The 57,671-nt window shown below is 70.2% G+C and carries 47 protein-coding genes (2 of these 47 running past the window's edge); 34 read left to right on the top strand and 13 right to left on the bottom strand.

What is annotated here, in order from left to right:
- From CVO96_RS14595 to CVO96_RS14620, 6 genes are all read left to right on the top strand, one after another.
- Positions 1-920, top strand: the 3' portion of a protein-coding gene (locus CVO96_RS14595) for an N-acetylmuramoyl-L-alanine amidase (RefSeq protein ID WP_103312853.1). It extends 463 nt beyond the left edge of the window; only the last 920 of its 1,383 coding nucleotides appear in the window; the start codon falls outside the window, past its left edge; it ends in the stop codon at positions 918-920.
- Positions 917-1,459 (top strand): GerMN domain-containing protein, encoded by a 543-nt coding sequence (locus tag CVO96_RS14600; RefSeq protein WP_103312854.1) that lies wholly within the window; start codon positions 917-919, stop codon positions 1,457-1,459. The genes CVO96_RS14595 and CVO96_RS14600 overlap by 4 nt, the downstream gene beginning before the upstream one ends.
- Positions 1,460-1,581: 122 nt before the next feature.
- A complete protein-coding gene (locus CVO96_RS14605) occupies positions 1,582-4,908 on the top strand; it encodes an AAA family ATPase (protein WP_103312855.1) in 3,327 nt (1,108 codons plus the stop codon).
- Between the two features lie 150 nt (positions 4,909-5,058).
- The gene (locus CVO96_RS14610; RefSeq protein ID WP_103312856.1) at positions 5,059-5,547 is read left to right on the top strand and encodes a hypothetical protein; all 489 of its coding nucleotides are present in this window, start codon (positions 5,059-5,061) and stop codon (positions 5,545-5,547) included.
- A gap of 95 nt (positions 5,548-5,642) precedes the next feature.
- A complete protein-coding gene (locus CVO96_RS14615) occupies positions 5,643-6,131 on the top strand; it encodes a winged helix-turn-helix domain-containing protein (RefSeq protein ID WP_103310445.1) in 489 nt (162 codons plus the stop codon).
- Positions 6,029-6,706 carry a transposase gene (locus CVO96_RS14620; protein WP_279326991.1) on the top strand — a complete coding sequence of 226 codons (678 nt, stop codon included), beginning with the start codon at positions 6,029-6,031 and terminating at the stop codon, positions 6,704-6,706. The genes CVO96_RS14615 and CVO96_RS14620 overlap by 103 nt, the downstream gene beginning before the upstream one ends.
- A 15-nt stretch (positions 6,707-6,721) precedes the next feature.
- Here the strand turns inward: CVO96_RS14620 and CVO96_RS14625 are convergent, their stop codons facing one another.
- Entirely contained in the window at positions 6,722-8,170 is a 1,449-nt protein-coding gene (locus CVO96_RS14625) for an alpha-amylase family glycosyl hydrolase (protein WP_103312857.1), read from the bottom strand.
- A gap of 81 nt (positions 8,171-8,251) precedes the next feature.
- Between CVO96_RS14625 and CVO96_RS14630 the strand changes: the two genes are divergently transcribed.
- A complete protein-coding gene (locus CVO96_RS14630; protein WP_103312858.1) occupies positions 8,252-8,533 on the top strand; it encodes a cupin domain-containing protein in 282 nt (93 codons plus the stop codon).
- A gap of 292 nt (positions 8,534-8,825) precedes the next feature.
- On the opposite strand, the gene CVO96_RS14635 is transcribed toward CVO96_RS14630, so the two are convergent.
- Together CVO96_RS14635 and CVO96_RS14640 are read right to left on the bottom strand one after the other, a co-directional pair.
- The gene (locus tag CVO96_RS14635; protein WP_103313526.1) at positions 8,826-11,300 is read right to left on the bottom strand and encodes a phosphoenolpyruvate carboxylase; all 2,475 of its coding nucleotides are present in this window, start codon (positions 11,298-11,300) and stop codon (positions 8,826-8,828) included.
- A gap of 182 nt (positions 11,301-11,482) precedes the next feature.
- Complete coding sequence (locus tag CVO96_RS14640; RefSeq protein WP_165795312.1) at positions 11,483-12,268, bottom strand: TIGR00282 family metallophosphoesterase; 786 nt, start codon at positions 12,266-12,268, stop codon at positions 11,483-11,485.
- 108 nt (positions 12,269-12,376) lie between these two features.
- Here CVO96_RS14640 and CVO96_RS14645 point away from each other — a divergent pair, with 108 nt between their 5' ends.
- From CVO96_RS14645 to CVO96_RS14680, 8 genes are all read left to right on the top strand, one after another.
- Complete coding sequence (locus CVO96_RS14645; RefSeq protein ID WP_243398382.1) at positions 12,377-12,937, top strand: antibiotic biosynthesis monooxygenase; 561 nt, start codon at positions 12,377-12,379, stop codon at positions 12,935-12,937.
- A gap of 223 nt (positions 12,938-13,160) precedes the next feature.
- Complete coding sequence (locus CVO96_RS14650; protein ID WP_103312859.1) at positions 13,161-13,658, top strand: universal stress protein; 498 nt, start codon at positions 13,161-13,163, stop codon at positions 13,656-13,658.
- Between the two features lie 326 nt (positions 13,659-13,984).
- The gene (locus tag CVO96_RS14655) at positions 13,985-16,564 is read left to right on the top strand and encodes a U32 family peptidase (protein ID WP_243398383.1); all 2,580 of its coding nucleotides are present in this window, start codon (positions 13,985-13,987) and stop codon (positions 16,562-16,564) included.
- A 178-nt stretch (positions 16,565-16,742) separates the two neighbouring features.
- Positions 16,743-17,267: a DUF402 domain-containing protein gene (locus CVO96_RS14660; RefSeq protein ID WP_243398384.1), complete on the top strand. Its 525-nt coding sequence runs from the start codon at positions 16,743-16,745 to the stop codon at positions 17,265-17,267.
- Positions 17,240-18,010, top strand: a complete 771-nt coding sequence (locus CVO96_RS21460) for a nucleotidyltransferase domain-containing protein (protein WP_243398385.1) — start codon at positions 17,240-17,242, stop codon at positions 18,008-18,010. Before CVO96_RS14660 ends, CVO96_RS21460 begins: the two co-directional genes overlap by 28 nt.
- Before the next feature lie 65 nt (positions 18,011-18,075).
- Complete coding sequence (locus tag CVO96_RS14670; protein ID WP_103312860.1) at positions 18,076-19,359, top strand: glucose-1-phosphate adenylyltransferase family protein; 1,284 nt, start codon at positions 18,076-18,078, stop codon at positions 19,357-19,359.
- 75 nt (positions 19,360-19,434) lie between these two features.
- Positions 19,435-20,211, top strand: a complete 777-nt coding sequence (locus CVO96_RS14675; protein WP_103312861.1) for an ABC transporter ATP-binding protein — start codon at positions 19,435-19,437, stop codon at positions 20,209-20,211.
- A gap of 11 nt (positions 20,212-20,222) precedes the next feature.
- On the top strand, positions 20,223-21,902 hold the full coding sequence (locus CVO96_RS14680) for a putative ABC transporter permease subunit (RefSeq protein WP_103313532.1): 1,680 nt from the start codon (positions 20,223-20,225) through the stop codon (positions 21,900-21,902).
- Between the two features lie 3 nt (positions 21,903-21,905).
- Here CVO96_RS14680 and CVO96_RS14685 read toward each other — a convergent pair whose 3' ends face one another.
- Both CVO96_RS14685 and CVO96_RS14690 read right to left on the bottom strand, forming a co-directional pair.
- Positions 21,906-22,352: a hypothetical protein gene (locus CVO96_RS14685; RefSeq protein ID WP_103312862.1), complete on the bottom strand. Its 447-nt coding sequence runs from the start codon at positions 22,350-22,352 to the stop codon at positions 21,906-21,908.
- A 77-nt stretch (positions 22,353-22,429) separates the two neighbouring features.
- Positions 22,430-23,647 carry a saccharopine dehydrogenase family protein gene (locus tag CVO96_RS14690; RefSeq protein ID WP_103312863.1) on the bottom strand — a complete coding sequence of 406 codons (1,218 nt, stop codon included), beginning with the start codon at positions 23,645-23,647 and terminating at the stop codon, positions 22,430-22,432.
- Positions 23,648-23,717: 70 nt separating this feature from the next.
- Between CVO96_RS14690 and CVO96_RS14695 the strand changes: the two genes are divergently transcribed.
- From CVO96_RS14695 to CVO96_RS14725, 7 genes are all read left to right on the top strand, one after another.
- Entirely contained in the window at positions 23,718-24,107 is a 390-nt protein-coding gene (locus CVO96_RS14695) for a hypothetical protein (protein ID WP_103312864.1), read from the top strand.
- Between the two features lie 253 nt (positions 24,108-24,360).
- On the top strand, positions 24,361-25,281 hold the full coding sequence (locus CVO96_RS14700; RefSeq protein ID WP_103313533.1) for an FAD binding domain-containing protein: 921 nt from the start codon (positions 24,361-24,363) through the stop codon (positions 25,279-25,281).
- The gene (locus CVO96_RS14705) at positions 25,278-25,835 is read left to right on the top strand and encodes a (2Fe-2S)-binding protein (protein WP_103312865.1); all 558 of its coding nucleotides are present in this window, start codon (positions 25,278-25,280) and stop codon (positions 25,833-25,835) included. Before CVO96_RS14700 ends, CVO96_RS14705 begins: the two co-directional genes overlap by 4 nt.
- Complete coding sequence (locus tag CVO96_RS14710; RefSeq protein ID WP_207795319.1) at positions 25,832-28,183, top strand: aerobic carbon-monoxide dehydrogenase large subunit; 2,352 nt, start codon at positions 25,832-25,834, stop codon at positions 28,181-28,183. The genes CVO96_RS14705 and CVO96_RS14710 overlap by 4 nt, the downstream gene beginning before the upstream one ends.
- 238 nt (positions 28,184-28,421) lie before the next feature.
- The gene (locus CVO96_RS14715) at positions 28,422-29,114 is read left to right on the top strand and encodes a putative 2OG-Fe(II) oxygenase (protein ID WP_103312866.1); all 693 of its coding nucleotides are present in this window, start codon (positions 28,422-28,424) and stop codon (positions 29,112-29,114) included.
- A gap of 190 nt (positions 29,115-29,304) precedes the next feature.
- Positions 29,305-30,522 (top strand): XdhC family protein, encoded by a 1,218-nt coding sequence (locus CVO96_RS14720; RefSeq protein ID WP_103312867.1) that lies wholly within the window; start codon positions 29,305-29,307, stop codon positions 30,520-30,522.
- Positions 30,523-30,559: 37 nt separating this feature from the next.
- Positions 30,560-31,519 carry a quinone oxidoreductase family protein gene (locus tag CVO96_RS14725; RefSeq protein ID WP_103313535.1) on the top strand — a complete coding sequence of 320 codons (960 nt, stop codon included), beginning with the start codon at positions 30,560-30,562 and terminating at the stop codon, positions 31,517-31,519.
- Here CVO96_RS14725 and CVO96_RS14730 read toward each other — a convergent pair.
- Positions 31,516-31,947, bottom strand: a complete 432-nt coding sequence (locus CVO96_RS14730) for a hypothetical protein (protein ID WP_103312868.1) — start codon at positions 31,945-31,947, stop codon at positions 31,516-31,518. The two genes, CVO96_RS14725 and CVO96_RS14730, sit on opposite strands and share 4 nt — an antisense overlap.
- A 142-nt stretch (positions 31,948-32,089) precedes the next feature.
- Here CVO96_RS14730 and aroA point away from each other — a divergent pair, with 142 nt between their 5' ends.
- The 8 genes from aroA to trpD all read left to right on the top strand — a co-directional run bounded on the left by aroA (position 32,090) and on the right by trpD (position 42,363).
- A complete protein-coding gene (gene aroA, locus CVO96_RS14735) occupies positions 32,090-33,427 on the top strand; it encodes a 3-phosphoshikimate 1-carboxyvinyltransferase (RefSeq protein WP_103312869.1) in 1,338 nt (445 codons plus the stop codon).
- Between the two features lie 73 nt (positions 33,428-33,500).
- Entirely contained in the window at positions 33,501-34,643 is a 1,143-nt protein-coding gene (locus CVO96_RS14740; protein WP_103312870.1) for a PQQ-dependent sugar dehydrogenase, read from the top strand.
- Positions 34,644-34,919: 276 nt separating this feature from the next.
- Positions 34,920-38,309, top strand: coding sequence for a DEAD/DEAH box helicase (locus tag CVO96_RS14745; protein ID WP_103312871.1), 3,390 nt, complete (start codon positions 34,920-34,922; stop codon positions 38,307-38,309).
- Positions 38,310-38,507: 198 nt separating this feature from the next.
- Entirely contained in the window at positions 38,508-39,950 is a 1,443-nt protein-coding gene (gene trpE / locus CVO96_RS14750) for an anthranilate synthase component I (protein ID WP_103312872.1), read from the top strand.
- A complete protein-coding gene (locus tag CVO96_RS14755) occupies positions 39,950-40,339 on the top strand; it encodes a tautomerase family protein (RefSeq protein ID WP_103312873.1) in 390 nt (129 codons plus the stop codon). The genes trpE and CVO96_RS14755 overlap by 1 nt, the downstream gene beginning before the upstream one ends.
- On the top strand, positions 40,336-40,728 hold the full coding sequence (locus tag CVO96_RS14760) for an immunity 53 family protein (RefSeq protein ID WP_103312874.1): 393 nt from the start codon (positions 40,336-40,338) through the stop codon (positions 40,726-40,728). The genes CVO96_RS14755 and CVO96_RS14760 overlap by 4 nt, the downstream gene beginning before the upstream one ends.
- A 1-nt stretch (position 40,729) precedes the next feature.
- Positions 40,730-41,359, top strand: coding sequence for an anthranilate synthase component II (locus tag CVO96_RS14765; protein WP_103312875.1), 630 nt, complete (start codon positions 40,730-40,732; stop codon positions 41,357-41,359).
- A complete protein-coding gene (trpD, locus tag CVO96_RS14770; protein ID WP_103312876.1) occupies positions 41,356-42,363 on the top strand; it encodes an anthranilate phosphoribosyltransferase in 1,008 nt (335 codons plus the stop codon). Before CVO96_RS14765 ends, trpD begins: the two co-directional genes overlap by 4 nt.
- A gap of 44 nt (positions 42,364-42,407) precedes the next feature.
- Here the strand turns inward: trpD and CVO96_RS14775 are convergent, their stop codons facing one another.
- The 3 genes from CVO96_RS14775 to CVO96_RS14785 form a co-directional block, all read right to left on the bottom strand.
- Positions 42,408-42,866: a DinB family protein gene (locus tag CVO96_RS14775; RefSeq protein ID WP_103312877.1), complete on the bottom strand. Its 459-nt coding sequence runs from the start codon at positions 42,864-42,866 to the stop codon at positions 42,408-42,410.
- A 27-nt stretch (positions 42,867-42,893) separates the two neighbouring features.
- A complete protein-coding gene (locus CVO96_RS14780; RefSeq protein ID WP_133161804.1) occupies positions 42,894-43,781 on the bottom strand; it encodes an SMI1/KNR4 family protein in 888 nt (295 codons plus the stop codon).
- 61 nt (positions 43,782-43,842) lie between these two features.
- The gene (locus CVO96_RS14785; protein ID WP_103313536.1) at positions 43,843-44,304 is read right to left on the bottom strand and encodes an Lrp/AsnC family transcriptional regulator; all 462 of its coding nucleotides are present in this window, start codon (positions 44,302-44,304) and stop codon (positions 43,843-43,845) included.
- A gap of 162 nt (positions 44,305-44,466) precedes the next feature.
- Between CVO96_RS14785 and kamA the strand changes: the two genes are divergently transcribed.
- From kamA to CVO96_RS14795, 3 genes are read left to right on the top strand one after another with little or no spacing between them, the layout of a single operon-like run.
- Positions 44,467-45,894 carry a lysine 2,3-aminomutase gene (gene kamA, locus CVO96_RS14790; protein ID WP_103312879.1) on the top strand — a complete coding sequence of 476 codons (1,428 nt, stop codon included), beginning with the start codon at positions 44,467-44,469 and terminating at the stop codon, positions 45,892-45,894.
- Between the two features lie 14 nt (positions 45,895-45,908).
- Entirely contained in the window at positions 45,909-46,421 is a 513-nt protein-coding gene (locus CVO96_RS20790; protein WP_133161805.1) for a hypothetical protein, read from the top strand.
- 10 nt (positions 46,422-46,431) lie between these two features.
- The gene (locus CVO96_RS14795; RefSeq protein WP_103312880.1) at positions 46,432-47,814 is read left to right on the top strand and encodes an acetyl ornithine aminotransferase family protein; all 1,383 of its coding nucleotides are present in this window, start codon (positions 46,432-46,434) and stop codon (positions 47,812-47,814) included.
- Positions 47,815-47,883: 69 nt separating this feature from the next.
- Here CVO96_RS14795 and CVO96_RS14800 read toward each other — a convergent pair whose 3' ends face one another.
- A complete protein-coding gene (locus CVO96_RS14800; protein ID WP_103312881.1) occupies positions 47,884-49,779 on the bottom strand; it encodes a glycoside hydrolase family 2 protein in 1,896 nt (631 codons plus the stop codon).
- Positions 49,780-50,706: 927 nt separating this feature from the next.
- On the opposite strand from CVO96_RS14800, the gene CVO96_RS14805 reads away from it, so the two are divergent.
- On the top strand, positions 50,707-54,507 hold the full coding sequence (locus tag CVO96_RS14805; protein ID WP_243398386.1) for an ExeM/NucH family extracellular endonuclease: 3,801 nt from the start codon (positions 50,707-50,709) through the stop codon (positions 54,505-54,507).
- Between the two features lie 93 nt (positions 54,508-54,600).
- On the opposite strand, the gene CVO96_RS14810 is transcribed toward CVO96_RS14805, so the two are convergent.
- The 3 genes from CVO96_RS14810 to CVO96_RS14820 all read right to left on the bottom strand — a co-directional run.
- Positions 54,601-55,443, bottom strand: coding sequence for a prephenate dehydratase (locus tag CVO96_RS14810; RefSeq protein WP_103312882.1), 843 nt, complete (start codon positions 55,441-55,443; stop codon positions 54,601-54,603).
- A gap of 82 nt (positions 55,444-55,525) precedes the next feature.
- Entirely contained in the window at positions 55,526-56,878 is a 1,353-nt protein-coding gene (locus CVO96_RS14815; protein WP_103312883.1) for an FAD-dependent oxidoreductase, read from the bottom strand.
- Positions 56,879-56,977: 99 nt separating this feature from the next.
- Positions 56,978-57,671 carry the 3' portion of an ABC transporter permease subunit gene (locus CVO96_RS14820; protein WP_103312884.1) on the bottom strand. It continues 125 nt past the right edge of the window, so the window shows 694 of its 819 coding nt (coding positions 126-819); the start codon falls outside the window, past its right edge; it ends in the stop codon at positions 56,978-56,980.

Consider the following 57,671-nt stretch of genomic DNA (forward strand, 5'->3'; position numbering starts at 1 on the left):
CCGACCGGCTGGTGCTCGACCTGACCCGCGATGTGGAGATCGTGGACGAGCAGCGCGGCACGAACGTCGTGGTCACCCTGCGCGGGCTGAGCGGCGAGGCGAGGCGCTACACCACGCGCGGCGCCTTCGTTCCGGAGGCCGAGGTTCGGAAGGTGGGGAGCGACCTGACGCTCACGCTGCCGCTGCCGGCCTCGAACGGCTACCGGGTCTATAAGGTGGTGCGCAGCGGCGGCGTGCGGGTGGTCGTGGACGCCGGGCCGGGCATCCCGGCCAGCAGTCCCGAGGTGCTGACCCGCGTGACCCGGCCCCTGATCGTGCTCGATCCGGCCCGCGTGGCCGGGGTGGGCCGCGACCCCACGCTGGAGGTGGCCCGGCGCGCCGCCGAACTGCTGACCCGTTTCGGCTGGCAGGTCAAGGTGACCCGCGACCCCACCACCGCCATGACCCGTGACGACGCCCTGAAGCTGGCCCGTCAGAGCGACGTCTATATGGCGCTCGACCTGGGCCGCTTCCCCGGCTCCAAACGCAGCGGCGTGACCGTGTACGAGCAGACCGGCCGCGCCAACGCGCAGGTGATCAATGCCCTGCGAACCGGCACCGTGCCGGCCTACGGCAGTCTGGTCGTGGCGAACACCGGCAGCACCCGCCGGCTGGCCCAGCTGCTGCGCGGTGAACTCAAGGGCGGCGGCGTCACCGCCCGCCAGGAGGCCATCTCGCGGGTGCTGACCCTGGGTGAGGCGGCCCAGGCGGCGGTGCTGCTGGAGCTGGGCTGGGCCAACAACGCCGAGGATCTCGCGAAGCTCAGCGTGGATCAGCGGCTGCAGGTCATGGCCGAGGCGGTGGCCCGCTCGGTCGCCACCTACCTGACCGCGCGGGCGACCAACAACGCCAACGTCTCGGCGCAGGGGGCCGCGCCGTGAGGCGCATCCTCTCGCTGTTCAACGTGGTCAGCGCCGGCCTGCTGGTGGTCGCGGTGCTGGCCTGGCAGGCGGTGCAGCGCGTGCCGCCCACGCCGGACGCCCCCCGCCTGCAGCTCGCCGAGCGCACGGCGGTGCCGGTCAAGGTGTATTTCACCGACGCCCAGGTGCAGCGTCTGGCCCCGGAGTCGCGCACGGTGCAGATCACCCAGCGGAACCCGGCGGCGGTGGCGCAGGCCGCGCTGGGCGTCTGGGCGGCCGGCCCCACCCAGGCGGGGCACCTGGGCGCCGTGCCCAGGAACACCCCGGCGCCCAAGGTGTACGTGCGCGGCCAGCATTACTTCGTGGATCTCCCCAAGGCCTACGCCCAGCTCCGCTACGGCACCAGCGGTGAGCACATGCTGCTGTGCACGATCACCCGCACGCTGCTGGAAACGCGCGGCCAGGACGTGACCTTCGTGCTCGATGGTCAGGCCGTGGACGAATTGGGTCACATCGACCTGCGCGAGCCCTTCACCCGTCAGGACTGTGCGGATCAGTGACGGGCCGACCAGTGAGGGGAGGCGTGAGGGTCTAGAGGTCTGACCGTCGAACGGTCTGACAGAGGGCGCGCTGCGCTCTGCTCAGACTCTCAGACGTTCAGACTGCTCGACCCCTCTTTCCCATGCTGCACAGCGTCACCCTGCAGGGCTTCAAATCCTTCGCCGACCGCACCCGCCTGGAGTTCGGCCCCGGCGTGAGCGCCGTGATCGGCCCCAACGGCAGTGGCAAGAGCAACGTGGTCGAGGCGATCCGCTGGGCCACCCACCAGGCGCGGGCCAGAGAGCTGCGTGCCGGACGCGGCACCGAGCTGATCTTCCACGGTTCGTCCCTCAAGGCGCCGCTGGGGCTGGCCGAGGTGCAGCTCGAACTGCAGACCCCGGAGGGCCGCGTGAACCTCGCGCGGCGGGTCTACCGCGACGGCACGGCCGAGCAGGATCTGAACGGCCGCGCGGCCCGGGCGCGCGACGTGCAGGGCGCGCTGCGCGGCACCGGGCTGGGGCCGGGCGGGCTGGCGGTGATCGGCCAGGGCGAGGTGAGCGGCGTGGTGCAGGCCGAGGGCCGCACGCTGCTGGGCTACCTGCAGGAGGCGGCCGGACTGTCGCGCGCGGTCAGTGCCCGCCAGGAGGCCGAGGCCCGGCTGCGCGAGGCCGACTCGCACCTGGCCCAGCTGGAACTGATCCGCCAGGAGCGCGGGGCCGCCGCCGCCCGCCTGGAGCGCGCTGCGCAGGAGGCCCGCCGCCACCGGGAACTCAGCGCGCGGGGGCTCGCCCTGGAGGAAGCGCTGCGCCGCGAGCGGCAGGCGACCCTGCGCGCCGAGGTGCAGGCCGCCCAGACCGAGGCCCTGGCCCTGGAGGCCCGCAGCGCCGGACTGGCGGCCGAGGTGCAGGGGGCGGCGACGGCCGTGGAGGTCGCCCGCGAGGCCGCCCAGGATGCCCGCGCCCGCCGCGAGGCCCATGCCGGGGCGCTCGAGACCCTGCGCGCCGCCCGCGACGCCCACGCCCAGGCCGCCCGCTACCGCGACCACCTGAGCGGCGAGGCCCAGGCGATCGCCCAGGAACTCGCGGCCCTGCCCACGGCGCCGCCCGCCCAGCCAGTCCCCGACCTCCCGGCGCTGGAGGCGGCGGGCGCGCAGGCCCGCCAGTCGGCCGAGGCGGCCGAGCGCCGGGCCCGCGGCCTGGACGCCGAATTGAGCCGCGCCCGCGCCCTGGCCGCCCGCGCCGCTGAGGCCCACGCCCGCGCCGACGCCAGCCGCGAGACCCTGCGCGCCGAGCTGGAGCGTGCCGAGACCCAGCTGGGGCAGCTCCGGGACACCCTGGAGGCCGCCCGCGAGCGGCTGGCCCTGGCGACCCACGCCCGCGAATTCGCGGAGACCCAGTACGCCGGGCTGCGGGGGGGCCGCGAGGACGCGGCGGCCCGCGAGCGCCACCTGAGCGGCGAGCTGTCGCGCCTGCAGGCCAGTCTGGCGCCGCTGCGCCGCGAATCGGAGCGGCTGGAGAGCGCCCTGAACTCCTACGCCCGCTACGGCGAGGGCGCCCGCAACGCCCTGCGCCTGGAACACCCGGGCATCGTGGGATCGGTGGCCGACCTGCTGACGGTACCCGCCGAATACGAGGTCGCGCTGGGCGCGGCGCTGGGCCGCCGGCTGGAACAGGTCGTGGTGGCCCGCGCCGACGACGCCCGCGAGATCATCGAGGAACTCAAGCGCGCCGGGGGGCGCGCCACCTTCCTGCCCCTCGACCTGATCCGCGCCCGCCCGCGCCGCGACGGGGCGCTGCTGCGAGAGGCCGGCGTGGTCGGGAACCTGGCCGACCTGTGCCCCAGCGACCCGCCGCTGGTGGCCGAAGCCATCCTGGCCGATACCCTGCTCGTGCAGGACTTACGCACGGCCAACCGGATCGCCCGCGCCCACGTCTCTCGCCCGCGCCTGGTCACCCTGGAGGGCGAACTGGTCGAGCCGGGCGGCGCCATCACCGGGGGCCGGCTGAGAGATACGGCGGGCGGGGTGCTCGCCGACCAGCGCCGCTTTCAGGAGCTGGCCGCCGAGCTGGAGGCTGCCGAGGCGCAGGCCCAGGCCCTGGCCCGGCAGCGCGATCAGGTGCAGGCCGATCTGGCGGGCAGCGGCGCCTCGCACGACGCGCTGCTGGCCGCCCGTGAGCGCGCCGCCCGCGAGGAAGCCGAGGCCGAGCGGCAGGTCACGCAGCTCGACGCCCAGTGGCGCAGCCTGGGGGCCAACCGCGACCGGCTGCTGGCGCGCCTGGGGCCGGAACTGGGGCCAGAGCTGGAGTCGGATGCGACCCCCGGCGAGCCCGCGCCCCTCGATCCGGCGGGTCTGGAAGCGCTGGAAGCCGACCTGAACGCGGCCCGGCAGGCCGCCGAGGCTGGCCGGGCCGCCGAGCGGGGCGCCGCCGAGGCCCTGGCCCTGGGCCGCGAACTGGGCGCCCTGTGGCGCGCCTACCGGGCCGCGACCACCCGCGCGGCCGACCTGCAGGCCCGCCTGGAGGCCAACGCCGGGGCCGCCGCCGCCCAGGAGGCGCACCTGCAGGCCGCCCAGGCCGAGGTCGCGCGCCGCGAGGCCACGCTGGGCAGCCTGGACGAGCAGGAGTTCCCGCGCGCCGAGCAGGCCCGCGAGGACGCGGCGCGGGCCTACGCCAACCTGATCGGGGCGCAGAACAAGGTGCGCGCCCGCCTGGAGGAGCTGCGGCTGTTGATCGCCCGGCGCCAGGGCAGCCTGGAGGCCCTGCCGGACGGCTGCCAGCTGCCGGGCACGCCCCGCGAGTGGACGGCCGACCTGGGCCGCGCCCGCACCGAGCTGGAGGCCCTGGGCCCGGTGAACGCCCGCGCCGAGGCCGAACACGCCGAGGCCCAGGCCAGCCTGGACGCCCAGCGAGCCGAGATGGACGACGCCGCTCAGGCGGCCGGTGAACTGCGCGCCCACCTGCACACCCTGGAGAGCGCCGAGGCCGCCGCCACGCGCGCCGCCTTCGACCGCGTGAACGCCGCCTTCCAGGAGTACAGCGCCGAGCTGCTGGGCGGGCAGGGCGAGCTGGAAACGGAACTCGACCCGGAAGGCCGGCTGACCGGACTGCGGCTGGCGGTGCAGCCCAAAGGGAAACGCACCCGCTCCATGACCCTGCTCTCGGCCGGCGAGCGCACCATGGCGGGCCTGGGCTTCCTGTTCTCCCTGAACCACGCGGGCGGCGAGGGCAGCGCGGGCGGCCTGCCCCTGGCCGTGCTGGACGAGGTGGACGCCCCGCTGGACGAGGCCAACATCCGCCGCTTCACCGCCTTTTTAGAGCGCTTCAGCGCGCGTGGCGCCCAGTTCCTGCTGGTCACGCACCAGAAGGCGACCATGGAGGTCGCGCACGCCCTGTGGGGGGTGACCACCGACCAGACCGGGGCCAGCCGCGTGCTGAGCATCAAACGCCCGGAGGATGCCCGCGCCGGCTGAGGAACCGGCAGGGTGCACTGGCAGGGGCACTGCCACTGCTGGTGCAGTTGCCGGCCATGCCCCCTGACCGGCCCCCTGATCCATGCTCTACAGTGGTCTCGTCCTGCCCGCCGTCCCCCGACCCTCCCTGCCGAAAGCGACGTTCCCACCATGACTGAATCCGAACCCACCGCCGTCCACCTTCTGACCACCATCCAGGCCTGGCAACGCGGCGAGCGGCCCCGCGAGGACGTGGTGCTGCTGCTCTCCCAGGTGCCCTCCGAGGACGGCGAGCTGATCCGCGAGGTCATCCGGGGCGTGTGCCAGCTGCCGGGCGCAGCGACCCCGCACGGCGACTCCACCGACACCTGGCGCTCGGAACTGATGGCCAGCCGGGCACGTACCTGGCGGGTGCCGGACACGGCCGGTCTGCTGGTCGGGCCTTCGGTGCTGATCCTCACCGATGGCCGCGAGGGCGCCGTGCTGCGCCGGGACGGCGTGCAGTGCCTCCCGGCCAGCGTCTGCGCCTCGATGATGCTGCTGTGCGAGACCATCGTGATGGCGCACACCGCGCTGGACGCCCACGAGATGCAGAAGCTGCAGCGCCAGCGGGTCGAGGCGACCTCCACCTCGCTCTCCGAGATCGACCGGATTCCCTGAGCCTGCCACCGGGGCCAAAACCGTTCGGGCCGGTGGGGAAGACGATCCTCACCGGCCCGGACTCTGCTCATACGGGATTAAGATGAGTTGCAAGCATGGACACGCTGCCACTGCACCCGTACCGAACCGTCACGGAACTTGAAGCGTCGTATCGATCGGCCCACCGTCCGGTCGAACGCTCCCGCTGGCACATCCTGTGGCTTAAAGCCAAAGGGTATCCCCCGCGCCAGATCGCTGATGCCACGGGGTACAACCGCAACACCATCAGCACCCTGGTGCGCCGATACAACCAGCACGGCCCTGAGGCGGTGCGCGACAAACGTCAGGACAACCACTCCGACCCCGCCCTGACCCCCGATCAGCAGCGGCAGCTCTCGGAGGCGCTGATGGAGACCCCGCCCAGGGGCGGGGTGTGGACGAGCGGCACCGCCCAGGCGTACATCTACGAGCACTTTGCGGTGGCGATCACCGAGGTGTGTGCGTGGGGGTATCTCAAACGCCTGGGGTTCAGTGTGCAGCTGCCACGTCCCCGTCACCATCTGGCGGCCGATCCAGACGTGCAGGCGGCGTTCAAAAAAAAGTAGCCCAAACATTGCGCACGGCGCAGGCAGCGTACCCGCACCAGCGGGTACGCCTGTTTGTTCAGGACGAAGGCCGCGCTGGGCTCAAACCTGTGCTCATGCGGGTGTGGGCCAAGGTCGGCCAGCGACCCATCGCGGTGCAGCATCGGGGGTTCCAGTGGCTCTACGTCTATGTCTTCGTGGAACCGGTCACCGGCACGAGTGACTTCTTGATCCTGCCGACAGTGAGCACGGCGGTCATGCAGGTGGCCCTGGCGGCCTTCAACGATGCGGTGAATCCGACTGGGCGGGACATCATCGTGCTGTTGCTGGATGGTGCGGGCTGGCACACCAGCCCGCAGCTGACCGTGCCCCCCACGATGCTGCTGGTCACGTTTCCCCCCTACACCCCGGAGCTGTCCCCAGCAGAACCGCTGGTCGGTCGAGTCAAGCGTCCCCTGGCGAACCGAACCTTCACGACCCTGGATGACGTGCAAGACGTCTTGAGCCACGAGTGCCAGCGCTTGATGGCGTCACCGTCCGAAGTGCAGTCGCTGACCGCTTTCCCCTGGATACGCCATGCCCTGAATTCATGTTAGTCCGGTATCAGTCCCTCAGGGCAGGGTAAACGCCGCCGCGTCCTGGGCGGGCAGGCTCAGGTGCAGGTAGCCCCCGCGCACGCTCGCCCTGGCGTTCTGGCCCGCGAACAGCGAGGTCACGGTCGCGAGGTCGGCCGCCTTCAGGCCCAGGCCGCTCAGCTTCAGGCTGTAGGTGCGCCGCTCCTTGCCCCCGTGCCACGCCGCCAGCACCCGCTGGCCGTCCACCGTGCGGGTGAACAGCAGCAGCTGTGACTCCAGGGCCAGCGGCACTGGCACCAGCGTCAGCGTGCCCCGGCTCAGGGCCGGGCTGGCCTTGCGCGCGGCGATGGCGCCCCGAGCGACCTCGTACACGGCGCGTTCCTCGGGCGTCCACTGATCCTCGAAGCGCATCTGGCGGCGGTTGTCGGGATCGGCCCCGCCGCGCTGGGCGATCTCGGTGCCCTGCCAGATCACGGGCACGCCCCTGAGCGTCATCAGGGCGCGCAGGCCGTACTTCGTGCGCTCGCGGCCCACGTCCTCGAACAGGCTGCCCTGCGCGAAGCGGGGGACGTCGTGGTTGTCGAGGAACAGCGCGACGTCGCCGGGGCGCACGAGTTCACCCTGCCGTGACAGCACGGTTCTCACCCGGTCGAGGCCCTGGCCGCCCATCACCGAGTCCTTCATGGCCGCCTGCAGGCTGAACAGGAACAGCGAATCGAACCCCGCCTTCTGCCACTCGGCCACCGTGCCCGTGTCGGCGTCGAACCACTCGCCCAGCGTCCAGCTGCCGGCTGCCCGGTCGCGCGCCAGCAGCTCCTTCAGGAAGGGCCGCTCGACGTGCTTGATGGCGTCGTAGCGCAGCGCGTCCACCCCGCGCGCCCGCCAGAAATCGGCGTTGCCGATCAATTGCTCGCGCACCTGCGGCACGCTCTGCTTCAGGTTGGGCAGGCCGGCCAGCGGGCAGTCCACGTCCTTGTCGGTGCTGGCCTGACACTCGGCGTCGGTGGTGAACCACCCTGGGCGCAGCTTCACGGCCGCCGCCTCGTAGCCGTAATGGTTGATGACCTGATCGAGCACGACCTTCATGCCCGCGCCGTGCGCCGCCTTCACGAAGGCGTCGAAGTCCGCCAGGGTGCCGAAGTGCCCATCGACCGCGCGGAAATCGGCCGGCCAGTAGCCGTGGTAGGCCGCCGTGGCGAACGAGTTCACGCTCTGCTGCTGATACACCGGGGTCATCCAGACCGCCGTGGCCCCCAACTTCTGGATGTAATTCAGCTTTCCGGTTAGGCCCCTGAGGTCGCCGCCGTGCCACGCGCGGGGATCGGCCAGGTTGACTCCCTGGTTGTTGCCCGGGTCGCCGTCGGCGAAGCGGTCCGGCATGACCTGATAGATGATCTGGCCCTCGAAGGAGGGGAGGGCGGGGGTGGTCTGCGCGCTCGCCGCCGCTGAGGCGAGGAACGCGGCCAGGACGAGGCTTGGACGCATGGCGTCTATGGTAAGCCCAGCGGGCGCCCGACCCGTCGTCTCCCTTGATCTTTGGGTGTGTGCGGCGCACCCTGAAGCTCCATGGAACTCCTGACCCTGATCACCGGCGAGGCCGCCCCGCTGCAGTCCCTCCCGGCTCAGGTGGGCCGCCTGCACTTCCCGGCCGGCACCGTGCTGCCCCCCACCCGCCACGCGCAGGACGAACTGTCGTTCATCCACAGCGGCGTGCTGCGGGCAGTCTGCGGCGGGAAGGCCGTGACCCTGCGCGGCGGCGACGTGTCCTTCATTCCCGCCGGCGAGGAACACCAGGCCGAGGTGCTGGAGGACGTGACCCTGAGCTACGTGCTGCTGGACAGGCGCTGAGGGACGTGCTGCGGCTGACCCGGAGGGCGTCCCGGACGTTGACGGCCCATGTGGGATACCCGTGGTGGGGAGGGCTCCAGAGTCGTCCGTTCCGCCCGGCTTCGCTCCGGAACCCCGGCCCTGCCCCCTTTGCTCAGGTCGGGTGCTCAGGTCGGGAGCCCGCCCCGCCTCCCCTGGAGCAGACGCTGAAGCTGTCCTGATCGCGCGCCCCAGGACTCTCTGACGCCAGGCTGCTGAACAGGGCGGGGCGGCCGGACGTCCAGCATCCAGGCCGCCCCGCCTCCCGCCCCGCTCAGCCCGTGTTGCGTACGCCCGCCGCGATGCCCTGGATGCTCAGCATCAGCGGGCGTTCGAATTCGTCCAGACCGCCCTCGGTGGCGCGGGCGCGGCGCAGCAGTTCCACCTGGATGCGGTGGATGGGGTCGATGTAGGGGTTGCGCAGCCCGATGCTCTCCTTCAGGCGGGGCTCGTTGCCCAGCAGCTCGGCGCCCACGACCTCCTGCACCAGGGTCACGGTCTGGGCATAGGCGTCCTTCAGGCGGTCGGCCAGGGGGTGCGGCCTCACCAGGCGCAGGTATTCGTCGAAGATCAGCGGGTCGCTCTTGGCCAGGCTCATCTGGGCGTTGTCCAGCACCGTGCGGAAAAAGGGCCAGCCGGCGTACATCTCGCGGGCCAGCGCCGGCCCGATCTCGCGCACGCCCTCCAGCAGACCGTACCAGCCGGGCAGATTGGCGCGGTTCTGCGTCCAGCTCATGACCCAGGGAATGGCGCGCAGGTTGCTCAGGCTGGGCGCGCCGGGCCGCCGCACCGGGCGCGAGGCGATGTTCAGGCGGGCGATCTCGTGGATGGGCGTGACCCCCTCGAAAAACCCGATGAAGTCCGGATCGTCCACCAGGGCGCGGTAGGCGCCGGCGCTGGCCTTCGCGGCGCGCCCCATCGCGGCCGTCCAGTCCTCCTTCAGTTCGTCGTTGCGCCGGGCGGCGGCCAGCAGCAGCCCGTACAGGGCCTGTTCCAGGTTGCGCCGCGCCAGCAGCGGGTGGGAGTACTTGTCGGCCAGCGCCTCGCCCTGCTCGGTGATCCGCAGCCCGGCGTCGATGGTGCCCGCCGGCTGCCCCAGGATGGCCCGCGAGGCCGGCCCGCCCCCGCGCCCGATGCTCGTGCCGCGCCCGTGGAAAAACCGCCAGCGCACGCCCGCCCCGCGGCACACGTCGCTGACCCGGCGCTGGGCCTCGTGCAGGGCCCAGTTGGCGGCCAGGAAGCCGGTGTCCTTGTTGGAATCCGAATAGCCCAGCATGATCTCCTGCACCCCGTCCCCCAGCACGGCGCGGTATTCGGGCAGGCTCAGCAGCGCCTGAACCACCTGCGGCGCGTTCTCCAGATCCTCCAGCGTCTCGAACAGCGGCACCGGCAGGATCGCAAACCCCACCTCGCGGGCCAGCAGCAGCGGCTCCAGCACGTCGCTCACGCTCTCCGACATCGACACGATGTAGCGCCCGAAGGCCCGTGGGCCGGCGACCCTGGTGGCCTGCTTCACCTCCCGGATCGGGCCGATGGCGTTCTCTAGCGCGTCAGGCAGCGCCTCCCCGGCGGGCCACAGCGGGCGGCGCGAGCGGAGTTCGCGGGCCAGCAGTTCCTGTTTGGCGGGCTCGGCGAGCGCCAGGTAGTCGGCCTCGACGTCGGCCGCGCGCAGCAGTTCGGCCACCGCCGCGCCGGTCTGGGCCGAGTGCTCGCGCAGATCCAGGCTGACCAGATGCTGCCCGAACACCCGCGTCAGCGAGAGCAGCGGGGTGAGCAGGGTATCGGCGCTGCGATGCTGGCCGTCTTGGTGAAGCTGCAGGTGCAGGGCGTCCAGCCGGGGCAGCAGCTCGACCGGGTGCCCGTCACGGATGGCGCCATGCAGGTCGCGCAGTTCCTCGCGGTAGGCCTCGTGGCCCCCCAGCTCCTGGCTCAGGTCGGCGTAGGCCCGCTGGACGGCGCTCAGCAGCAGCTCGCGCGCCCGCTCACGGTGAACCTCCAGCGCCTCGCGGGTGGCCTGGGGCGTCACGAAGGGGTTGCCGTCGCGGTCGCCGCCCATCCACGAGGAGAAATGCAGCGGCAGCGCGGCCTCGGAGTCGTGCTCGAAGACGTTCTTAAAGGCGCGGCGCAGGTCGCGCTGCAGCTCCGGCAGCGCCTGGGCGATGGAGGTGATGTAGTTCAGGCCGCCCTTGACCTCGTCCAGCACGGTCGGCTTCAGGCGCCTGAGCTCGGGCGTCGTCCACATGGCCTCCACGTGGGCGGTCACGCGGTCGAGCGCGCCCTCGTCGGCCAGATCGGGAATGGCGCGCGCCACCTCGACGAGGTGGTTGCGGATGGTGCGCCGGCGCATCTCGGTGGGGTGGGCGGTGAAGGTCAGCCCCAGGTCGACCCGCTCGATCAGCGCCTCCACGTCGGCCGCCGACAGCCCCTGCGCCTTCAGCTCGGTCAGCGCCTGCTCCAGACTCTGCGGGCGCACCCCGGTCACGGCGCGCAGCACCCGCACCCGCTCGTATTCCTCGGCCAGGTTGACGAGCTGGAAATACCAGGTGAAGGCCCGCGCCAGGTTGCCGGCGTCGGCGCCGCTCAGCCCCGCGAGCATGGCGCGCAGCTCGGCGTCGTCGCCGCCCGCGCGCACCTCGCGCACCAGGGCGCGGGTGCGCTCGACGAGTTCGAAGAAGGCCTCGCCCTCCTGTTCCTTCAAGACCAGACCCAGCGTGCGGCCCAGCAGATTCACGTCACTCCGGATGCTCATGGCCTTCAGTCCCTCCCCACCCACCGTCTGCGTGGGCTGCGTTCCACACCGCTGCTCCGGCGTCATGCCGGTTCTGTCAGCTGTCCAGCCGGATGCCCCGTCGGATACCCGGTCGGGTGCCCTTGAAGGGGCCCGGCCCGCTCCCCGCCCGGCCCTGGCCTGTGCCCACTCCTCGACGGGGCTCACTCCTCGACGTAACGGTAGCGCTCTATCCCCTGGGCCTTGCCCCCCTCTATCTGGACAAAGACCGCGTTCAGCTCCGCGCGCCCCCCCGCCACGCCGAAGCGGTGCGGCCGCTCGGTCAGGAATTTCTGCAGCGGGCCGTCCATCTCGGAGCCGATCACCGAGTCGTGGGGGCCGGTGAAGCCGGCGTCGGCCTGGAAGGCGGTGCCGCCGGGCAGCAGGCGCGTGTCGGCGGTCGGCACATGCGTGTGGGTGCCGATCACCGCCGCGACCCGGCCGTCCAGGTGCCAGGCCATCGCCTGCTTCTCGCTGGTCGCCTCGGCGTGGAAGTCCACGAACACGCTGCCCATCCCGGGGCGTTCCAGAAACTCGTCCATTACCCGGAAGGGGTTGGCGACCGCGTCCATGAAGACCCGGCCCAGCAGGTTCACCACGGTCAGGCGCTCGGTGCCGCCCGGCGTCTTCACGTCGAAGCTGCGCCAGCCCACCCCCGGCGCCCCCGGATCGCTGAGGTTCAGCGGCCGCACGATGGGGTAGCTGGCCTCGTCCTGCATCATCGGGTAGATGTCCTTGTGGTTCCAGGCGTGGTTGCCCAGGGTCAGGCAGTGCGCGCCGGCCTTCAGGGCGCCCTCGGCGGCGTCGCGGTGCATCCCGAAGCCGCCGGCCGAATTCTCCATGTTGACGATCACGAAGTCCGCCCGCTGCCGCAGCAGCGGCAGCTGGGCCGCCAGCACCCGCCGGCCGGGCTGACCGAACACATCCCCCACGAACAGCACACGCATCATGGGGCGCAGGCTAGCGCGGCAGCCCGGCCCACATGGCGCGGCGCCCAGGTGTTCCCGGCAAGGGCGCGGTGGACAGGCCACCCTGATCCGGCTCGCTATCCTGCCGGGGTGACGTTGCCAGACACGCCCCCCACCGATCCCGTGACCCTGGTCGTGCGCCGGCGCATCCGGGCGGGCCACGAGGCCGGCTACGAACAGCGGCTCACGGAACTGGGCGAGCTGCTGGGCCGTGTGCCCGGCTACCGCGGCACCGGCATCCTGCGCCCGGCAGGCGGCGGGCGCGAGTACACCGTGGTCGCCCGCTTCGATTCGCTGTCCAGCGCCGCGGCCTGGGAACTCTCGCCCGAGCGCACCGCCTGGCTGGACGCCATCGCGCCGATGGTGGACGACCAGCTGAGTTTCGAGCGCCAGCCGGGACTGGACTTCTGGTTCACCCCGCCCGCCGCCCCGACCCTGAGTCAGCCGAGGCGCTGGAAGATGACCCTGCTGACCCTGCTCGTGCTGTACCCGGTGTCCGTGGGGGTCACGCTGCTGGTCGCCCCGCTCGTGGGCTCCTGGCCGCTGGGGCTGCGGGCGCTGGCCCAGATGGTGCTGGTCGTGCCCTCGATGACCTACCTGTTCATGCCGCTCGCCACCCGCTCCGCAGCCCGCTGGCTCAGCCCGGACTGAGGACGCGCCGCAGAGGTCTGGAGCGCGGGACAAGGTGTCTGCTCCTCTTGAACGACAGGGGTCGCTGGCTCACTCTGGACTGAACCCTGTCTCGACCGTCTGATTCAGTCGTCCGGCCCGTCTCATTTGACCCGTCTCATCCGGCCCGCTCCCCAGGCACCTCCGCTCATCGCGGTAATGGCTCCGTAATCCGCCCGGCTCACCCTCAGTACAGGAGGCTGATATGACGCGCATTCTCGTGACCACCGATGGCAGCGACCTCGGACACCTCGCCCTGACCCACGCCCGGGCCCTGGCGGCCGCCCTGCACGCTGAACTGACGGTGCTGTGCGTGCAGCTCGATCCGGGGGTGGCGCTGGCCGGTGAGTTCGGCTACCTGCCGCCCGCCGAGCCGGCGGAGGTGGCCGAGCAGAAGCGCGCCATGGAAACCGCCCTGCAGGCCAGGGTGCCCGGAGCGCGCGTGCGCGTGGAACTGGCGGGTGGGCGGGCCATCGCCCAGGCCATCAGCGACATCGCCCGCGACGAGGGGGCGGCCCTGATCGTGATGTCCACCCACGGGCGCAGCGGCCTGGGCCGGATGCTGCTCGGCTCGGTGGCTCAGGCGGTCGCCTGCTGCGCCCCGGTGCCGGTCATGCTGGTTCGCGCCGGCCACACCCCGCCCCAGTGGCTCACGCCGCCGTTCATGGCCGAGCTCCAGACCGGGGGGAACCTGCAGGGCTGAAGGACACTGCATCGCCGCCCCGACTCTGTGACCAGGGCAACCGCACCGTCTGGGAAGCGGTGGGTACGCTCACGCTGCGGACGACCTCGCTGCTCCTCAGCTATGCGAGTCTTCTGAGAAGGGAGGCAAGGAAAAGCCCGACTGACCCGGTTTTCTTGCCTCCCCTTGAGGGGAGGTGGCCCGCAGGGTCGGACTCGCAGAGCTGCGGAGCAGCGGGGTCGCCTTGCGCGTGATCGAATGCCCCCGTCTGGTGACGGTGCGGTTGCCCTGATCCAATGTGACCCGAACCTGGCCTCCTGGCCCACGAGCGGCTACACTGATCCGTTATGCCGCGCGCCCCTGTGAAACCTGAAGTGATGAGTCCCGTCGGCGGCGAGCGCCAGCTGCGCGCCGCCGTGGAGGCCGGCGCGGACGCCGTGTTCTTCGGCGTGAACTTCGCGGCCGGGCAGGGGCGCGCCGACGGCGCCGGCTTCCATGCCCGTGCCAAGGTGGGCTTCGACGCCGAGGCGTTGCCGGAGATCATGCGTGGGTTGCACGAACGGGGCGTGCAGGCCTTCGTGACCTTCAACGTGCTCGTCTTCGACCGCGAACTGAGGCAGGCCGAGCGGCAGCTCATCACCCTGGCCGAGTCCGGGGTGGACGCCATCATCGTGCAGGATCACGGCGTGGCGCGGCTGGCCCGCGAGATCTGCCCCGATCTGCCGGTGCACGGCTCGACCCAGATGAGCATCACGTCGGCCGAGGGCGCCGAACACGCCCGCCGCTTCGGGGCCAGCCGCGTGGTGCTGGGGCGCGAACTCAGCCTGCGCGACATCGAGCGGATCGCGGGCGCCACCGACCTCGAACTGGAGACCTTCGTGCACGGGGCGCTGTGCGTGTCGTACTCCGGCCAGTGTTTCTCCTCCGAGGCCTGGGGCGGCCGCTCCGCCAACCGGGGCCAGTGTGCCCAGGCCTGCCGCCTGCCCTACGACCTGCTGGTCGACGGCCTGGAGCGCGACCTGGGCGACGCCCGCTACCTGCTCTCGCCCGGCGACCTCTACGCGCTTCATCAGGTGCCGGAACTCGTGAGGATCGGCGTGAACTGCCTGAAGATCGAGGGCCGCTATAAGGACGCCGAGTTCGTGGCCCTGACCACCGCCGCCTATCGCCGGGCCGTGGACGAGGCCTGGGCCGGCCGGCCCCTGAGCGTCACGCCTGCCGAGGAGCAGGATCTGGAGCAGGTCTACTCGCGCGGACTGGGGCCGCACTTCATGGCGGGCACCAACCACCAGACGGTCGTGCGCGGCCGGGCGCCCCGCCACCGTGGGGTGCGGGTGGGCACCGTGCGCGGCGTGACCGAGCGTGGCGTGCTGGTGGATCTCTCCCAGAGCGTGAAGCCCGGCGACGGTCTGGTGTTCGACCCCGCCAACTGGCGCACCCCCGAGGGCCGCGAGGAGGGCGGGTTCCTGTACGGCCTGTGGGACGCCGGGCGTCCGCTGGACGACGACTCGCTGGCCCGCGTGCGCCCCGGTCAGACCCTGGAGCTGCGCTTCGGGCGCGGCGCGGTGGACGGCCGCCGGGTGCGCGTGGGCGACCCCGTGTGGCGCACCCACGACCCCACGCTGGCCGCCCGCGTGAGGCCGCTGGTGGAGGCCGACGACCCGGTGCAGACCCGGCCCGTGGACGCCCACTTCAGCGGCCACGTGGGCGAGGCCCCCGCCCTGACCCTGACCGACGAGCACGGCCTGAGCGCGACCGCGACCCTGCAAGAGCCCCTGGCCCCCGCCCGCAACCGCGCGCTGGACGAGGCGCAGCTCCGGGAGCAGCTGGGCCGGCTGGGCGGCACGCCCTTTCACCTGCGGGCCCTCACGACCGATCTGCAGGGCGCGGGGTTCCTGCCGGTCAGCGCCCTGAACGCCCTGCGCCGGGAGGCGGTGGCGGCCCTCACCGCGCGGCGCGGCCACGCCCCCGAGCGCCCGACCACCCCGGCGCTGGACGCGGCCCTGAGGGAAATGCCGGCCACCACGCCTGACGAGGATCAGGCCCCGCGCCTGCACGTCCTCGTCCGCACGCCGGAGCAGCTGGACGCCGCGCTGGAGGAACGCCCGGACTCCATCACGCTGGACTATCTCGAACTCTACGGACTCAAGCCCAGTGTGGAGCGGGTGAAGGCCGCTGGTATCGCCGTCCGGGTCGCCAGCCCGCGCATCCTCAAACCCACCGAGCAGAACCTGCAGAAGTTCCTGCTGTCGCTGGGCGCCGGGATTCTGGTGCGCTCCGGCGGGTTGCTGGAGGGGCTGCAGGCTGAAGCCGGCGCTGCGGAGCTGACCGGCGACTTCAGCCTGAACGCGGCCAATGTCCTCACCGCCCGCGCCCTGCTGGAGCTGGGTCTGAGCCGCCTCACCCCGACCTACGACCTGAACGCCCAGCAGATCACCGAACTGGCGGGGCTGGTCGGGCCGCTGCGCCTGGAGCCGGTGGCCTACGGGCATCTGCCGGTCTTCCACACCGAGCACTGCGTCTTCTGCCGCTTCCTGAGCGAGGGCACGGACTACACCAACTGCGGCCACCCCTGCGAGTCCCACCGGATCGCCCTGCGGGACGAGCGTGGCCGCAGCCATCCGGTCATGGCCGACGTGGGCTGCCGCAACACCGTCTTCGAGGGCCGCCCGCAGGTCGCCGCCCCCCATCTGGACAGCTGGCTCGGGGCGGGCCTGCGCGACTTCCGGCTGGAGTTCGTGCATGAAACGCCCCAGCAGCTCCGCGACGTCATGGCGGCCCACCGCGCCTACCTGAGCGGGGAGGTCTCCGCCGTGGGGCTGCAGGCACGGCTGGATGCGGTGTCCGACCAGGGCCTCACCGAGGGCAGCCTGTTCGTGCCCCACGATTTCGGAACGCTGGACGCCCTGCCCCTGATCGGCACCTGATCACGTGAGCTTCATTAGGCAAGCATGAACTGCCTGAGACGGAGCGAAAGGCGTGCAGGACGTCACTCATTTAGAGGACTCGGTGCAAAAGCAGGAAATGTCCGCTGCTGGGTCGCGGAAATGCTGAACGGACACCGTGATTCATCCAAGCGTGACGCCTTCCCCTGTAGGCTGGGCCATGCAGCCTGCGGTGCACCCGGTCAAAGTGGAACTTCACGACGTCCCGGCCATGCGCCACCACACCAACACCGGCATCCGCAGCGTCCAGACCTATCTCGAGACCGACCACGGTCTGTTCGTGGCACGTGAGTTCATCGCCCATCCCCGGGTGCGCTACTGGCAGGCCCATCTGCTGCCGGCCCAGAACGTGGTCGTCTGCCGCTACGATTTCCACGGCCGGCGCGAGCACGATTACCACCTGGACATCGCCCAGATCACCCGTAAGGGCGAGGTCTGGACGGTGCGTGACCTGTACCTCGACATCCTGCTCCACGACGGGCTGATGGCCGAGATCGTGGACACCGACGAACTGCTCTGCGCCCACGAGCACGGCCTGATCGACGGGCGCGAGATGCACTGTGCGGTCACCGTGGCCCACGCCACCCTGGCCGCCCTGGCCCGCGCCCGCTACAGCCTGCGCGACTGGCAGGCCGCCCAGGGGATCAGGCTCGACTGGTGTGTGGCGCCCCTGACCCCGGCCTGAACGTGACCCGGGGAGTCCAGGCACCGGAACCTCAGACCAGCTCCGCTCAGGCCCGGCTGGAGGCGGCCCTGCCCGCCGCGCTGGAACGTCTGCGGAGCACCCCTGGCGTGTACGCCGCCCTCTGGTGCGGCTCCGCGTCACGTGGCGAGGCGAACGAATACAGCGATCTGGATGTCCACGTGCTGGTCGAGGGCGATCGGCGCTGGCGCTCGAACTTCACCGTGGCGGGCGTGCCGGTCGAGGTGTTCCACAACCCGGCGCGCAAGGTGAGGGCGATGTTCGCGGCCGGGGACGCCGCCACCATCACCATGTATGCCCAGGGCAGGGTCGTGTGGGAACATCCGGAGCTGGACGCGCTGGTCGCCGAGGCCCGCGCCCTGTACGTCGCCGGCCCCGCCCCCCGCCCGCTGACCCCCCAGGCCCGCCACGCCCTGATCGACGAGCTGCTGGACGCCCGCGCGCTGGCGACGGGGAGCGATCCCCGGCACGTGCTGGTGGCGGTCGGGGCCGCTCACGGAGTGGTCGAGGGCCTGTACGCCACGCGCGGCTGGTGGGGGGTCAAACGCGAGCGCTGGCTGGCCGACCTGCAGGAGCGGGAGCCCGGCGCCGCCCAGGAGGTGCTCGACGTCCTGACTGCAGCGGAGGCCAGGGTTCGGCAGGCGGCCCTGGAGGCCCTGACCCGGCGCCTGACGGGTGATCTGCAGTACCGGGACGGTCAGAGCGAGCCGCAGCGCGTGGAGTGAAGCTCAAGACCGGTCAAGCCTGGGCTCAGCACCTGCGGATGCCGGTCGGTCAGGCTGGAGCGGACATGCCCGGCTTCCCATCCCGCACCCGCAGCCTCAGCTCTGGCCCCAGCGCCCGCGGCACCCGCGTGGCCGGCCGCAAGGTGCTGACCCTGATCCTGGCCGGCGGCAAGGGCCAGCGCCTGGGCGTGCTCACGCAGGAACGCGCCAAGCCGGCCCTGACCTTCGGCGGCACCTACCGGCTGATCGACTTCGCCCTGAGCAACTGTATGCACAGCGGCCTGTCGGACGTCTGGGTGGTCGAGGAATACCAGCTGCACAGCCTCAACGACCACCTGACCAACGGCCGCCCCTGGGATCTCGACCGGACGCACGGCGGCCTGGAGGTGCTGCCCCCCAGCCCGGAGTCGCTCTCGGGCGAACTGGAGGATGCCGGCAACGCCGACGCGCTGTACCTCAACCGGCACCTGATCCGGGCCTACGAGCCGGACGTGGTGGTGGTGCTGTCGGCCGATCACGTCTACACGCTGGACTACGCGGAGGTGATCCGTCATCACCTGGAAGTGGGCGCCGACGTCACGATGGTCACGGTGCCTCTCCCAGCCGGCGAGGACGCCCGCCGCTTCGGCAACGTGACCCTCACCCGGAGTGGGCGCGTGAAGTCCTTCCAGTACAAGCCGGAGCGGCCACGCGGCGGGCAGATCACCACCGAGGTCTTCGTGTACAGCGCCCAGGCCCTGCTGGACACGCTCGACACGCTGCGGGACGAGGCCGGGCCGGGCCTGGGCCTGGGCGACTTCGGGCACGGGCTGATCCCGGCCTTCGTGAAGGCCAGGACAGCCCACGCCTACACGCACCAGGGCTACTGGCTGGACGTGGGGCTGCCCGGTGCCTACTTCCGCGCGCATCAGGATCTGCTGGGCGGCCGCTCGGTCCAGCTGGACTCGCGCGAGTGGCCGGTGCTGAGTTCCAGCATTCCGCGCCGACCGGCCCAGATCGTGCGGGGCGCCCAGGTGGCCGACAGCCTGATCTCCTACGGGTGTCGGGTGGCCGGGAAGGTCACGCGCTCGGTGCTCTCGCCGGGCGTGGTGATCGAGCCCGGCGCGGTGGTCGAGGACGCCGTGATCCTGCGCGACGTGACCGTACGGGCGGGGGCGCAGGTGCGCCGGGCCATCGTGGACGAGGAGGCGGTGATCGCCTCGCGTGTGGACGGCGGCGAGGACGTGGCCGTGATCGGCGCCCGGGCCCACGTCGGCGCCCCGGTGCTGGGCGAACTTCAGGTGGAGCCGGGCCGCCGCTGGCGCGCGGGGTCGCGGCCGCGCGGCACCCGGGAGGAAGGGTCGGGCTAACCGGCCCCAAGTTTTGACCGGCCCCGTGCCGCCGTGATCCCTCCGTCAGAGGGTGGAGCCTAAGCTGGGCCTCACATGATCGAGGTCAGTCACTACACCAAGCGCTACGGCAGGCACGAAGCCGTCAGCGATCTGAGCTTCACGGTTCAGCCCGGCGCCGTATTCGGCCTGCTGGGCAGCAACGGGGCCGGGAAGACCACCACCATCCGGGCGCTGGTGGGCCTGACCCGCCCCACGGCGGGCACCGTGCGCGTGCAGGGCTACGACGTCTGGGCGCAGCCGGTGAAGGCCAAGGCGGCCTTCGGCTACATCCCGGATCGGCCCTACCTGTACGGCAAACTGACCGGCCGTGAACTGCTGCGCTTCGTCGGTCAGCTGTACAGGGTCGAGCGCGCCGACGCCGAGATCGACCGCTGGCTGGACTTCTTCCGCCTGACCGAGTCCGGCAACGAGCTGCTGGAGACCTACTCCCACGGCATGCGGCAGAAGGTCGCCATCATCTCTGCCCTGCTGCCCGATCCCCCGGTGCTGATCGTGGACGAACCCATGGTGGGCCTCGACCCGCACGCCGCGCGGCAGGTACGGGAACTGTTCCGCGGGCACGCCGACCGGGGCCGCACGGTGCTGCTCACCACCCACTCGCTGCCGCTGGCCGAGGCCGTGTGCGACCGCATCGTGGTGCTCGACCACGGCAAGGTGCTGGGCGAAGGCTCCATGGACGACCTGCGCGCCCAGACCGGCACGGCGGCGGGCGGCGTCCACGGCGATTCCCTGGAACGCATCTTCTTCCGCCTGATTGAGGAGGAACAGCAGGAGGAGCAGCGCCGACGCGAGGCTGCGGTGCCGGTGTGACGGTGACCCCGATGTCAGGGCGGGCCGAACGACTTCCCTCTGCCAGCCTGCTGAAGCTGAAACTCACGGCGCTGCGGCACACGCTGGAGGGGGCCTCCAGGCCGGGGCTGCTGTTCCTGGCCGCCCTCGGCGTGCTGCTGGTCTGGGCGGAGGTCTACGGCGTGTGGCGGGCGCTGACCTTCCTGAGCACCTTCGGGGATATCGGCACCAATGTGTTCTCGCGGGTGCTGGAGATCGGCCTGATCACGCTGTCCAGCGGCGTGACCTTCAGCGCCACGACCACCGCCATCAGTACGCTGTACCTCAGCGACGACCTGAACTTCCTGCTGACCCAGCCGCTGCCGACCCGCCGGGTGTTTGGCCTGAAAGTCGCCGAGACGTTCCTGAACACCGCCCTGGTGCCGGTCGCCCTGACCCTGCCCCTGATGATCACCGTCGGCGTGTTCTTCCACGCCCCGGCCTGGGCCTATGCGGTCATGCTCCTCGCCGCGCTGCTCACCTTCGCCGCGCCGGTCGGACTGGGCGCCCTGCTCGCGGTCGGCCTGATGCGCGTGGCCCCGGTCGGCCGCGTGCGCGAGGTGAGTACCGCGCTGGGCGTGCTGATCAGCGCCGGACTGGTGTACGCCATCCGGGCCCTGCGCCCCGAGGTGCTGGTGCAGAAGATGCAGGATCCGGCGAAATTCGAGGAGCTGCTCAAGAACTTCGCCGGCCCCGGCAGTCCGCTGCTGCCGCCGTCGTGGGCGGCGCAGGGCATCTGGCAGGCGGCGCACGGGCACCTCGCCGCGCCGCTGCTGCCCCTGCTGGTGCTGACCGTGGTGCTGCTGCTCGCTGCCACCGCCCTCGCCACCCGCGCGTATCAGGAGGGCTGGGCGCGGGCGCTGGATTCCAGCACGCCCAGGCTCGACCCCACGCCGCGCCGCGCCGCCCCTCTGGAGCGGCTGCTGTCCCGCCTGGGCTCCGGCGGCAGCCTCGCCAGCAAGGATCTGCGCGTCACCCTGCGCGACCCGACCCAGTGGAGCCAGCTCCTCGTGGTGGTCGCGCTCGCCGGCGTGTATCTCGTCAGCGTCAAGGCGGTGCCGATTCCCGTCGCGCAGTTCCGGGGCATCCTGGGGTACATCCAGCTCGCGTTCCAGGGCTTCATCATCTCGGGCGTGGCCGTGCGGCTGGCGTTCCCGGCGGTCTCGACCGAGGCGAAATCCTACTGGTTGCTGCGAACCGCGCCCATCGCCCCGCGCCAGATCGTGCTGAGCAAGTTCCTGGGCGTGCTGCCGGTCACGCTGATCCTGGGCCTGGTGATGGGTCTCGCCTCGGCCCGCGCCATGAACCTGGGGCCTACCCTGCTGCTGCTCTCCGCGCTCGTCAGCATGAGCAACGCCTTCGTCATCACCGCGCTGGGCGTGGGCCTGGGCGCCGCCGCCCCCAAATTCGACGCCGACAACCCGGCCGAGATCGGCGTCAGCGCGGGCGGGCTGGCCTTCATGGGCCTGAGCCTGCTGTATTCGGTGCTGTGCCTGCTCCTGCTGGCCCGCCCCGCCGCCGGCAGCGTCCTGCGCCCCGACCTTTACCCCGGCCTGAGCGCGCTGGGCACGCCGGAGGGGGTGCTGGGCCTGATCGGCCTGGGGCTGGCGACCGTGTTCGGCACGTGGCTCAGCCTGCGGATGGGCTGGAAGCGGCTGGACGCGCTGGAGTGACTTTCATGAATTCAGCCGCTTCATCAGCTGCCCGATACGCGGCACGAAATCGGCGATCAGGCGGCCGCCCACCGCGAAGTCGCGCGGCGGATAGGAATGGAAGCGGATGTTCACGTTGTCCAGCTCCTGCGGCCCGACGCCGAACAGTTCGGCCAGCACGGGCGTGAGCTGCGCCGCCACCCGGCGCTGGGTCTTCACCCCCATGTTCCAGTCCGAGAGTTCGGCCGTCAGGTCAGGCTTGCGGCGCTCCTGGGGCGTGTGGCCGCCGATGAACACGTCCGCCTCGCCGTAGGGCTGGAAGTGGATGGACGTGCGCTCGCGCAGTTCCTCGCGGGTCGGGCCGCCGCGCGACGAGAAGAACAGGTCGTTCAGCTCCTCGGTCAGCCGCAGGGCGATGATCCGCCGCCGCTCGGGCGAGACCTCCGGACAGGTCAGGCGCAGGTAGGGCATGGGCGCAGTGTAAGGGGGCCGGATCACGCCAAAAAGGAGGGGCCGCACGTCTGGCGGCCCCTGCCTGCTGCCTGCTCTCAGGCCTTGACGAGTTCGATGCCCGCCAGCTCGTCCACCGGCAGGCCCCAGGTGTTCATGGCGTCGATGAACGGGTCGGGGTCGAGCTGTTCCACGTTCCAGACGCCGGGCTGCATCCAGGTGCCGCTGAGCATCAGCATCGCGCCGATCATGGCGGGCACGCCGGTCGTGTAGCTCACGCCCTGCGCCTGCACCTCGCGGTAGCACTCGGCGTGATCCTTGACGTTGTAGACGAAATGCACGTTGGGTTTCCCGTTCTTGCCCGGCCCCTTGGCCTGCACACCGATACAGGTCTGCCCGGTGTAGTTGGCTGCCAGCGACTCGGGCGCGGGCAGCACGGCCTTCAGGAACTCGATGGGCGCGATCTTCTGGCCCCGGAAGTCGATGGGCTCGATGGAGGTCATGCCGATGCCCTCCAGCACGTTCAGGTGCTTGATGTAGTTCTCGCCGAAGGTCATCCAGAAACGCGCCCGCCTGATGGTCGGGAAGTGCTTGACGATGGACTCCAGTTCCTCGTGGTACAGCACGAAGCTCTTGCGGGTGGCGACCTTGGGGTAGTAGATGTCCTGCGAGATCTCCAGCGGCCGGGTCTCGACCCACTGGCCGTTTTCCCAGTAGCGCCCGTTGGCGGTGATCTCGCGGATGTTGATCTCCGGGTTGAAGTTGGTGGCGAAGGCCTTGCCGTGGTCGCCGTTGTTGCAGTCCACGATGTCCAGCTCGTGGATTTCGGCGAAGTGGTGCTTGGCGAGGTAGGCCGTGAAGGCCTGGGTCGCGCCGGGGTCGAAGCCGCAGCCCAGCAGCGCCATCAGGCCCTTTTCCTTGAACCGATCCTGATACGCCCACTGCCAGGAATACTCGAACTTCGCCACGTCCCTGGGCTCGTAGTTGGCGGTGTCGAGGTAATGCACACCGGTCTCCAGGCAGGCGTCCATGATGGTCAGATCCTGGTAGGGCAGCGCCACGTTGATGACCATGGCCGGGCCGAAGCCCTGGATCAGCCCCACCAGCTCGGGCACGTTGTCGGCGTCCACCGTGGCGGTCGTGAATTTCGCCCGGCTCTGCGGGAAGTGCTCATGGATCTCGGCCACGATCCGGTCGGCCTTGCTGACCGTCCGGGTGGCGATCAGCACTTCAGTAAACACTGAATCGTTCTGCGCGCACTTCTTGGCGACCACGCCCGCGACGCCGCCGGCTCCGATGATGATGACCTTGCTCATGGGGGGCAGTTTACCCGCAGTTCGGGCGGGGCTGGCGGGAACAGGAGGCTGGACGGGATAGGGTAACGGCATGAGCAAGCGTCCCAAGCGCAATCCCTTGCCCCCGGTGGCGCCTCCTGCCTCGCCATCGGCGCCCCTGCGCGAGGTCACGCCGGAGCAGCGGCGGCGCACGGCCCGCACCTTCTGGCTGATCCTGCTGGCCTTCGTGGCCGGGATCGGCATGCTGGTGGCGGCGCTGTCGTGGCAGGGGCGGGCGGCCCGGGAATACGCCGGAGACGTGCTGGAGGTGGTGCAGGCCACGAAGCCTTCACCCAACGTCTCCTACACGCAGAAATGTTTGGAGGCCCGCCCCGGCGCCCTGCCCAGCGGGGTGCTCGACTGCGACGTGAGGGTTCGGCAGGGGCGTGCCCTGGTGACCCTGCAGCTGGAGGGGGGGCGGCAGTACCGCCTGGGCGACTGAGGCCGCCCCGAAGGCGGGAAAAGTCGGCGTGAATCTGACACCGGGGGGCTTCCACACGGGGCCGTCCTGAACCCTGCCGACGGCTCCTGGCCCTGCTGGACAAGTCCCCGGCGAAGAGCGGGTGCAGACCGCCTGCGTTGGGTTTTTCACTCATCCGACCCTTAAGCCTCAGGGGGCTTGCGCTCCTTGGGTTTTAGTTCATACTTCGTTTAGCATCAATTTAATTTCAGTGCATTCGTCCGACTACGCCATCATGGCCGGGTTCTGTCCTGGCGAAAGGAGAACTGTGTTTCCAGCAGCCTTTGACTACGCCCGTATGCACTCTGCCGAGGAGGCCATCTCCGCTCTGGCCCAGCACGGCGGCGATGCCCGCATCCTGGCCGGCGGCCAGAGCCTGATTCCCGCCATGCGCTACCGGCTGGCGAGGCCCGCCGTACTGCTCGATATCGGCGGTTTGAACGATCTGAAATACCTGCGTGAAGAGGGCGGCTTCCTGCGGATCGGCGCCATGACGGCCGACATGACACTGGAAAGGGATAAGAACGTCCGTTCCCGCTACAGCCTGCTCACGGCGACCAGCGACGTGGTGGCCGATCCGGTCGTGCGCTGCGTGGGCACCGTGGTCGGCAGCCTGTGCCACAACGACCCCTCCGGCGACTGGGGCGCGGCCTCGCTGGCGGCCCGCGCGGTCATGGTCGTGCGCGGAGAGGGCGGTGAACGCCTGATCCCCATCGACGAGTGGCTGGTCGACTCCTTCCAGACCGCCCTGCGCGAGGGCGAGATGGCCGTCGAGGTGCGCTTTCCCGTCCCCGAGCCCCGCACCGAGGGCGCCTACCAGAAGATCGAGCGCAAGGTCGGCGACTACGCGACCGCCGCCGCCGCCGTGCAGCTCACCGTGGACGACTCGGGCCGCGTGACCCGCGCCGGGGTGGCCCTGACGGCCGCCGGCCCACGCCCGGTGCGCGTGGAGGCCGCCGAGCGCATCCTGGTCGGGCAGCTGCTCAGCGAGAACCTGATCCTTGCGGCCAGCGACGAGGCCCGCGCCATCAGCGAGCCCTTCGCGGACAACCGTGGGGGCGTGGACTACAAGAAGGACATGGCCCGCGTGCTGGTCGCGCGTGGCCTGCGCCAGACCGCACAGCGTCTGAACATCACCCTGGGAGCCAGCGCATGACCACTGCCGAACGCGAGACCGAGACCACCGAAGTCGACCCCACCCGCCGCGTCACCCTGAAGATCAACGGCAAGGCCTACAAGCAGGATGTCGAGCCCCGCAAGCTGCTGGCCTACGCCATCCGCGACACCGGCCTCAAGGGCACGCATGTGGGCTGCGACTCCAGCGCCTGCGGCTGCTGCGTGGTCGTGCTGGACGGAGATACGCCGGTCAAGTCCTGCACCATGTTCGCCGTGCAGGCCGAGGGCCGCGAGATCACCACGGTCGAGGGCCTGGGCCAGACCGGCGCCCTGCACCCGCTGCAGCAGGCCTTCTGGGATCAGCACGGCCTGCAGTGCGGCTACTGCACCCCCGGCATGCTCATGACCTCCTACGCCATGCTCCAGCACCACAGCGACCCCACCGATCAGGAGGTGCGCGAGTTCCTGGGCGGCAACCTGTGCCGCTGCACCGGCTACAACAACATCGTCAAGGCCGTGCAGCAGGCGGCTCAGGTGCTGCGCGACGACAAGGTCAACCAGCTCGCGAATGCCGCCACCGGAGGAAATGCGTGACCACCACAGACAAGAACTACTCCATGGGCAAGTCCATGAAGCGCAAGGAAGACCCGCGCTTCCTGACCGGCCAGGGCAACTACGTCGACGACCTCGTCATTCCGGGCATGCTCAGCATGGCGATCGTGCACAGCCCCTACCCGCACGCGCGGATTAAAGGCATCGACAAAACGGCCGCGTTGGCCGTGCCCGGCGTGAAGGCGGTCATCACCGGGGAAGACCTGGTGGCCGCCAGCCTGGGGTGGCTGCCCACCTTCCACGGCTTCGACAAGCAGATGGTGCTGGCGGTCGGCAAGGTGCTGTTCCAGCATCAGGAGGTCGCCGCCGTGTTCGCCGAGACGCGCGAGGCCGCCATGGACGCCGCCGAACTGGTGGACGTGGACTACGAGCCGCTCGATCCGGTCTCCACGCCCTTCGAGTCCATGAAGGACGAGACGATCCTGCGTGACGACCGCGAGAACAAGACCAACCACATCTTCCACTGGGAGAGCGGCCACCAGGACGAGACCGAGGCCGCGCTGGCCGCGTCCGAGGTCATCATCAACGAGAAGGTGTACTCGCCGCGCTGCCACCCCTCACCGCTGGAACCCTGCGGCTGCGTGGCGCAGTTCGACTCGATGGGCCGCCTGCACTTCCACGTGACCAGCCAGGCGCCGCACGTCCACCGCACGGCCATCTCCATCGTGACCGGCATCCCCGAGGACAAGATCCACGTCATCTCGCCGGACATCGGCGGGGGCTTCGGCAACAAGGTGCCCGTGTACCCCGGTTACGTCTGCGCCATCGTAGGTGCGCTGATCCTCAAAACCCCGGTCAAGTGGATCGAGACCCGCACCGAGAACCTCACCACCACCGGCTTCGCCCGCGACTACCACATGGACGTGACCATCGGCGCGCGCGCAGACGGCACGGTGACCGCCCTGAAGGTCAAGACGGTGGCCGACCACGGCGCCTTCGACGCCGCCGCCGACCCCACCCAGTACCCGGCCGGCATGTTCGGCGTGGTCACCGGCTCCTACGACTTCCCGGTGGCCTTCACCGAACTGGACGCCTACTTCACCAACAAGGCGCCCGGCGGCGTGGCGTACCGCTGCTCCTTCCGCGTGACCGAGGCCAGCTACGCCATCGAGCGCGGCATGGATCTGCTGGCCGGCGAGCTGAAGATGGACCCGGCCGAGCTGCGGAAGAAGAACTTCGTGCAGAAGGACGAATTCCCGTACAAGAGCGCGCTGGGCTTCACCTACGACTCCGGCGACTACGAGGGCACCCTCGACCACGCCATGAAGCTGATCGGCTACGACGACCTGCGTAAGGAGCAGGCCGAGAAGCGCTCACGCGGTGAACTGATGGGCATCGGCCTCTCGACCTTCACGGAAGTCGTGGGCGCCGGCCCCAGCAAGCACTTCGACATCCTGGGCATCAAGATGTTCGACTCCGCCGAGATCCGCATCCACCCCACCGGCAGCGGGATCATCCGCACGGGCACCAAGAGCCAGGGCCAGGGGCACGAGACCACCTGGGCGCAGATCGTCGCCGAGGAACTGGGCCTCGATCCACAGAACCTGCTGGTCGAGGAAGGCGACACCGACACCGCTCCATACGGCCTGGGCACCTACGCCAGCCGCAGCACGCCCGTCGCCGGGGCCGCCCTGGCGCTGGCCGCGCGGCGCATCCGCGAGAAGGCCAGGGTCTTCGCCGCGCACCTGCTCGAAGCGTCCGTGGACGACGTGGAATGGGTCGATCACAAGTTCTCCATCATGGGCGCCCCGGACAAGTCCGTGACCATGAAGGAAGTGGCGTTCGCCGCCTACACCAACCCCGGCGAGGGCAACGAACCCGGCCTGGAAGCCAGCCTCTACTACGATCCACCCAACATGACCTTCCCCCACGGCACCTACATCGCCGTGGTGGACGTGGACGCCGAGACCGGTGAGGTCAAGGTGCGCCGTTTCCTGGCGGTCGACGACTGCGGCACCGTCATCAACCCGATGATCGTGGAGGGCCAGGTGCACGGCGGCCTGACCGAGGGCTACGCCATCGCCTTCATGCAGGAGATTCCCTACGACGCCCAGGGCAACAACATGGCCCCCAACCTGATGGAATACCTGATTCCCACCGCCGTGGAGTCCCCGATCTGGGAGACCGGCAGCACGGTCACCCCCAGCCCCCACCATCCCATCGGCGCCAAGGGCGTGGGCGAGAGCCCCAACGTGGGCAGCCCCGCCGCCTTCGTGAACGCCGTGATGGACGCCCTGAGCCCGCTGGGCGTGAAGCACATCGACATGCCCCTGACCCGTGAGAAGGTCTGGTTGGCCGTGCAGAACGCCAAAGCGGTCGCGGGAGACTGAGGGGAGGTCTGGGCGATGGGGTCTGCGCTGTGAGTGGCGGCCCACGCTCGTCCGGGTTTCCAGGCTGAAACGAGGGGCAGTCAGCGCGGGTGCTGGCTGCCCCTCCCGGTTTTCGGTGGCACCGGAGGCTCAGCTTCGCCGCATCATTCCCCTGCCCTGCTGAGCATCCCGCCCCTCGTGCCCTGCACTCCCCTGAACCTGCCCCCCCGCCTCGTCCAACGATTCACCCCGAGGTTTCATGACCCAGCCCGCCCCGAGCGTCAAATTGATGTGGCCGACCCCCATTCTGGAACGCCAGTTGCCGGATCATGAGGCCGTCAACGCCGGCCTGATCGAGCTGTTCGCCCGTCACCGCGAGCAGCATCCGGGCCCAGACGGCAGCGTCTATTCCTCCTCGGACGATCTGCTGGAACGCTATGACGACGAGTCGCTCAAGCAGCTCTTCGCCTTCGTCTCGCAGTCGGTCTTTCAGGTGGCCCAGAGCATGAACGCGGCCGTCTGGGCCGGGATGCCGGGCATGCGGCTGCAACTGCGGGTGGTGGGGGCCTGGTTTCAGGTGCAGAACCACTACGGCTTCCACGACATCCACACCCACGGCAACTGCTCGTGGAGCGGCGTGTACTACGTGCAGATCGACGATCAGGCGCGGCGGGCGGCGCACCCTCACCTCGGCGCGCGCAACGGTCTGACGCGCTTTTACGGGCCGTCCCTGACCCTGCTGGGCGGCGCCTATCAGGATCTGGGGAATGCCTACCTGCAGCAGGCCACCCATGACGTGCAGCCCCAGGCCGGCACCCTGATCGTCTTTCCCAGCTGGCTGAATCACAAGGCGCTGCCCTACGACGGCGCCCTGGATCGGGTGATCGTCTCGTTCAATGCCCAGGTGCACGGTCAGGGCGGCAACCGGAGCGCCGAGTTCGGTTTCTCGTGAGGTCGCCGCGCCGTGGAATGAGGCTGCCCCGTGGAGTGAGTCGGCAGCCAGCGAGGTTCCCACTGCGTCTGATGCTTCCATCCTCTGCTTCGCAGCTTTGCAGGCCTCGAAAACTCCATCAAATTCACTCACTCCGTTCGGTCAAAAGTGAGCAGCGCTTTTGACCCATGCTTTAGGAGGAGAATCAGCCATGAACGACTCCGAACCCCCAGCGGTTCACCCCAGTCCTGTCCGGGAAGCGGAAGTCCTGAGCGACCTGCCCGCTCGTCTGGCCCAGCTCGCCCACGACGGCGCCGCGGCCGCAGTGGCGACCGTGGTCTCGCGCAGGGCCCCGGTCTCGGCCCAGGTGGGCGACAAGGCGCTGATCCACGAGAACGGACACATGGAGGGCTTCGTGGGCGGCGCCTGCTCGCGCGAGATCGTGCGGCGCCAGGCGCTGCTGGCCCTGCAGGGCGGGCAGGCCCGGCTGGTGCGGATCGTGCCCGGCGCCAGCGCGCAGGGGGCCGAACACGCCTTCGCCGAGCGCGTCACCGTGCCCATGAACTGCGCCTCGGAAGGGGAGAGCGAGGTCTTCATCGAGCCGCTGCTGCCGCCCCGGCTGCTGATCGTGGTGGGCCGCACCCCGGTCGCCCAGGCCATCGCCACCCACGCCCGCCTGATGGGTGACCGCGTGTGGCGCGTGCTGGACGATGACGAGACCCAGGGGCACACGGACGGCCCGGACGCCGTGGGGCTGGGCGAGCTGTCGGCGCGGCTGGGCGCCCTGCCGGAGTCGGCGCGCTCGCGGGTGCGCTGCGTGGTGGCCTCGCAGGGCCATTACGACGAGACGGCCATCGAGACCCTGCTGCGGGCCCAGCCGAACCCGGTCGGCCTGCTCGCCAGCCGCCGGCGCGCCGCGACCGTGCGCGAGACCCTGCAGATGCTCAGCGGCTTCACGGAGGCTGACCTGGGCCGGATCCGCGCCCCGGTGGGTCTGGCGCTGGGCGCCCGCACCCCGCACGAGGTCGCCGTGAGCGTGCTGGCCGAACTCGTGCAGCTCGACCGGATGGCTCAGGCGCAGGGACAGCAGGAGACGGCGTCCGGAGCGGCCGCCCAGGAGGCTTCATCCGCAAGCTCCAAGAGCGCTGCCCCGCCTGCCTCTGCTCCATCCTCATCTGCCCCACCCCCATCTGCGCCGGCCGCATCGGCGCCGCCCTCATCCCTGCTCTCCCAGGTCATGAGCCTGCCCGCCCTGCCGGTCGCCCAGGCGGGCACCTCCACCTCCACCTCCACCGATCCCGTGTGCGGCATGAGCGTCACGCTGCCCGCCAGGCACACGGCTGAATTGGACGGCGTGACCTACGCCTTCTGCTGTCCGCACTGCAAGGCGCGCTTCCTGAAAGACCCGGCGGCGTACCTGAGCGCCTGACCCCCTCCCGGCGACCACGCCCCGTATGCTGCGGGGCGTGTTTGCTCTGACGTTTTCCCGCTTCGGCGGCCCCGAGGTGCTGGAGTACCGCGAGGTGCCCGATCCCGTGCCGGGGCCGGGCCAGGTGCTCGTGCGAACCCGCGCGGTCGGGCTGAATTACGCCGACCTCTACCGGCGCCGGGGCACTTACCACCTGCGCGGCGAGCCGCCCTACATCGCCGGTTACGAGGCGGCCGGGGTGGTGGAGTGGGCGCCGGACGGGAGCAGCTTCACGCCGGGGCAGCGCGTGGCCTTCGCCGACAGCCCCTTTGCCAACGCCGAACTGGTCGCGGTGGATCAGGAGCGGCTGGTGGCCCTGCCGGACGACGTGAGCTTCCAGCAGGCGGCCGCGCTGCTCCTGCAGGGCCTGACCGCCGACTTCCTGACCCGCGACAGCCACGCCCTGAGATCCGGCGAGCGCGTGCTGATCCACGCGGCGGCGGGCGGGGTGGGCGGCCTGCTGGTGCAGCTCGCCGTGGCGGCCGGCGCCCGGGTGCTGGGCCTGACCTCCGGTGCCGGGAAGGCGCAGCGGGTGCGCGACCTGGGAGCCCACGCCACCGCCCTGTACAGCGAGGACTGGGTGGCGGCCGCCCGAGCCTTCGCGCCCGGCGGGGTGGACGTGGCCTACGACGCGGTGGGCACCACCCTGCCGCGCACGCTGGACGCCCTGCGGATCGGTGGACACGCGGTCTTCTACGGTATGGCCGGCGGCGACCCGCCCCCCATCGATCCCCGGCGCCTGATGGACGAGAACAAGACCCTGACGGGAGGCGACCTCTGGAACGTCCTGACGACCGCCGATGGGCGCCGGGAGCGGGCCGGACGGCTGTTCGGGGCGCTGCGCTCGGGCGCGCTGCAGGTACCCGTGACCGCCACCTTCCCGCTCTCGCGCGGCGCCGAGGCCCATACCGAGCTGGAACGCGGCAGCGCGGGCAAGATCCTGCTGTTACCGGGTTAAGCCTGGTGCCACAGCCGTTCCTTGAGGTTCACCTTCTGGAACAGCAGCGCCGCTCCGTCGTGGGAGGCGATGGCCTGCTCCAGCGCCCCCACGATCTCGGCCAGCGGCAGCGTAAAGGCGCCGGCCTCGCCGCGCCGGGCCTCTTCCGACCAGCGGTCGATGGGGGAGGTGTCGGGAGGCAGGGGCACGCCGACCTCGATCAGGGTCTCCACCGAGGCCCGCAGGGCGTCCCCGGTCACCGGGACGTGGGCCAGGCTGGTCTGCACCCCGCCATCCATCAGGGGGTTCAGGAGCGTCAGGCCGTCCAGGCAGAGGTGCAGCACCTCGCCCTGGGGCACCGCCTCGCGGCCCAGGATGAGCGCCGTGGAGGTGTCCTCACCGGGCCGGGTGCGGTAGAGCCAGCGCTGGCCAGGGGCGAAGTCGGTCATGGGCCCAGCTTAAGGGCCGGCGGCCCGCCGGTCGTCCGCCGTCTGGCAGGGGGCACTGCGCGCTCTTGCCTACCGGGGCCCCCCGGCTGAGCTGTCTTGCCCGCCCGCCGACCCTTCGCGGCGCAGGCGCTAGCCTCGCTCCATGAGTTCCGACGGTCTGCCCGAACGCTTCGACGTGGTTGTTCATCCGGTCTCGGAGCTGCGCGGTGAGCTGCGCGCCCAGCCCAGCAAGAACTACACGACGCGCTACCTGCTGGCGGCAGCGCTGGCCCAGGGTGAGACCCGCGTGGTGGGCGTGGCGACCAGCGAGGACGCCCACGCCCTGCTGCGCTGCCTGAAGGACTGGGGTGCGGGCGTGGAACTCGTGGGAGACGACGCCGTGATCCGGGGCTTCGGGGCCTCCCCCCGTGCGGGCGTGACCCTGAACCCCGGCAACGCCGGCGCCGTCGCCCGCTTCCTGATGGGCGTGGCCGCCCTGACGACCGGCACGACCTTCGTCACGGATCATCCGGAGTCGCTGGGCCGGCGCCCTCAGGGCGACCTGCTCGCGGCGCTGGAGCGGCTGGGCGCGCGGGTGAGCAGCCAGGACGGGAGGTTGCCCGTCTCCATCTCCGGCCCGGTGCGCGGCGGCGTGGTCGAGGTCGCCGCCGACAAGTCCAGCCAGTACGCCTCGGCCCTGATGTTCCTGGCGCCGCTGCTGCCCGGCGGACTGGAACTGCGCCTGACCGGCGAGATCAAGAGCCACGCCCCGCTGCGGCAGACGCTCGATACCCTGGCGGCCTTCGGGGTGCGGGCCACCGCCGACGGTACAGCCGAGGGCGACCTGAGCCGGATCAGCATTCCCGGCGGCCAGACCTACCGCCCCGGCCGGGTGCTGGTGCCGGGCGACTACCCCGGCTCGGCCGCCATCCTTACGGCGGCGGCGCTGTTGCCCGGCGAGGTGCGCCTCTCGAACCTGCGCGAACACGACCTGCAGGGCGAGCGTGAGGCGGTGGCCGTGCTGCGCGAGATGGGCGCCGACATCGTGCGCGAGGGCGACGCGCTGACCGTGCGCGGCGGCCGGCCCCTGCGGGCCGTGACCCGCGACGGCGACGGCTTCACCGACGCGGTGCAGGCCCTCAGTGCGGCGGCGGCGAGTGCCCAGGGCACGACCACCTGGGAGAACGTCTCGACCCTGCGCCTGAAGGAGTGTGACCGCATCTCCGACACCCGACGCGAACTCGAACGGCTCGGCCTGAGCGTCACGGAAACGGGGGACAGCCTGAGCATCACGGGCGCCCCCACCGTCGCGGGCGGCGTCACGGCCGACGGACACGGCGACCACCGCATGATCATGCTGCTCACCCTGCTGGGGCTGCGGGCTCAGGCCCCGGTCACGATCACGGGCGCCCACCACATCCGCAAGAGCTATCCGACGTTCTTCCGGCATCTGGAGACGCTGGGGGCACGCTTCGAGTACGTGCCGACCGACACGCCCTGACGTCCGGCACCACGCACGGCCGCCTTCATGCGAGTCCCCCGCCCCTCTCACTGCCGGATGCTGCACTGATGGGATGAAACCCCTTCTCCTGACGTGTGCCCTGGCCCTGATGGCGGTCGGGTGTACACAGCCTGCTCAGCAGACCCAGCCGGCGCCCAACCAGCCCGCACCCAGTCCGCCGGAGACCTCCGGCTTCACGGTGCCAGCCGGCTTCAGCGTCACGCTCTACGCCGAGGGCTTCCAGAAGCCGCGCTTCATGGCCGTGGCGCCGGGTGGCGACGTGCTGCTCAGCGATCCGCAGGCGGGCACCGTCAGCGTGTTGCCCGACCGCAACCAGGACGGCAAGGCCGACAGCCGGGAGGTGTTCGCCAGCGGCCTGAACCAGCCGCACGGGCTGGCGCTGCACGGCGGCTTCCTGTACGTGGCGAACACCGACAGCGTCGTGCGGTTTCCCTTCAGGGCGGGCGACCTGAAGGCCAGCGGCCCGGCGCAGAAGCTCGTGGATCTGCCCGCAGGGGGCGGTCACTCGACCCGCACCGTGGAATTCGGGCCCGACGGGCGGATGTACGTCTCGGCCGGCAGCTCCTGCAACGTCTGCGAGGAGACCGACCCCCGGCGCGCGGCCGTGTGGGTCTACGACGCCGACGGCAAGAACGGTCAGCCCTATGCGACGGGGCTGCGCAACGCCGTGGGCCTGGAGTGGAACGCCGGTACCCTCTACGCCACCAACAACGGCCGCGACCAGCTGGGCGACGACCTCCCGCCCGAGGGCTTCTACCGGCTGACTGCGGGCGGCTTCTATGGCTGGCCCTACTGTTACACCACCCAGCCGGGCCAGCCCCAGGTCTGGGACAAGGAGTTCGGCCGCAGGTCGGCCGCCGCCTGCGCCCCGGCCACGCCCGCCTTCGCCCTGACCACCGCCCACTCGGCCCCGCTGGGGCTGGCCTTCTACACCGGGCAGGCGTTCCCGGCCGCCTACCGGGGGCAGATGTTCGTGGCCCTGCACGGCTCGTGGAACCGCAGCACAAAGAGCGGCTACAAGGTGATCACGGTCGATCCGGCGAGCGGGAAGGTCAGCGACTTCCTCACCGGCTTTCTCAAGGGCGATCAGGTCGGTGGGCGGCCGGTCGATCTGGCGGTGCTGCCCGGCGGCGCCCTGCTGCTGAGCGACGACGGGGCGGGCAAGGTCTGGCGGATCGGGTATACCGGCCCCTGATCCGCACCGGGGGTGAGTCGGAGACGAGGGGCGAGCAGGGCGAGGAGAAGACTGCGGCCCTGGGACAGTGGAACTCTATGTCGACCCTGCGCGGCAGAGAGTCCATCGTGCCCTTCCTATCAGGGATCCGTCGCCCCCGCTCCACTCTGTCCTGACGGGGCCCAGCGCGGAATTCGGCGCAACTGTCGATTGTTCAGACTTTCGTAGGACGCGGCGCGCTAGACTCCGGAGCGTGTTTCTTTCCGAGTCCTGCCGCCCCCGTCTGGCGGTCATGCAGTGAAGCTCAGCCGCCTGCCGCCGGGCTTTGGCCTGGACACGGCGGCCCAGGGTCTCGCCCTGCGCGAGGACGCCGTGCAGAACGTGAAGCGCGAGTGGACGGACGCGGGCTGGCGGGCCAGCGGCACCATCATGGACGGCGGGGTGGAGTATCAGGCCAGCGCCGAACTGCTGCCGCCCCCCGAGCCGCAGCTGCTCTCCACCGGCTGCACCTGTGGCCGCTACCGCTGCCGGCACGTGGCCGCCCTGGTGCTGGCCACCGACCCGCCCGACTGGCCCCGACCGGCCCCCAGCCCGGCGCCGGTCGCCAGCGCCGAGCCCATGTCGGCCACCCCCACGGTCGCCGAGGAGGCCCTGGACGCCCGCACCCAGCAGTGGCTCGCCAGTTTTCAGGAACAGGCCGGGCAGGCCCGGGGCCGGCAGTTCGAGCTGCGCTACGTGCTGCGCTTGCTCGCCCCGGCCAGCGGGCCGACGGGTGCGGCGGGTGCCCAGCGCCGGGTGGGCATCCAGCTCATGCGGCTGCCCCTGCGCGGCGAGGAGCCCGATCTGCGGGGGGCCGAGCGCTACACGGTGCCGCGTAGCCTGTCGACCGCCCCCGCCTTCGTGCGCCGCGACGCCAAGCTGCTGCGCCTCCTCGAAATGGCGACCGTCAGCGCCCACGAGCCCGGCCGCTACGGCGAGGAACTGTTCGCCCTGACCGACCACCCCGCCGGCGACCTGCTGATCGATTCGCTGCTGGCCTCCGGGCGGCTGTGCTGGGAGCGGCCCGAGCACCTGCTGACCCGCGGCCCGGAGCTGCCCGGCGAGCTGGCCTGGGCCTCCGATCCCCGGGGCGGCCAGTCCCCGACGCTGGACGTGGCCCAGGTGCCGGGCGCGGTGGTGCTGCCGGTCACACCCCCCTGGGCGGTGCAGCCCCAGGCCCATGAACTCTCGCGCCTGAACGTGAACGCCTCGCCCGAGCAGGTAACGCGCTTCCTGGCCGGGCCCACGCTGCAGCCCAGTCAGGCCACGGCGCTGGCCCACGCCATCACGGCCGCCGGCCTGCCCCTGCCCATCCCGCAGACCGTGCGCGTGCGCGAGGAGCAGCTGCCCTACACGCCCCAGCTCCACCTGATGGGCCGCACCGCCACCGTGTACGTGCGCGACGGCTGGGCCCGCCGGCCCGAAACCCGCGTGTTCGCCGCTGCCGAGCTGCGCCACGCCTACGGGGGCCTGGCGGTGCCCGACGCTGCCCACACCAGCGGCCCGACCCTCTACCGGGGCGGCGTCCTGACCCGCGTGACCCGCGACCTGGACGCCGAACGCGAGGCCGCGCGCAGCCTGCACCTGGAAGGCTTCATGCGCCTGGAAGACGTCTGGCGCGAGGACTTCAACGTGCCCCCCGAACTCTCCGAGCTGCTCACCCTGGGCGACGACGAGGCCTGGATGGAATTCATGCGGGTGGGCCGCATGGATCTGGAGCTGCGCGGCTTCAGCGTGCACCTGCATCCGGACTTCCCCCTCAACTTCGCCGAGATCAGCGACTGGTACGGCCAGGCCGAGGACTCGCACGGCGGCTGGTTCACCCTCGACCTGGGCATCGTGGTCGACGGGCAGCGGGTCAGCCTGCTGCCGGTGCTGGCCGACCTGATCGCCCGGCAGCCGGAACTGTTCACCCCCGAGGCCCTGCAGGAACTGGGCGACGACGAGACCATCTTCGCCACCCTGGGCGACGGGCGCCGGGTGGCCCTGCCCGCCGGCCGGGTGCGCGCCATCCTGAGTGTGCTGGTCGAACTGCACCTGCGCGACCTGCCCGCCGGCCCGCTCAAGCTGCCCCTGCTGGACGCCGCCCGCCTGGCCGAGCTGGAGGGCGCGGTGCAGGCCCGCTGGCTGGGCGCCGAACGCCTGCTGGAATTGGGAAATAAGCTGCGCGACTTCGGCGGCATCGAGCCCGTCGAGCCGCCTGCCGGCCTGCGCGCCGAACTGCGGCCGTACCAGCTGCAGGGGGTCGCCTGGCTCCAGTTCCTGCGCGAGTACGACATGGGCGGCATCCTGGCCGACGACATGGGGCTGGGCAAGACCATCATGGCCCTGGCCCACCTGCTCATCGAGAAGGCCTCTGGCCGGGCCGACCGGCCCAGTCTGGTCATCGCGCCGACCTCGGTGATCGGCAACTGGCAGGCGGAGGCGACCCGCTTCGCTCCCAGCCTGCGGGTGCTCACCCTGCACGGCAAGGATCGCAAGGCGCTGTTCGAGCGCATCCCCGAGCACGACCTGATCCTCAGCACCTACCCGCTGCTGCCGCGCGATCTGGAGGAACTGGGCGCCTACGGCTACCATCTGGTGATTCTCGACGAGGCCCAGAACATCAAGAACGCCAAGACGGCCGCCGCGAAGGCCGCCGGCAGCCTGCATGCCCGGCACCGCCTGGCGCTGACCGGCACGCCGCTGGAAAACCACCTGGGCGAGCTGTGGTCGCAGTTCAACTTCCTGGCGCCCGGCCTGCTGCACGACGAGAAGGCCTTCAAGGAGCTGTACCGCACGCCCATCGAGAAACGCGGCGACCCCCAGCGCCGCGCGGCGCTGGCCGCCCGCGTGCGCCCGTTTATCCTGCGCCGCGAAAAGCGCGACGTGGCCCGAGAACTGCCGCCCAAGACCGAAATCCCCGTGCGGGTGACCCTGGACGGCGACCAGCGCGACCTCTACGAGACCGTGCGGGTGACCATGCAGGGCCGCGTGCAGGAGGAGCTGCGGGCGCGCGGGCTGGGCCGGTCGACCATCGCCATCCTCGACGCGCTGCTCAAGCTGCGACAGGCGGTGACCGATCCCCGGCTGGTCAAGCTGGAGGCGGCGCGCGGCGTCGAGGGCAACGCCAAATTCGACTGGCTGCAGGGCAACCTGCCGCAGATGCTCGAGGAGGGCCGCCGGGTGCTGATCTTCTCGTCGTTTGCCACGCTGCTGGGGCATCTGGAGGAGTGGATCAGGGCCTCCGCCATCCCGTATTCCAAGCTGACCGGCCAGACCCAGGATCGCCAGCACCAGATCGACGAGTTCCAGAGCGGACAGACCCAGGTCTTCCTGATCACCCTGAAGGCCGGCGGGGTGGGCCTGAACCTCACGGCGGCCGACACCGTGATCCACTACGACCCGTGGTGGAACCCCGCCGCCGAGGATCAGGCCACGGACCGGGCCTACCGCATCGGCCAGGACAAACCGGTGTTCGTGTACAAGCTGATCGCGGCCGGCAGTGTCGAGGAGCGCATTCTCGATCTGCAGTCGCGCAAGGCCTCGCTGGCCCGCGGCATCCTCGACGGCGGCCTGAGCGACGCCACGCAGCTCACGCCGGCCGACCTCGATCGCCTGTTCGCGCCCCTGGAGGACGAGGAGCAGCCGGCCGGGGCGCCCGCCTGAGCGCGCCGACATGCTGGCGGCTCTTGAGCCCGCCCCCGCGCCGCGCTATGCTCAGCCCATGTCCGTGAGCGGTGCGTGGTGGTGGCCCAGGTTCGCCTGGGTCTGACGCGCTGCCCATTCCAGCAGCACCGTCCAGATGCGCCCAGGTGGATCCCCTCCACCGGGCGCTTTTCTTTGTCCCCCCTTCAGAGGAGCCGCATGACCCAGCCCAGTCTTACAGCGTCCAGCCCACCTGCCTCCAGCCCCGCCCACCTGGCCTCCACCGAACTGAACGCCGACCTCGATACCCCGGTCACCGCCTACCTGAAGGCCGCGCAGGGCGAGGAGGTCAGCTTCCTGTTGGAAAGCGTGGAGGCCGGGGAGAAGCTGGGCCGCTACTCGTTTATCGGGGTGGGCGCTCAGGGCCGCTTCGAGTACCGGGCGGGGCAGCTCACCAGCAGCGGCGTGTTCGGCGACTACAGCGGCCCGGAGGCCGACCCGCTGGCCCGCCTGTACGCGGTCACGACCCGCCCCGCCGAGGTGCCCGCGGGCCTGCCGGCCTTCGTGGGGGGCGCCGTGGGCTACGCCGCCTACGACATCGTGCGCGCCTACGAACGCCTGCCCGACGCCAACCCGGACGAGCTGGGGGTGCCCGACGCCTGCTTCATCGCGCCACGCGGCATGGTCATCTACGACCACCTCAAGCACCGGCTGATCGCGGTGGCGGCGGCCACTACCCCGGAGGCGGCGCAGACCGAGGTCGACGCGCTGGTCTCGCGCCTGCGCGGCCCGCTGCCCGAGGTGCCCGGCCAGGCGCCCGCCCCCGCCCCGCAGTTCACCTCCAACTTCACGCCGCAGGGCTATCAGGACGCCGTGCGCCGCGCGCTGGAGTACATCCGTGCCGGCGACGTCTTTCAGGTGGTGCCCGCCCAGCGCTTCAGCGCCGATCTGGAGGTGCACCCTTTCGCCCTGTACCGCGCCCTGCGCCGGGTCAACCCCAGCCCCTACCTGGGCTACCTTCAGCTCGGCGCCGTGACGCTGGTCGCCAGTTCGCCCGAGAGCCTGCTCGCCAGCGTGGGCCGCACCGTGACCACCCGGCCGATCGCCGGCACCCGCCCGCGCGGCGCCACCCCGGAGGCCGACGAAGCGCTCGCCGCCGAACTGCTGGCCGACGAGAAGGAGCGCGCCGAACACCTGATGCTCGTCGACCTGGGCCGCAACGACCTGGGCCGGGTCAGCACCTACGGCTCGGTGCGCGTGCACGACGCCTTTTCCATCGAGCGCTACAGTCACGTCATGCACATCGTCTCCAGCGTGAGCGGCGAACTGCGGGGCGGCCAGACGCCGCTGCACGCCCTGGCCAGCACCCTGCCGATGGGCACGGTCAGCGGCGCGCCCAAGATCCGCGCGATGGAGATCATCGACGAGCTGGAACCCGTGCGGCGCGGGCCCTACGGAGGCAGTTTCGGCTACATCGCCTTCGACGGCTCGATGGACATGGCCCTGACCCTGCGGACGATGGTCATCGCGAATGGCCGCGTGCACATCCAGGCCGGGGCAGGCATCGTGGCCGACTCCGATCCGGTGGCCGAGGAGCTGGAGACCCGCGCCAAGGCGGCGGCCCTGATGCGCGCGGTCGAGATGGCCGCCGGGGGGCTGTGATGGCCCAGGTCAAGATCTACGGCCATGCCCGCTTCCTGGAAGGGCGTCGGCAGGTCATCTCCGACGCCATCCACCGCGCCACGGTGCGCGAGCTGGGGCAGCCCGAGGACAAGCGCTACCACCGCTTCTTCGCCCTGGAAGATCAGGACTTCATCCACCCGGACGGCCGCAGCGGCGCCTACCTGATCCTCGAAATCCACCTCTTCGCCGGCCGGACGCCCAAGACCCTGCGGGCCTACCTGCTGGCGCTGCAGGCCGCGCTGGAGGATTACGCTGGCCTCGCACCCAACGATCTGGAAGTCACCCTGATCGAAGTCCCGGCTGCCCACTGGAGCATTCGCGGCCAGCCCGGCGACGAACAGCCACTCCCCTATGAGGTTCACCAATGACACCTCAGCCTGGAGTGACATTGCGGGAAACATATATCGCCTCCGCATTGAGGACAGCCGACCCCATCCAGTGGCTTCAAGGCTGGTATTACGCGATGTGCGACGGTGACTGGGAGCACGGCTCTGGGCCGAATATCTCGACGTTGGACAATCCGGGTTGGGCGGTCAAGATTGACCTCTCGAAGACGTACCTCTCTACCCGTCCATTCAAGGTGTGTCAGATCGAACGGCATCAAGACGACTGGCTTAATTGCACCGTATCTCAGGGCTGCTTCCGTGCGTTTGGCGGGCCGGTGAACCTGTCGGAAATTGTCGACATATTTAGGGCCTGGGCTGAGCCGGGGCTTGAGATCAAATCATCCATTTACCCGAAGCTGCTCAAGGAGTGAGATGACCCGCATCCTCTTGATCGACAACTACGACTCGTTCACCTACAACCTCGTGCAGTACCTGGGCGAACTGGGTTGCGAGCTGACCGTGTGGCGCAACGACGCCTTCACGCTTGCCCAGGTGCGCGCCCTGAATCCCGACGCCATCGTGGTGTCGCCGGGGCCGTGTACGCCGCATGAAGCGGGAATGAGCGTTGAGGTCATCCGCGAGCTGGGGCCGCAGTACCCGACCCTGGGGGTGTGCCTGGGCCACCAGAGCATCGGCGAGGCGTTTGGCGCCCAGGTGGGGCGCGCGCTGCTGCCGGTGCACGGCAAGACCAGCCCCCTGCGCCACGACGGTGCGGGCCTCTTCGCGGGCCTGCAGGACGGCCTGGAGGTCACCCGCTACCACTCGCTGGTGGTGCGGGAGCTGCCGCCCGAACTGGAGGCGACCGCCTGGACGAGCGACCCCGGCGAGGAGATCGTGATGGCGCTGCGCCACCGCGAGTACCCGGTCTACGGCGTGCAGTTCCACCCGGAGAGCATCGCCACCCAGGGCGGCATGGACATGCTGAGGAACTTCCTGACCCTGGTGCGCGAGTACCGCCAGAACCAGGAACAACAGCCCCAGGATCAGCCGGTGGGCGCATGACCCACGCCCGGCTGATGAACGGCGAGCGGCTGACCCAGGCCGAGGCGGCGGCCTTCATGCAGGAGGTGATGGCCGGCGAGATGAGCGGCGTGCGGATGGCCGCGTCCCTGGCCGCCCTGCGCGTGCGCGGCGAGACGCCCGAGGAGATTGCCGGCTTCGCCCAGGCCATGCGCGATAACGCCGTGCGCGTCAACGTGGCCCCGCGCGAGGTGCTGCTGGACGTGGTGGGCACCGGCGGCGACGGCGCCCACACCTTCAACATCTCGACCACCACCGCCTTCGTGGTCGCCGGGGCGGGTGTGCCGGTCGCCAAGCACGGCAACCGCGCCGCGTCCAGCCGGGCAGGCAGCGCCGACGTCCTCGAGGCCCTGGGCGTGAACCTCGACGCGCCGCCCGAAGTGGTCGAGGACGCCATCAACACGCTGGGGGTGGGCTTCATGTTCGCCCGCAACTACCACCCGGCGCTGAGGCATGCCGCGCCCGTGCGCTCCGATCTGGCCGCCCGCACGGTGTTCAACATCCTGGGGCCGCTCAGCAACCCGGCGGGGGCCACGCACCTCGTCGTGGGCGTCTTCAAGCCCGAGCTGACCCGCACGCTGGCCGAGGTGCTGAGGTTGCTGGGCACCCGGGGCGCCACGGTCGTCTACGGCGACGGTCTGGACGAGTTCACCGTCTGCGGCGTGAACACGGTTTCCGGCCTACGGGACGGCGAGATCATCGACCGCCAGATGCACCCGGAGGAGGCGGGCGTGAGCCTGCACGCGCGGGAGGCCATCGTGGGCGGCACCCCGGCCGAGAACGCGGAGATCACGCGCGCCCTGCTGACCGGCGGCGGAACCCCAGCCCAGCAGGACATCGTGGCCCTGAACTCGGGCGCCGCTCTCCGCACGGCGGGCCGGGTCGAGAGCATCCGCGAAGGTGTGGATCAGGCCCGCGAGATCATGCGCGGCGGCCAGGGCTGGGATGTCTTGCAGAGGTACGCCGAGCTGACGCGACGAGGCTAGGACTGCGGATCGGTGGGGGAGGGGCTGGTGAGTCTCTCCCTTCGTTATGGCGTCTGCGAGTCGATCAGCCGGCGGTGGTAGTCGATCTGGCCCAGGTGCCAGTTCAGGTGGCCGTACAGGTGCAGCAGAAAGGCGCCGCTGGTCATGCCTTCCGGGAAGGCGGGCAGCACGCGCGGATGAACCTCGGCCAGCCGCGCCTCGTCCAGCCGGCCCAGGGTGCCGTGCACGAGCGTCCGGACGTGGGTCAGCCCGGCGATCAGTTCCGCACGCGGCACATCCCGCCGCGAGAACTCCGCTGCTCGGTCACGCACGTACGGCACGCCGCCCAGATCGTCCCCGACGAACTGCGACAGGTTGCCGATCAGGTGCAGCGCGAGGTTCCCCGCCGGGTTGATGATCTCGCCGTGCACACGCCAGAGCGTGGCCTCGTCCGGGTAGGTCTCCATTTCCTTGATGACGGCCGTGAGGTCGCGGGCGAAGAGGGTGGACAGCTCAGGAAGCATAGAAGAGTGTAAGTCCCGGTATCTGGTTCATGTCGCCTGGCCATCCGGATGAACCTGTGCGATCAGCTGTTTCAACGTGTTGTCCGGCATAGTCCGATCCAGCCTGATCAGGGCTTCCTTCGCCTCGACCGTGTCAATGCTGGCGATGGCCTGCGCTATCCAGCCCAATTCGCTGCTGAACGAATCGCCAGCAGCCTTCGTGCGGTGCATCAGCGTCTCAAGGGCGGGCACGGCCTCCGCTGTCCGTCGTCGCCCGAGGCTGTCGTAGATGGGGCGCACAGAGTAGCGGTCGACCTCATTCAGCCAGGTCAACATTTCGCCTTCCCGCTCTCTGGGGAGAACGCCGCAGGCCAGCGCCAGAAAGAACAGTCCCACCTCATCTGGGTTGGATCTCCAGGCCTGAATGCAAGCGTCAGCGGAAGCCTCGTCTCCTGGGAAATCACCGGCGCGGGCAGGGTAAATCTGGGGAATCTTAAGGTCGCCATCGTCCAACTCGTAGCGTGCTTCGAAGGCTTCTCGTAGATCGGCAAAGATGACCTGGGGTTCGAATGTCATCTCGTGTTCGGAATAGATGATCCGGCCTGAGCACTCGGTCAGCGTGCAGTAGACGAGGTAGTTATCGCCTCCGTCATTGAAAAGCGGGATGCCTACGTTGGCCAGCGCTGGCGACTGCACTTCCTCATAAGGAGCGCGGAAATCCTCCAGGGCCGCTATCGTGTCCTCAAGCGTGTGTATCCGGCACCACATGTCGCCCTGTTCGTCATCCACGATCCCGTCGAATGCCTCGTACAGTTCCCGTACCGGAGCAGGCACTGGATAACCGAGCGCCGCTTCCAGGGCTTCAAGCTGTTCTGGCGTGGCCGGGGGATTGACCTCAAGCCCACGGCTCCGGAGCGACGCTATCAACTTTTGCATGTGTCGGCAGCATAGCCTGGCGGCGACGAGGCGAAGGCCGTGCGTCGGCACATGCAGCACCTCATTTCGGCGGCAGCAGCAGTTTGCCTTCCAGCGGCGTGCTCAGGACGATGCTCGTGTCGCAGGTGAAGCCCATGTTGATCAGGTCAGTCAGCATGGTTTCCAGCGCGCCCACGTCGGGCACGGCGACTTTCAGGATGCAGGAGTTGTCGCCCGTGACGCTGTGGCACTCCAGCACGCCGTCATTCCTGGTGGCCCAGCGCACCAGCGTGGGGTCGTTGCGCCCACTGTCCTGCACGCCGATAAACGCCGTGATCGTGCGGCCCAGGGGTTTGCTCGCCACCCGCACGCCGTAGCCCAGGATCACCCCGGCGTCCTCCAGCCGGCGCACCCGCTCGGTCACGGCCGGGGCGCTCAGGCCCACGCGGCGACCCAGTTCCCGCATGCTCAGCCGCGAGTCGGTCTGCAGCTCCTGCAGAATGCGGTGGTCGAGGGGATCGAGGGAGCCGCCGGCTTGTCTCACACCCGCCATCTTAGCAAATGCCAGGTCTGCAGTCGCGTTTGCGAGGTTCCTGAGCGTCTGAGATGGCATGTGGAGCCCCTGGCGCCCATTTCAATCAGGGGGGCCGGGCGGTGAGAATGAAGGTTACATATCCCACTGTTTCACCCGTTCTGGAGGCCCACGATGACCCGATCCACCCTGCACCCACAGGCGACCACCCGGTCGCAACAGATGCTGCCCCGCAACCACCGCGCCCCCAGATGGGCCGACGTACCCGACGAGCAGTGGTACGACTGGAAGTGGCAGCTGAAAAACCGCATCAACACCGTGCCCGAGCTGGAAGAGGTCATCCGCCTGACCGAGAGTGAGCGCCAGGGCGCCAGCGCCAAGGACATCTTCCGGCTGGACATCACGCCGTACTTCGCCTCGCTGATGGACGCCGACGATCCCACCTGCCCGATCCGCCGGCAGGTGATTCCCACGCACCACGAGCTGGAATCGTTCACCTCGATGATGGAAGACTCGCTGGCCGAGGACAAGCACAGCCCCGTGCCCGGACTGGTGCACCGCTATCCCGACCGCGTGCTGATGCTGGTCACGACCCAGTGCGCCAGCTACTGCCGCTATTGCACGCGCAGCCGCATCGTGGGCGACCCCACCGAGACCTTCAACCCCGCCGAGTACGAGGCGCAGCTCAACTACCTGCGCAACACGCCCCAGGTGCGCGACGTGCTGCTCTCGGGTGGCGATCCGCTGACCCTGGCGCCCAAGGTGCTGGGCCGCCTGCTGGCCGAACTGCGCAAGATCGAGCACATCGAGATCATCCGGATCGGCACGCGCGTGCCCGTGTTCATGCCCATGCGCGTGACCCAGGAACTGTGCGACGTGCTCAGCGAGAACCACCCGGTCTGGATGAACATCCACGTCAACCACCCGCGCGAGATCACGCCCGAAGTGGCCGACGCCTGCGACCGCCTGACCCGCGCCGGCGTGCCGCTGGGCAACCAGAGTGTGCTGCTGCGCGGCATCAACGACCACGCGGTCATCATGCAGAAGCTGCTGCGTGAACTCGTCAAGATCCGCGTGCGCCCCTACTACATCTACCAGTGCGACCTCGTGCATGGGGCCGGGCACCTGCGCACCACGGTCAGCAAGGGCCTGGAGATCATGGAGAGCCTGCGCGGCCACACCAGCGGCTATTCCATCCCCACCTACGTGGTGGATGCCCCTGGCGGCGGCGGCAAGATTCCGGTCGCGCCCAACTATGTGCTCTCGCACAGCCCCGACAAGCTGATCCTCCGCAACTTCGAGGGCTACATCGCCGCCTACTCCGAGCCCGACGACTATACCGGCCCCGATATGGCCGTGCCCGAAGAGTGGCAGCGCAAGGAACCCGGCCAGAGCGGCATCTACGGCCTGATGGAGGGCGAGCGCATCTCCATCGAGCCCAAGGAATTCAGCGAGAGCCGCAACCGCCCCGGCGCGACCAAACACCGACTCAACAGCCGCGAGGACAAGTGGGCCGCGCACGGGATCGGGCTCGACGTGGCCGTGACCGATACGGCGCCGGATGGGATGGTTCAGGTGCCGGTGGCTGTGAGCGGGGATTGAGCGAGAATGGAGGAATGGATCGGCACGCCTCGGCAGCGTTGAATTACCTTCAAGAAGCGTCCGACGAGGACTGGATGTGTTTCGCATGGTTTTATCTCGATCATTTCCATGTCCGGCTGGCCCTATGGATGGTGAATCAGACACGATGCCCTGAGGCCGTTGCCCTTGCTCTCTACTGGTATTCGCAACCCGCCGTATGTTTAAACTACCGTAGAAAACACAACATTTCTTACTGGCACTCGGAACGTTACGCTGTCTTTGAAACGGTTGAATACTGGTATGGCGCTGGGTTCTATAAGCCTTCGGAAGTTGGTTTTGACCCTGCTGCTGATCTCGCAGATCCTGTCGGATCACTAAACCTTCCTCGGAATTGGGTCGAATCACTTAGTGCTGAAGATAAAGTTGAATATCGGCATCTGACCAAAGCAGTGCTGGGCAGAATTATTGAACCGCATGTAGTGGCTGCAGATTGGATTGAGGGTTTACCTGCGCACCTGAAGCCACTGTTTTCTTACAATCAAAACTGAGGAGTTCCCCATGACCACCCTTCCAAAACCCCGCCAGCCTGAACTCAAAACTTCCCTGCCCGGCCCCAAGACCGCCGCTATCATGGCCCGCGACGCCCAGCACCTCTCCACCTCCTACATGCGCCCTTATCCGTTCGTGCCGGATCACGGCGAGGGCGTGTGGCTCACCGACGTGGACGGCAACACCATGCTGGACTTCTTTGCGGGCATCGCCGTGTCCACCACCGGGCACGCGCACCCGCATGTCGTCAAATCCGTGCAGGAGCAGATGACGCGGTTCGCGCACGTCTGCCTGACCGATTACCCGCAGGAAATCACGACCAGCCTCGCGGAACGGCTCGTGAAGCACATCGAGAAACCCGGCGAGAAGTGGCGCGTGTTCTTCGGGAACTCGGGCGCGGAAGCGGTGGAGGCGGCGGTGAAGCTGGCGCGGAACCACACCGGGCGCACGCACATCATCTCCACGCTGGGCAGCTTCCACGGGCGCACCTACGGGGCGATCACGCTGACCGGCTCCAAGACCAAGTACAAGCGCGGCTTCGGGCCGCTGCTGCCGGGCGTGTCGCACGTGCCGTACCCCAACCCCTTCCGGCCGCCGCTGGGCTCCACGCCCGAGTTCTGCGGCGACGCGGTGCTGGCCCACGTGAAGAACCTCTTCCAGACGGTGCTCCCGCCCGACGAGGTGGCCGCCTTCATCATCGAACCCATGCAGGGCGAGGGCGGGTACATCGTGCCGCCCATGGGCTTCCTGAAGAAGCTGCGCGGCCTGTGCGACCAGCACGGCATCCTGCTCATCTTCGACGAGGTGCAGTCGGGCATGGGGCGCACCGGGAAGATGTTCAGCTTCCAGCAGTTCGAGGAGTACGGCGGCGTGCAGCCCGACATCGTGACGGTCGCCAAGGGCATCGCCTCGGGCCTGCCGATCAGCGCCATGCTGGCCAAAGAAAGCGTGATGACCTGGCCGGTCGGCTCGCACGGCTCCACCTTCGGCGGCAACCCGGTCGCGGCGGCGGCGGCGCACGCCACGCTGGATCTGCTGGAGGGCGTGGTGAAGCACCCCGGCTGCGGCGACAGCCTGATGGAGAACGCCACCAGCGTGGGCGACTACATCCTGTCCGAACTGCGGGCCATGCAGACCGAGTTCCCCTTCCTGGGCGACGTGCGCGGGCAGGGCCTGTTCATCGGCCTGGAGTTCGTGAAGCCCGACGGCAGCCCCGACGGCAAGCTGCGCGACGCCGCCAGCATGGCGATGTTCGAGAAGGGCCTGCTGAACCTCGACTGTGGCGAGGCCGTCATCCGGATTTCCCCGCCGCTGATCCTGACGCGCGAGGACGCCGAGACGGGGCTGGAGATCATGCGAGGGGCGCTGCGGAGTCTGTCGACCCAGCGCTGAGCGTCCCAGCAGTCAGCCGCGATCTGGGGAACTCCCCGGATCGCGGCTGTGCTGTGGATGGGGAATCGCTCAGGCGGGCAGCTCCGCCTCCAGCGGCAGGATCTCGTTGGGGGGAGACACGGCCAGCGCGGCGTCCCAGGCGCCGGTCTCCAGGGCGTCCTTGAGCGGCGTGGTCAGTGCCGGGCGCTGGTTGCGGGTGGCCCTCATCAGGCGGCTCAGGTCGCCCTTGGGGCGGCGGTGTTCGTCCAGCAGGCCGTTGCGTTCCTGGAAGGTGTCGGTGAGCTGGGTGTAGCAGAAGCCCGCCACGCCCTGACAGTCGTGGATGGCCCACAGCAGCGACTCGTAGTGCGCCGTGAAGCTCTCGCCGTTGTCGGCCTGACTGTAGCCCCAGCCGGCCTGACCGTCCGAGAGGTAGGCGATGCCGCCGAACTCGGTGAGCATGACCGGCAGGCCGCGGTCGGCCAGGGCGGGATCGAGCAGCAGCGCGCGGCCGCCGGGGCGACTGTGCAGCAGCGTCTCGCGGATGCTCTCCCGCGAGCCGTAGCGCTCACGGATCACGCCGGGGTGCGGGGTGTAGTCGTGGATGGTCAGGACGTCGGTCGCGCCGTTCTCCCAGCCGTCGTTGCCGATCACCGGGCGGCTCGGGTCGAGGCTGCGGGTCAGTTCGTACAGGGCGCGCACCAGGGAGCGCGAGCGCTCGCTGCGGGTCAGGTCGGGCACCCCCCAGGACTCGTTGAAGGGCACCCAGGCCACGATGCAGGGGTGGCCCCGGTCGCGCCGCACGGCCTCCAGCCACTCCCGGGTCACGGCCTCGACGGAGCGGTCCGTGAGGCGGTAGGCGCTGGGCATCTCGGCCCAGACCAGCAGCCCCAGGCGGTCGGCCCAGTACAGGTAGCGCGGGTCTTCCAGCTTCTGGTGCTTGCGCACGCCGTTGAAGCCCAGCGCCCGGGTCAGTTCGACGTCGGCGCGCAGCTGCTCCGCCGTGGCGGACATCAGGGAGTCGGGCCAGTAGCCCTGATCGAGCACCAGCCGCAGCGGGTAGGTCAGGCCGTTGAGCATGAAGCGGCCCTGCTCGATGCCCACCGAGCGCAGCGCGGTGTAACTGCTGACCTGATCCACGACCACGCCGCCCTGCAGGACTTCCACGGTCGCGTCGATCAGCCGGGGGTGCTCCGGACTCCACAGCAGTCCCGCGCGGTGGTCGTCGATGCCGCCGTCGAGCAGGGGAATGACCCGCTGCAGTTCCTCCGAATGCAGGGTGTAGAGGTCGTCGGCCAGGAGCTGTTCGCCGTAGCGCAGCACGACCCGGATCCGGGTGCCGGGGCGGTAGCCGCTCACCTCCACGTTCAGGTGGAGGCCCCAGAGATCCAGATCGGGCTGGAACTCCAGGCGGCGGATGGCCGTGGCCGGCACCCGCTCCAGCCACACCGTCTGCCAGATGCCGGTGGTGCGCGGATACCAGATGGCGTGGGGCTCAGCGAGCCAGTCCTGCTTGCCCCGCGGCTGATCCAGCGCCAGAGGGTCGTCCTCGGCGCGCACCACGACCTCGAACGGTGCGTGGGCGAAGGCGCTGACGTCGGCCGAGAAGGGCGTGTGGCCCCCCTCGTGCCGGGCCACTTCCTGCCCGTTCACCCAGACGGTCGCCCGGTAGTCCACCGCGCCGAAGTGCAGCATCGTGCGGCCCGGTGCCCAGGGGGCCGGGCACTCCAGCGTCCGGCGGTACCACACGGCCCGCCCGTGGATGGGCTGATGAAGGCCGCTGGCCCGGCTCTCGGGCGCGTAGGGGACCTCGATCACCAGATCGAAGGGCACCTCGGCCGGCAGCCGGTACTCGGCCTGGGGATCGAAGGCGAACGCCCAGGAGCCATCGGCGCTCTGCCACTCGCCGCGCTGCAGCAGGGGCCGGGGATGGACAGACAGGGGCGTGGAGGGCAGTGGCGTGGTGGACAGATGCGCTGTGGCCATAGATCACCTGTGCGGCGCACCGTCGTGGCCGCGGAGAAGGGAGCTGGAGGGAAGACAGGGAAGAAGCCAGTGGAGATGTCGGGTGCCGCGGGGCGGGAACCACAGGGGACGGGCCGACCGCACAGGCCCTGGAGCCTTCCCCCTTTCCTGACCTTTATGCACACTTAAAGTATGCTCCAAAAATCTGACAGAGGTCTTAAGAAGAGGGGATTATCCATCCAGTCTTATCCAGCGGCAAGCCCGTGCTCGTGGTGGATTCTCGAGACCGCTGAAAAACGAACAGGGATTCTGGCATTCTTCCGCTGGTCTCCAGAGTCCTCATTATCTCTCATGAAGTGCCGATCCGGCTGGGAGCGGCCCACCATTTTCGGTGGCGACGGAAACGGGGCAACCACCGTGGCCCAGTTCGCCCCAGAGCGCCCGCGCCCTGACCGGCGGCAGGTTACGGGCGTGTTTTCGTTCACCGCGAAGGTCGGAGGGTTCCGCGCGCGGTCGCGGTGGCTTGCGGAGGCCGGGTTCTACGGGACGGGCGTCACGCTCAGGGCCTGTCCAGCGACCGAACCCGGTTCAAGTTTGGGGCGGCGAGGTCGTCCCCCGCATCAACCTGTCAGAGCTTCCGGCCGCGCGAGTACGCAGGCGCGGAGTTGCTGATCCGGCGGGAAGCGGTGGGCGGCTTGATCTGAGGCTTCGACCGTCTCCGGGCACGGTCGAGGGCGTCCTGGGCAATGCGCCTGGCCGCTTCTCCCGGGCCGGAGAACCGTCCGGCGGCCCGCAGCCGACGCGGTAGAGCGGCACACGGATGTCCGGCAGAACAGGACGACACGGAGAAGAGCCCCATGCTCTTGACGCCGGCTTCGTGACAATTCTGTGACAACCAGCTGAGAATGTGAGCGGCCCGACCAGAATTTCATGAAGGAGAATGTCCAAATGCCCAATCGAACCGCGCTTTTTAGCCTTTCACTCCTGATCACGGCGTGCTCGCAGGGGGCACCCGGCGCCCCCGGGGCCGGCAGCCCGACCATCAAGATGCTGGCGCTGCCCGCCCAGATCCAGACCGTAACCCTCGACGTTCAGGGCACCGAGCCGGCCACCCAGGCCGAGAGCAAGCTGTACACGGCCACGCTGTCTGGCGGCGTCGCCACCGTTCAGCTCGACAAGCTCGCCAAGGGCGCGTACACCCTGACTGCGCGTGGCTACGACGCTGCCGACAAGCAGATCACGCTCTACAAGACCAGCAGGAGCCTGAACATCCAGGACGGTTCGACCATCGAGCTGCGGATGAACCGCGTCAGCAGCGCCATCACGGTCAACGCCAGCGGCGTGGGGGCCAAGAGCAACGTGCTGGTCGCCAAGGTCTCGGGCCTGGAAGCCCGCCTGCTGCCCAGCGGCACTCAGGCCAGCGGCGAGCTGCCGGGCGTTCGCACGGGGCGCAACCTGAACGTGCTGGTCGAGGGCCGCGACAGCCAGGGCATCCTGCGCCAGCAGGGCAGCGCCACGCTGGATCTCAGCGAAACCGACCAGAGCGTCAGCGTAGCCCTGCAGGATCTGGTGGCCCAGGCGCCGGTCGTCGCCTCGGTCAGTGCGCCCGCCAGCGTGAAGATCGGTGACCCGCTGAGCATCCGCGTGCAGGGCAGCCAGCCGGCCGGCGGCGACCAGCTCGCCTCCGTGAAGATCGAGTGGGGCGACGGCAGCAGCGACACCACGGCCGTGACCGGCCCGGGCCTCGATGCCACCTACCCGCACACTTACACCGCCGCCGGAACCCAGACCGTCACCGTGACCCTGACGAACACGGCGGGCCTCTCGAGCACCTCCAGCACGTCGCTCAAGGTGATCGACGCCGCCAACCCCACCGTGAACATCGACCTGGGGGCCGAGATCACCCCGGTGACCCTGAACGTCAGCGGCGTGCCCGCCGACGCCACGCGCGTGCAGGCGGTTGTGACCGCGCCCCTGGGCGCCCAGACCCTGCGGGCGGCGGCCCTCAAGCCCTCGTACACGCTGGAACTCGTGCCGCGGGGTGGCGGCGCCTGGGGCGGCACGCTCGGTCTGCCGGTCGGCTCGACCTACGGCGTCGTGATCAAGACCATCACGCCGGCCGGGGAGACGAGCAGCGCCAGCCAGCCGATCTCGCCGAGCGCCACGGCCACCTCCTTCGACCTGCCCTTTGCGCCGGCGAGCGCCTGCGCCGCGCCGGCCCGCCTGACGCCCATCGCGGCGATCCAGGGCCCCGGCGCCAGCAGCCCGCTGGCGGGCCAGACCGTGACCACGCGCGGCGTCGTGACGCTGGACGCCCAGGCGGGCCTGAGCGGCTTTTTCATGCAGTCGGCGACCCCCGACAGCGACCCGGCCACCAGCGACGGCATCTTCGTGTTCACCGGCACGACCCCGCGCGCCGTGAAGGCCGGCGATCTGGTGCAGGTGAGCGCCACCGTGACCGAGTTCGGGACGACCAACCCGGTGACCCAGCTGACCAGCCTGAGCGCGCTCGATGCCTGCGGCGCGGGCAGCGTGACCCCCAGCGAGGTGCCCTTCCCACTGAGCAGCGCCACCGACCTGGAGCGCTATGAAGGGATGCAGATCCGTATTCCCACGACCCTGACCGTGACCGACACCTTCGGCTACGGGCGCTACGGCGAGCTGGGCCTGGCGAGCGGCGGGCGCGTGTTCAACCCCACCAACGGCCAGGGCGGCAGCGCGGCCGGCAACGCCCTGCGCCGCATCGTGCTGGACGACGTCCGGAGCGCTCAGAATCCGGCCACCCTGCCCTTCCTGGGGCCGGACAACACCCGCCGCGCCGGGGACACCGTGGCGGGCCTCACCGGCACCGTGCATTACGTGGGGGGCGGCTACCGCATCGAGCCCACCAGCCCGCCGGTCTTCGTGAACGCCAACCCGCGGTTCGCCGCGCCCGCCAGCGTGGGCGGCAGCCTGAAGGTCGCCGGGGCCAACGTCCTGAACTACTTCACGCAGCTCGTGACCTCCAACTCGGGCTGCACGGCCGACGGCACCAGCGCGAGCTCGCGCGGCGCCACCAATTGCGCCGAATTCCTGCGCCAGCAGACCAAGGTCGTCGCGGCCCTCAGGGGTCTGGACGCCGACGTCGTGACCCTGATGGAAGTGCAGAACAACGGCGACAGCGCGCTGAACAACCTGCGCGACGCGCTGAATACCGCCTACGGCAGCTCCGTGTACGCCGCCGTGACCACCGGCGTCATCGGCACCGACGCCATCAAGGTCGCCATGCTGTACAAGCCCGGCCGCGTGGCGCTGGAACGCCCCTTCATGGTCGACACCAACACGGTGTACTCGCGCCCCCCGCTGGCCCAGACCTTCCGTGAACTGGGCAGCGGCGGCGTGTTCACGGTCGTCGCCAACCACTTCAAGAGCAAGGGCAGCTGCCCGACCTCCGGGGACGTCGACACCGGTCAGGGCTGCTGGAACCAGCTGCGCGTGCAGCAGGCCCAGGCGCTGCTGAACTTCGTGGACACCATCAAGACCCAGACCCGCGACGCCGACGTGCTGCTGATGGGCGACTTCAACGCCTACGGCGACGAAGACCCGATCAAGCTGCTGACCGACCCGGCGGGCGCGAACTTCGAGGGCCTGAACAAGCGCATCCCGGCCGACGAGCGCTACTCCTTCCAGTTCAACGGCGAGTTTGGCTACCTCGACCACGCCATCGCCAGCCCGAACCTGAAGGCCCAGGTCAGCGGGATCACCGAGTGGCACATCAACGCCGACGAGCCGGTGGTGCTCGACTACAACGTGGAGTTCAAGAACAACCCGGCCTGCACGAGCACGACCTGCACCTCGCCTGACCTCTACACCCCGGACGCCTACCGCGCCAGCGACCACGACCCCGTGCTGGTCGGCCTGAACCTGACCGCCGATGCCGCCGCGCCGGCCGCCCTGAGCCTGAACCCGAGCGGCGCCGCCACGGTGGTCGCCGGACAGCCCTACACCCTGACCCTGGGGGCGAACAAGGCCCTCGACAGCGTCACGGTGACCTGGGGCGACGGCAGTGCGCCCGAGACCGTCAGCGCGCCCGGCGCCAGCCTGACCCACACCTACGCCACCGCCGGCACGCTGACCATCGGCGTGAGCGCCACGGCCGGCGCCGAGACCGCCACCGCCAGCAAGCCCCTGAGCGTCACGGCGGCCCCGGTCGCCGGGGGCACCACCCGTCTGGTGATTAGCCAGCTGTTCGGCGGTGGTGGGAACACAGGTTCGGTCTACAGGAACGACTTCGTGGAACTCTTCAATGCGGGCAGCGCCGACGCCGTCCTGGCCGGCCGCAGCATCCAGTACGCCTCGGCCGCCGGCGCATTCAGCGCGGCGAATACCTACATCCTCCCGGCAGGCACGCCCGCGCTGCGGCCCGGAGGGTATTTCCTGGTTCAGATGGCGGCCGGCACGGGCGGCACGTCCGCCCTGCCTACCCCCGACGCCACCGGCAGCCTCGCCCTTGGGGCCAGCGCCGGGAAAGTCGCCCTGGTCGCCAACGGCGACCCGTCCACCGGCAAGGCTGACCCCGACGTGCTCGACTTCGTGGGCTACGGCGCCGCCAACGAGTCCGAGGGCAGCCCGACGCCGGTACTGTCGGCCACGGCCAGTGCCCAGCGCAAGGCGGGCGGCTGCACGGACACCGGCAGCAACAGCGCCGACTTCGACGTGCTGGCGGCGGCCCCGCGCAACAGCGCCGCGCCCCTGAACGTCTGCCCCTGATCCTTCGCCCCTGAACCAAACCGCGCTTCGCGTTCGTTCCGGCCGCGCCCCGAGACTTCCTCCGGGGCGTGGATCATTTGCTGCCGCCCGGCTCTACCCCACGGTCTCGGTCGCCATCGGATACGAGCCGATGATCTTGGCGTAGCTGGCCTTGCGCAGCACCCCGGCCAGCGCCTGCGCCACCTGCGGGTCGCGGGCGTCGCCCTCGATGTCCACGTACATCAGGTAGCTCCAGGCGCGGTCGCGGCGCGGGCGGCTCTCGATGCGGCTGAGGTTCAGGCCGCGCAGCTCGTTCAGGGTTTCCACCAGGAAGCCCGGCGTGTGGCGCACCGCGAAGACCAGGCTGGTCTTGTGCGGGGCGGCGCTGGGCGCGGGTTCGTGCCGGTGCAGGATCATGAAGCGGGTGTAGTTGAAGGGCTCGTCCTCGATGTTGCGCTGCAGGATGTTCAGGCCGTACAGCTCGGCGGCGCGGGCACTGGCGATGGCGGCCAGGTCGCGCTCGCCACTGGCGGCCAGATTCTTGGCGCTGCCGGCGGTGTCGTGCGCGGCGACCGGCTGCCAGCCGTGCTTGCGGATCAGGTCGGTGCACTGATCGAGCGCCGGCTGCTGGCTCGCCACCCGGCGGATCTCCCCGATCTCCACGCCCGGCAGCGCCATCAGGCAGTGCGAGACCCGCACCACGACCTCGCCCACCACGTGCAGGTCGGTCTCGCTGAGCAGGTCGATCGACTGGTGGATGGCGCCCATCAGCGAGTTTTCCACTGGCAGGACGCCGTAGTGGGCCTCGCCGGACTCGACCGCCTGGGCGACCTCGTGGAAAGTGGGGTAGCCGCGCGTGTGGGGCGTGTGCCCGGCGGCGTTCAGCGCGGCGATCTCGCCGTAGGAACCGGGGTTGCCCTGGAAGGCGACGGTGAGGTCTGCGGCCGGCTCGGTCATACGGGCGAGGCTAGCGCAGGCGCGGTGTGGCGGGACGGCCGGAGGGTAGACAGAAGGCGAGCAGTCAGAAGGTGGGGCCCCATCACCCCTGGCGCAGCTCGCGGTTCAGGCGGTCGGCCGCGACCAGCAGCACGTCCCACACCGAGGAAAAGGGCGGGGCGTAGGCCAGGTCGGCGTCGAAGAGATCCTGCACGGAGGCGCGGCGGTGCAGCAGGGCGGCCACCACGTCGATGCGCTTGGCGCTGATGTGGTTCTCGGCCACGATCTGGGCGCCCAGCAGGCGGCCGCTGCCGCGCTCTCCCGTGAGCCGCACCTGGATGGGCCGCGCGTCGGCGTAGTAGCCGGCGTGGTCGGTGCTGCTCACGTCCACGCTGATCGCCTGCAGCCCCAGCCCGTCGGCCTCGGCCTGGGTCACGCCGGTGCGCGCCACCCCCAGGCCGAAGGTCTTGAAGATGGCGGTGCCCACGATGCCCGGGAAGGTGGCGTCGCCGCCGGCCATGTTCACGCCGGCCACGCGGCCCATCCGGTTCGCCGTGAGCCCCAGCGGGATATGCACCCGGCGGCGGGTGACCCGGTGGACGCTCTCGGCGTTGTCGCCCGCCGCGTACACGCCCTCCGTACTGGTTCGCTGCCGGATATCGACCGCGATGGCCCCGGTCTTGCCGAGGCGGGCCCCGGCCGCCTGGGCCAGCCCGGTGTTCGGCCGCACGCCCACCGCCACGACCACCACGTCGGCGCGCACCAGCCCGTGCTCGGTCTGCACGCCGCTCACCCGGCCCCCCTTGCCGGTCAGGCCGGTCACGCCGGTGCCGCAGCGCACGTCCACCCCGTTCTTCTCCAGCTCGGCGCGCACCCGGCGCTGGGAGGGCAGGTCGAAGCCGCGTCCGGCGACCTCCGGCCCCTTTTCCAGCAGCACCACGCTCAGGCCGCGCGCCCGCATGGCCTCGGCCAGCTCCAGCCCGATGTAGCCCGCCCCCACGATGCAGGCCCGTTTCGCGTCCTGCAGGCTGGCCTGGATGGCCTGCCCGTCGGGAATCTCGCGCAGGACATGGACGCCGGCCAGGTCGCTGCTGGCCCAGTCGGGCACGGTGGGGGAGACCCCGGTGGCGAGCAGCAGGCGGTCGTAGGGCTCGGTGACGGCACGCCCGGCGCCGCGGTCATGCACGGTGAGCGTCCGGGCCGCCGCGTCCACCCCCGTGACCTCGTGGCGCAGCCGCACGCTCAGGCCGCGCGCCCGCATCTGCCCCGGCGTGCGGGCGACCAGCGCCCCGAAGTCGTCCACATCTCCGCCCAGCACGTAGGGCAGCCCGCAGGCCCCGTAGCTGACGTAGTCGCCGCGCTCGAAGACCACGATCTCGGCGGCGGGGTCGAAGCGCTGGGCGCGGCTGGCCGCACTCATGCCGGCGGCCACCCCGCCCACGATGACGATTCGCATGGCCCGAGCCTACCCCGCCCCCGGCGCCTCGCCCTTTAGACCGCGTCCATTGACGCCCCGTTCATTGACACCGCGTCCCTCTGCCCGCTCAGTGCCCGTTCAGCGGCCCACGTCCCGCCGGGAGAAGCTCGGCAGGGCGAGCCCGACCAGCCCCGCGCCCACCAGCAGGCACACCAGCAGCGGCCACAGGCTGACCGGCTGCACCAGCGGCGAGCCGCCCAGCGCCGCCGACCAGGGGTTGAGCCACGCCAGGTCGGCCAGCACCCGCACTTGAGCGCTCAGGGTGTGCAGCGCGACCAGGCCAATGCCCAGGCCGGCACCCACCGCCGCCGCGAGGCCGGGCCGCCCGGTCGCGGCGCCCAGGGCCAGCGCGAGCGCGCCGAAGACCCAGGCCCCCAGGACGTGCAGCCCCGTGGTGACCAGCAGCCGTCCGGCAGGCAGGGGCGCCTGGAACAGCCCCCCGAAGCCCCAGATGCTCAGGAACAGCACCGCTCCCAGGGCCAGCAGCAGCGTCAGCAGGGCCAGCGTGCGTGCCAGCAGCAGCGCCCGGCGGGACACCGGCTGGGCCAGCGGCAGCTCCAGCCGCCCGCGCTCCTCCTCGCCGGCAATCAATGCCGCGCCGCTCAGGCCCGCGAACACGCACAGCAGCACCGGCATCAGACTGAGCAGCCGGCCCCCCACGTAGCCGGCGGGGGTGGTCAGGTCGTCGCCGATCAGCGTCCTCAGGGCCCCCGGCAGGCTCTTCATGATCTCGTTCACGCTGGGGTCGTTGCGGATGCTGGGATAGAAGGCC

The organism is Deinococcus koreensis (assembly GCF_002901445.1).
GTDB lineage: Bacteria > Deinococcota > Deinococci > Deinococcales > Deinococcaceae > Deinococcus > Deinococcus koreensis.

What these genes read in the sequence shown, in the direction of transcription:
- CVO96_RS14605 (WP_103312855.1), top strand. Translation starts at nt 1,582, where the DNA reads ATGCTGCACAGCGTCACCCTGCAGGGCTTCAAATCCTTCGCCGACCGC.
- CVO96_RS14610 (WP_103312856.1), top strand. Translation starts at nt 5,059, where the DNA reads ATGACTGAATCCGAACCCACCGCCGTCCACCTTCTGACCACCATCCAG.
- CVO96_RS14615 (WP_103310445.1), top strand. Translation starts at nt 5,643, where the DNA reads ATGGACACGCTGCCACTGCACCCGTACCGAACCGTCACGGAACTTGAA.
- CVO96_RS14625 (WP_103312857.1), bottom strand. Translation starts at nt 8,170, where the DNA reads ATGCGTCCAAGCCTCGTCCTGGCCGCGTTCCTCGCCTCAGCGGCGGCG.
- CVO96_RS14630 (WP_103312858.1), top strand. Translation starts at nt 8,252, where the DNA reads ATGGAACTCCTGACCCTGATCACCGGCGAGGCCGCCCCGCTGCAGTCC.
- CVO96_RS14635 (WP_103313526.1), bottom strand. Translation starts at nt 11,300, where the DNA reads ATGAGCATCCGGAGTGACGTGAATCTGCTGGGCCGCACGCTGGGTCTG.
- CVO96_RS14640 (WP_165795312.1), bottom strand. Translation starts at nt 12,268, where the DNA reads ATGATGCGTGTGCTGTTCGTGGGGGATGTGTTCGGTCAGCCCGGCCGG.
- CVO96_RS14650 (WP_103312859.1), top strand. Translation starts at nt 13,161, where the DNA reads ATGACGCGCATTCTCGTGACCACCGATGGCAGCGACCTCGGACACCTC.
- CVO96_RS14655 (WP_243398383.1), top strand. Translation starts at nt 13,985, where the DNA reads ATGCCGCGCGCCCCTGTGAAACCTGAAGTGATGAGTCCCGTCGGCGGC.
- CVO96_RS14660 (WP_243398384.1), top strand. Translation starts at nt 16,743, where the DNA reads ATGCAGCCTGCGGTGCACCCGGTCAAAGTGGAACTTCACGACGTCCCG.
- CVO96_RS14670 (WP_103312860.1), top strand. Translation starts at nt 18,076, where the DNA reads ATGCCCGGCTTCCCATCCCGCACCCGCAGCCTCAGCTCTGGCCCCAGC.
- CVO96_RS14675 (WP_103312861.1), top strand. Translation starts at nt 19,435, where the DNA reads ATGATCGAGGTCAGTCACTACACCAAGCGCTACGGCAGGCACGAAGCC.
- CVO96_RS14680 (WP_103313532.1), top strand. Translation starts at nt 20,223, where the DNA reads ATGTCAGGGCGGGCCGAACGACTTCCCTCTGCCAGCCTGCTGAAGCTG.
- CVO96_RS14685 (WP_103312862.1), bottom strand. Translation starts at nt 22,352, where the DNA reads ATGCCCTACCTGCGCCTGACCTGTCCGGAGGTCTCGCCCGAGCGGCGG.
- CVO96_RS14690 (WP_103312863.1), bottom strand. Translation starts at nt 23,647, where the DNA reads ATGAGCAAGGTCATCATCATCGGAGCCGGCGGCGTCGCGGGCGTGGTC.
- CVO96_RS14695 (WP_103312864.1), top strand. Translation starts at nt 23,718, where the DNA reads ATGAGCAAGCGTCCCAAGCGCAATCCCTTGCCCCCGGTGGCGCCTCCT.
- CVO96_RS14700 (WP_103313533.1), top strand. Translation starts at nt 24,361, where the DNA reads ATGGCCGGGTTCTGTCCTGGCGAAAGGAGAACTGTGTTTCCAGCAGCC.
- CVO96_RS14705 (WP_103312865.1), top strand. Translation starts at nt 25,278, where the DNA reads ATGACCACTGCCGAACGCGAGACCGAGACCACCGAAGTCGACCCCACC.
- CVO96_RS14715 (WP_103312866.1), top strand. Translation starts at nt 28,422, where the DNA reads ATGACCCAGCCCGCCCCGAGCGTCAAATTGATGTGGCCGACCCCCATT.
- CVO96_RS14720 (WP_103312867.1), top strand. Translation starts at nt 29,305, where the DNA reads ATGAACGACTCCGAACCCCCAGCGGTTCACCCCAGTCCTGTCCGGGAA.
- CVO96_RS14730 (WP_103312868.1), bottom strand. Translation starts at nt 31,947, where the DNA reads ATGACCGACTTCGCCCCTGGCCAGCGCTGGCTCTACCGCACCCGGCCC.
- aroA (WP_103312869.1), top strand. Translation starts at nt 32,090, where the DNA reads ATGAGTTCCGACGGTCTGCCCGAACGCTTCGACGTGGTTGTTCATCCG.
- CVO96_RS14740 (WP_103312870.1), top strand. Translation starts at nt 33,501, where the DNA reads ATGAAACCCCTTCTCCTGACGTGTGCCCTGGCCCTGATGGCGGTCGGG.
- trpE (WP_103312872.1), top strand. Translation starts at nt 38,508, where the DNA reads ATGACCCAGCCCAGTCTTACAGCGTCCAGCCCACCTGCCTCCAGCCCC.
- CVO96_RS14755 (WP_103312873.1), top strand. Translation starts at nt 39,950, where the DNA reads ATGGCCCAGGTCAAGATCTACGGCCATGCCCGCTTCCTGGAAGGGCGT.
- CVO96_RS14760 (WP_103312874.1), top strand. Translation starts at nt 40,336, where the DNA reads ATGACACCTCAGCCTGGAGTGACATTGCGGGAAACATATATCGCCTCC.
- CVO96_RS14765 (WP_103312875.1), top strand. Translation starts at nt 40,730, where the DNA reads ATGACCCGCATCCTCTTGATCGACAACTACGACTCGTTCACCTACAAC.
- trpD (WP_103312876.1), top strand. Translation starts at nt 41,356, where the DNA reads ATGACCCACGCCCGGCTGATGAACGGCGAGCGGCTGACCCAGGCCGAG.
- CVO96_RS14775 (WP_103312877.1), bottom strand. Translation starts at nt 42,866, where the DNA reads ATGCTTCCTGAGCTGTCCACCCTCTTCGCCCGCGACCTCACGGCCGTC.
- CVO96_RS14780 (WP_133161804.1), bottom strand. Translation starts at nt 43,781, where the DNA reads ATGCAAAAGTTGATAGCGTCGCTCCGGAGCCGTGGGCTTGAGGTCAAT.
- kamA (WP_103312879.1), top strand. Translation starts at nt 44,467, where the DNA reads ATGACCCGATCCACCCTGCACCCACAGGCGACCACCCGGTCGCAACAG.
- CVO96_RS20790 (WP_133161805.1), top strand. Translation starts at nt 45,909, where the DNA reads ATGGATCGGCACGCCTCGGCAGCGTTGAATTACCTTCAAGAAGCGTCC.
- CVO96_RS14795 (WP_103312880.1), top strand. Translation starts at nt 46,432, where the DNA reads ATGACCACCCTTCCAAAACCCCGCCAGCCTGAACTCAAAACTTCCCTG.
- CVO96_RS14800 (WP_103312881.1), bottom strand. Translation starts at nt 49,779, where the DNA reads ATGGCCACAGCGCATCTGTCCACCACGCCACTGCCCTCCACGCCCCTG.
- CVO96_RS14805 (WP_243398386.1), top strand. Translation starts at nt 50,707, where the DNA reads ATGCCCAATCGAACCGCGCTTTTTAGCCTTTCACTCCTGATCACGGCG.
- CVO96_RS14810 (WP_103312882.1), bottom strand. Translation starts at nt 55,443, where the DNA reads ATGACCGAGCCGGCCGCAGACCTCACCGTCGCCTTCCAGGGCAACCCC.
- CVO96_RS14815 (WP_103312883.1), bottom strand. Translation starts at nt 56,878, where the DNA reads ATGCGAATCGTCATCGTGGGCGGGGTGGCCGCCGGCATGAGTGCGGCC.